A 56919-nucleotide genomic window follows, 5' to 3' on the forward strand; every position below is an offset into this window, starting at 1 on the left:
GCCCCCGGGCCCGGACCCAGGCCCGAGGGCGGGGTCGAGCATGGGGACGGGGCTGAGCCCGGACCCGAGTCCGAGCCTGCGTCTGGCCCCGGCCCTGGTCCTGCCTCCGGCCCTGGTCCTGCCCTTGACTTCGGCGCTGGCCCCGGCCTTAGGTCTGGGGCTGGCCTGAGGTATGGGGCTGGCTCAGGGACTGGGCCGGAGGTCGGGGATCAGGGTGGGGGTGAGTTTCAGGCGGCTGTGGAGCGGAACTTGTGTGGGCTGGTCGGGGCGTTGTCCCGGCAGATCGAGCAGCACGTCAGGGAGCGAGCGGTCAGGCTGAATCTGACCGCGCCCCAGGCCACCGCGCTGCGCGAGCTGAGCGGCCCGCTCACCATGCGCGAGCTGGCCGGCCGGATGGGGTGTGAGCCGTCGAACGCGACCTTCGTCATCGACCGGCTGGAAGAGCAGGGACTCGTCGAACGACGCCCCCACCCGAGCGATCGCCGTGCCAAGCAACTCTCCCTGACCTCTGAGGGCACCGCCCTGCGTAACCAGTTGCTCGAGATCCTCATGGAGGACTCGCCCATGGCCGGTTTCACGCCGCAGGAGCAGGAGATGCTTCAGGACCTCCTGCAGAAGGCCCTGCGCTGAGCTGAGGCACGTCGTTCATCCGGCAGGAGTGTACGAGCGGCGGCTCGGTCGCCGTCGCTGATTCACCACCTGGCGGAACGAACGGCGCACGCGTGGTCGTTGGTCAGCATTGGGTTTCGGAGGGCGGGAGCGTCCGGGTGGTGAGGTAGCGGTTGATGTGTGCGCGGGCGCATGCGTTCGTGCCGTAGAGGGTGTGGCCGGGGCCGTCGTGGTGGATGGTGGTGCTGCCGGGGACCTGGGAGAGGATGCGTTCCGTCGCGTCTGACTCGCCCCACGTGCCCGCGCCGAGCAGCGGCGGCAGGCCCTTCGGGAGGGCGGCGGGCGGGTTGGTGACCGGTACGGGCCAGCCGATGCAGTTGAGGGTGCTCGTGGCGAAGGTGTTGGCCGCGCCCGCGTTGGGAGCGATCTTGCGGAGCCGGGTCACCGTCGCGGTCAGGTCTTTGAGGCTGGTGAAGCGGGGCCAGTCGGTGCATTCGGTGACCGGGGTGGCCTGGTCGGGGTAGCGGAGGCCGCTGCCGGCGGGCACGAAGCCGGAGGCGTCGCCCTTGCTCGCCTTGCGGATCGCGGTGGCCAGCGTGGGCCAGGCCGAGGCGCCCTGACGGGCGAGGCCCAGGGCGAACGACTGGAGGTCGCCCGCCTTGTACGCGACGCCGGGCGTCTTGGTGGGGATGGGGGCGGCGGCTGACCGGGCGATCAGCTTGCGCCAGAGGGCGGGGACGTCCGTGCAGGCGTTGCCGGTGCACCAGGTGAAGAAGCGTCGCAGGTGTTGCTCGTTCGTGGCGGCCGTCGCCTCCAGCTCGCGTGCCCAGTCGGCGGCGCTGTGGTTGTAGGTGCCGTCGAGGACCATCGTGCGGACGTTGCCCGGGAAGAGACGGGCATACGCCTGGCCGTAGAAGCCCGCGTAGGAGGCGCCGTAGTAGTTGAGCTTGTCGTCGCCGAGCGCCTGTCTGATCGCTTCCATGTCTCTGGCGTGGTCGGCCGAGCTCATGTTGGCGAACAGCTCGGGGTCGTTGCGGCGGCAGCCCTCGGCGTAGCCGCGGTTGGTGTCGGCCAGGCGGCCGAAGTCGGCGTTGTCTCGTGGCAGGTCGGCGATGGGGAGGCGGGTCCATGTGCACGGCAGGCCCGTGCTGAGGCCCTGGAACTGGTCGCCGCCGTAGCCGCGGGTGTCCCACGTGATGAGGTCCATCTGCTTGCGCAGGTCGGGCCACCAGGTGGGGAGGGACTGGGTCATGGCGATGCCGGGGGCGCCCGGACCGCCGTAGGACACCAGGACCGAGCCCTTCGGTGTGCCGGTGGCTTTCAGACGGCCGATCTTGAGGGTGAGCTTGCGGCCTTCGGGTTTCTGCCAGTCGGCCGGGACCTGGAGATCGGCGCACTCCATGCCGATCTTGTCGTTGGGGCAGGGCTGCCACTTCAGCGTGTCGGCGGTGCGGGCGCTTGGCGTGGTGACGGCTGCCGCCGCGGGCCCTGGCAGGAGTGCCGCGATGAGCAGGGACAGCGTGAGGGTGAGGGGCTTCGGCATGGCCATCACGATGCCGGAGCGAGGTGGTGGTGCGCGTCGGACCGGGGTTTGGTCTTTGGGGGCGGCCAGTCGGACCAGGGTTTGACAGACGGGCTGATGAGCGCCGGGTGGGAGCCGCCGTTTCCGCCCGACGGTGGCCAGGTGGGAGTGCCGGGCGGGAGGAGGCTCCCGCCCGACGGTGGTTCAGATGGGTCCCGCCGCTCCCGCTCCACGGCGGTCAGCCGGAAGCGGGCCGTTCCGTCCGACGGCGGTGAGAGCGCCGGGCTTCAGGTGCCCAGCGACCTCTTCAGGAAGTCCACCTGAAGCAGCATCAGGTTCTCGGCCACGACCTCCTGCGGCGTCATGTGCGTCACCCCCGACAGGGGCAGCACGCTGTGCTGCCGACCGGCCGCGAGCAGGGCCGACGACAGGCGGAGGGTGTGCGCGGCCACGACGTTGTCGTCCGCCAGACCGTGGATCAGCAGCAACGGCCGCTCCAGCTTGGCCGCGTCCGCCGACAACGACGACTGCTCGTAGACCTCCGGCTGCCGCCCGGGGTCGCCCAGGTAGCGCTCGGTGTAGCAGGTGTCGTACAGCCGCCAGTCGGTGACCGGGGCGCCCGCCACGGCCGCGTGGAACACGTCGGGACGCCGCAGCACCGCGAGCGCCGCCAGGAAGCCGCCGAACGACCAGCCGCGGATGGCGACCCGGGTGAGGTCGAGGTCGTCGGGGTACTGCTCGGCGACGCCGTGCAGCGCGTCGATCTGGTCCTCCAGCACCGGGGTCGCCAGGTCGTTGAGCACGGCGCGCTCGAAGTCGGTGCCCCGCCCCGGGGTGCCGCGGCCGTCGGCCACGATGACGGCGAAGCCCTGCTCGGCGAACCACTGGCTCTCCAGGAACGCGCCGCGCCGGTTGAGCACCCGCTGCGCGTGCGGCCCGCCGTACGGGTCCATCAGCACCGGCAGCCTGCTCGACCCCTGCTCGTGCCAGGACGGCAGCACCACGGCGGTGGCCAGCTCGCGACGGCCGGAACGGCCGAGCGAGACGCGCAGGTCGAGCCCGGGACGCTCGGCGAACGACGGGATCGGCACGGCCATGCCGTCGCGGCGGACGACCGTGGTCGACACGCCCTCGGCGTCGAGGCTCTGCTCGGTCAGCACGCCCACCCCGCCGGACATCCGCCCCGAGAACACCCCGGAACGGGTGGAGACGGGCAGCAGCGAGTGGCCGTCCCACGTCCACAGGTGGACCTCGGTCGGATCGCCGCTCGCGCTGAACAGCACGCTGTCGTGATCGACGTCGAGCACGGCCCGCACCTGCAGGGTCGGGGGCGTGACGGCGCGGTCGCCGACGAACAGCCGGTGGCCGCCCTCGGAGTTGGCCACCCACACCAGTGAGCCGTCGTCGAGGTGCGCGGGCACGCCGCCGACGATGTCGACCCACGCCGGGTCGGTGTCCTCGCGCACCAGGGTGGCCGCGCCCGTGGCGGGGTCGATCGCGGACAGCCGCATCGTCCGCTGGTCGCGGGTCATGGTCACGATCGACAGCGCGTGGGAGTCCCAGGCGGCCGTGGCGAGGTACTCCTCGTCGTACGGCACCGCCACCCGCGACCCGTCGAGCCCCAGCACGAACAGCTCGGTGAGCGCGTTGGGCGTGCCCGCCGCCGGGTAGCGCCGGGCCGCCGGGGTGCGGTCGGGGTTGGCCGGGTCGGCGATGTGCCAGACGCCCACGGGGGCCTCGTCGGCGCGTTCGACCAGCAGGGCGTCGCTGGACGGCGCCCACCAGTAGCCGCGCATCCGGTCCATCTCCTCGGCGGCGATGAACTCGGCCAGCCCGTACGTCACCGTCTCCGACTCAGGCTCGGCCAGCGCGCGGTCCGCGCCCGAGGCGAGGTCCTGGACGCGCAGGGCGCCGCCGCTGACGTAGGCGACATGGCGTCCGTCGGGCGAGAGGCGGGGGTCGATGACCGCGCCCGGGGTGTCGAGCCTGCGGGTCTCCCCGCCGGCCAGTTCCACCACGTGCAGCCCGCCGGACAGCGCGAAGCAGGCTCTGGTCAGCTCGGCGTCGGTGGCGTAGGCGACCACGCCGCCCGCCGCCTCGCGGCTGCGCTCGCGCCTGGCCCGCTCCTCCGGCGGGAGGTCCTCCTCGTCGCCCTGGAACGCGCGCGGATCGACGACCAGGCGTTCGACGTGGGTGTCGGTGTCGAGCTCCCACAGGCAGGTCACCGGATCGGTGCCCGACTTCGTGCGCAGGAACACCACCCGGCCGCCGTCGGGGGAGATCGTGAAGCCCCGGGGCACGCCCAGGGTGAACCGGCGGGTTCTGGCGGACAGGCGCGGGAAGCTCTCGCTCATGGCCTCAATCCTGCCATTGCTACGCTCGTGGGCATGACTGATCGACGGCTCCTGCTCGTGCACGCCCACCCGGACGACGAGTCGATCGGCACCGGCGCGACCATGGCCAGGTACGTCGCGGAAGGCGCCCACGTCACGCTGGTCACCTGCACGCTCGGCGAGGAGGGGGAGATCATCCCCGCGGACCTCGCGCATCTGGCCGCCGACCAGGACGACGCGCTCGGACCGTACCGGATCGGCGAGCTCGCCGCCGCCTGCCAGGCGCTCGGCGTCGAGGACCACCGTTTCCTGGGCGAGCCGGGCCGCTGGCGCGACTCGGGCATGATGGGCGTGGCCTCCAACGACCATCCGCGCGCGTTCTGGGGCGCCGACCTCGACGAGGCGGCGGGGGAGCTGGTCAAGGTCATCAGGGAGGTACGCCCGCAGGTCCTCGTCACCTACGACGCCAACGGCTTCTACGGGCACCCCGACCACATCCAGGCCCACCGGGTTTCGCGCAGAGCGTTCGAGCTGGCCGCGAAACCGGGCTTCGGCGAGGGCGAGCCCTGGCAGATCGCGAAGTTCTACCACACGGCCGTCGCCAGGTCCGTCATGGGACGCGGGGCCGAGGCGCTGCGTGAGGCCGACGTCGACTTCCTGACCGAGAACGTCGAGGACATGCCGTTCGGCAGCCCGGACGAGGACGTCACCACCGAGATCGACGCCCGCCCGTGGATCGGCAGCAAGCTGGAGGCCCTGCGCGCCCACGCCACGCAGATCAGCGTCCGGTCGCCCTGGTTCGCGCTGTCGAACAACATCGGCCAGGAGGTGCTGGGCGTCGAGCACTACACGCTGGCCATCGGCGTGCCCGGCCCCGTGGTGCCGGGTCCGCCCGTCGAGGCGGGGGGTCTGGGCGAGCCGCAGAACCGCGAGAACGATCTTTTTGCGGGCATCGACTAACCTCGTTCGACATGGAACATCGCAGCCAGGCCGAGTCGGCGCTGGGCGGGGCGGCCTACGGGATGCTGTTCGTGCTCGGGGTCGTCATGGCCGTCGTGGGCGGCTTCACGCATCCCGATCCGGCGTGGCAGTTCGGCGCCGTGCCGGTGTCGGCGATCGTCTGGGTGCTGGCGTTGTTCGGGGTGTGCCTGGGGGCGGGCAAGCTGATGCGGGCGCGGCTCGGCGCCATGGCGACGGCGCTCGGCTGGCTGCTGGTGACCATGCCGTTCACGCTGGAGCTGAAGGCCGGGGACCTCGTGATCGCGTCGGGTCTTCCCGGTTATGTCTACCTGTACGGGGGTTTGCTGGCTCTAGTGGTGGCCTATCTGCTTTCGCCCACGTCTAGAGGTGGATCTTGGCTTCTGCGTGGGTACCCTCCGAATAGCCAGACATAGCGGCATAAAGTAGCGAGGTGCATTCCATCGAGCGGCACGTGGATCCGGGAACGTACCGCAAGGTCGTCGGCCGCTTCGCCACCGGGGTCGCGATCGTCACGACCAGGCTGGACGGCGTCGATCATGCGATGACGATCAACTCCTTCACCTCCGTCTCCCTCGACCCGCTGCTCGTGCTGTTCTGCGCGGAGAAGGTGGCGCGCTTCCACGACGCCGTGCTGGAGGCCGGGGTGTGGGGGGTGTCGGTGCTGCCGGCCTCCATGGAGGACGCCTCGCGCTTCTTCGCCCACCGCGGACGCCCGCTGAACGGGCAACTCGCCAGGTGGCCGCACCGTCACGGGGAGTCGGGGGTGGCGCTGTTCGACGGGGCCGCCGCGACCGTGGAGTGCGCGACCACGGCGGTGCACGACGGCGGGGACCACTCGATCCTGGTGGGCGCGGTGACGGCGCTGGGCACGCCGTCGGACGACAAGCCGCTGCTCTACCACGAGGGCCGCTACAAGTCCCTCTGACCCCACCCGTCGAGGCACGAGTCGGGCCAGGCACGTGGCCTGGCCCGATCGGGTGCCGTTCCTACTGGGCCGGAGCGGTGGCCGACTCCGACGGCGTCGCCGTCGCGCTGTCGGTCGGAACGCCGGTCTCCGTGGGAACGCCGGTGCCGGTCGGCGCCGGGTTCTCCGTGGGAGCGTCCGTGGGCTCCTCGGTCGGCGGCTCGGTCGGCGAGTCGGTCGGCGGCGGGCAGGTCGGGATCTCGGTGGGGGACACGGTGTCGGTCGGAGCGGTGGTCGGCTGGTCGGTCGGAACGTCCGCCGGGGTGTCGGTCAAGGTGCCGGACGGCGCGGGCGTCGGCGTCTCACTCGGCGCCGGCGTCTCCGTGACGGTGGGGGTCGCGGTCGGGACGGCGGTGTCCGTCGGAGTGACGGAACTCGTGGGCTCCTCGGAGGGCGGGAGCGTGCCCGTGGGCTCCTCGGACGGCGGTACGGCGTCCGTCGGCTCGACGTACGGCTGACAGGTGAACGTCTCCGTGACCGTCGGGCCGGGTTCTGTGACGGTGACCGTGGGACCCGGTTCGGTCACCGTGACCGTCTCGCGGACGGTGACGGTCGGCAGCGGCGCCATGCTGACGTCGGGCTGCCCCTTCTTCTTGTACGTGCCCCGGCCCAGCCGGATCGAGGCGTCCTTCTCGCCTCCGAGAACCGTCAACTCCGTGGTCGGGTCCTTACACGATCGCCTCTTGCACACCCGTTGCTCGACGCTGAAGAAACCCGCGCCCGCATAGGTGACAGAGACGTTCAGATAGGAAACGCCCCTCTTCTTGACCACCTTCGTCTCGGCGGTGTACTCCCCGGTCGTGGGGCTCTCCGTCGGGGTGGGGGTGGCCGTCGGGATGGTGGTCTCGGTGGGGTTGGCGGTCTCACTCGGGGCCGGCGGCGACGTTGACGGGTCGCCGGCTAAAGCCAGTTGCGCGTGGGGAGGAGAGTCGGTGAGTCGGAGGGGATCGGTCGCTGACGTCTGGGTGATCGCGACTCCGCCGGCTCCTGCCAGTGCGACGGTGCCGAGCAGCGCGCCCAGGATGGAGAATCTCATAATCCTGCTCTTGTGGGAGATTTCAGGACGGGGATCATTATTCCGACTTGTCAAGATTGGTCAAGACTGAGACGCATGGACAGGCGCTTTCGGTTCCGGCGCGCGGTGAACTACCTCAACCTCTCCACACCGCTCGGCCTGCTGGTCGCGGTCGTGGGCGGCGCGTCCAGACAGGCCGGTCCCGACGGGCTCGTCCTGGCCTTCGGATACCGCTACCGCTTCCCCGTCGCGGGGGCCTTCACGATCGGGAACGTGGTTCTGACCAGCAGAGACGCGCTGAGTGGGCGGCTCGTCCAGCACGAGGGGCGGCACGCCACGCAGTGGGCGTGGTGTCTCGGGCTGCCGATGTTGCCGCTCTATCTGGCCGCCATGCTCGTCTCGGTGATCCTCTGCGGCCATCAGGCTTCGTACAACGTTTTCGAACGCCTGGCCGGGCTGGACGACGGCGGATACCCCTCCCGGCGGGTGTGGTGGCGGCGTACCGGGGGCTCCTGATTGACACTCTTTGTCAACGCCGTGTGCGCAGAGCGACCGTCCGCCGGGCTCTCCGGGGCAGGCGGCGCCCGCCCCGGAAGGCTCAGGGATTCAGCCGGAGCGTGTGCCTGGCGGCCTTCTTGACCGCCTCCGGCGACGAGTACATGGGCAGCAGGTCCCCCCGCGCCCACGCCTGCGTCTGATCCCAGTAGTTCTCGTGGAAGGCGTGCCCCGAGGCCCCGGTGAGGTTGACCCACCGGGACAGGTCCAGGTCCGACAGGTCGACGACCATCCGCATCGACGGCACCGCCGTGATCGCGTACCCGTTCTGGACGTTCCAGCCCGTGGCGTCGACCGCGTCCTTGCTCCCGCCGACCGGCAGCGGCCCCCGGTTGAACAGCGCTTCGACGGCGGCGATCCCCGACGTCCCCAGCGAGCCGTTGACCAGTTCGAGCTGGTGCAGGTCGCCCCAGCGCCACGCCTTGACGTCCGCGCCGAGCCGGTCGGCCAGCTCCTGGTGCGCCGACGCCATGGCCTGGCGGAGGATGTCGTCGCGGGTCTCGGTGATCTCGCGGGTGGTCACGTCGTCCCAGAACGGGTCCTCCGGGGCCTCCAGCAGCCGCCTGACGACCTCGTACCAGCGGTCCCCTCCCGTGGGGCGGGCCGACTCGGGCAGGTCGTCGTCGAAGGTCAGCGTGAGCAGGTGGCGCCAGACGGCGTTGAAGTAGGCGGCGGCGGCCGAGTCGGGGGTCTGCGCGCGGTCCCACGTCCTGAGCAGGTCCCTGGCCTGGACGGAGGGGCCCGCGAGGTCAACCTGCAGCAGGGCCGGGACGAGGGTCTCGGCGAAGCCGTTGTGGGTGTCCTGCTGGATGCGGGACATGGCCGCCGAGTCGATCGGGCCTTTTTCGAGGGCCTCCTTGATGAGGGTGCGGATGCGTTCCGAGCGGTAGCCGTACGACCAGTCCATGGTGAGGAGGGGCTGGTAGCGGCTGGGGTCGATGACGGCGTTGTTGGCGGTGACGATGAAGCCGTCCGCCGGGTCCTCGACGGAGGGGAGCTGGTCGTAGGGGATGGGGGCGGTGTTCCAGTCGTACTCGCCGGTCCAGCCGGGGACGGGCCAGGTGCCGTCGCCGTTGGTGCGCACGGGGATGCGGCCAGGGGCCTGGTAACCGATCTTGCCGGAGGTGTCGGCGTAGACGAGGTTCTGGGCGGGGACGTCGAAGAGCGCGGCGGCGGCCTTGAACTCGCTCCAGTCGCCCGCCTTGTTCAGCGCGAAGACGGCGTCGGCGGTCCGGCCGGGCGTGAGCGCCGTCCACTGCAGCGCCACCGCGTTGGCCTCGCCGCTGGGCCGGGCGCCGGGGATGACCTCGTTGATGAGCGGGCCGTGCCGGGTGCTCCTGACGGTGATCGTGACCGTCTTGCCTCCGGCCACCTTGATCTTCTCCTGCCGGGTCTCCAGCGGCAGCCTGGAGTTCTTGTACAGGTACGTGTCGCCGTCCACCTGTTCGAGGAAGAGGTCGGCCACGTCCGGGCCGAGGTTGGTGAAGCCCCAGGCGATCCGGTCGGTGTGCCCGATGATCACGCCGGGCATGCCGGAGAACGTGTACCCGGTCACGTCGTACGGGCACGCCTCGCTGACCTTGCGGCAGTGCAGCCCCGCCTGGTACCAGACGGACGGCATCTGTGCCGACAGGTGCGGGTCGTTGGCCAGCAGCGGCTTGCCGCTCTTGGTGTGCTCGCCGGAGACCACCCACGAGTTCGACCCGATGCCGGACCGGTCGGCGGCGCCCATGGTGCTCGGCACGGCATCCAGCGTGTCGGCCGCCGCCTGGAGCGCCCGCCCGGCGCGCAGCCGCGGCTCGGCGCGCTGGTCGAAGCGCCCCTGGCGGACGGTGCCCTCGTTGACGATCGGCAGGTGCCGGTCGTACGGGTAGCCGGGGTAGAGCTGCTCGACCCGCTCCCTGGGCAGCTTGGTGGCGGCCAGCGCGCGGTCGATCTCGTCCTCGACGTTGGAGCGCAGGTCCCACGCCATGGCCTTCAGCCAGGCCACGGAGTCGACCGCGGTCCACTTCTCCGGCGTCCCGCCGCCGCCCTGGAGCTTCAGGACGGAGTACTCCAGGCTGCGGTCGGAGGCGTTCGGGTTGGCGCTGATCCAGGCGTTGACGCCCTTGGCGTAGGCGTTCAGGTAGTTCTGGGTGTCCTGGGCGAGCTCCGGCACCTCCTGCTCGGCCACCCTGCGCCAGCCCATGGTCCGCAGGGCCTTGTCGTTGTCGAGGGTGGAGGCGCCGAACAGTTCGGAGAGGCGTCCGGCGGTCATGTGGCGGCGGAAGTCCATCTCGAAGAAGCGGTCCTGGGCGTGGACGAAGCCCTGGGCCATGAAGAGGTCCGCCGCGCTGTCGGCATAGATGTGCGGGATTCCTGACTTATCCCGATAAATCTCCACGGTCCCGGCCAGGCCGGGGAGCCGCAGCGATCCGTCCACCTGCGGGAACGACTTCCGCACCGTGTAGACGACGACCCCAGTCAGGACCAGAGCCAGTGCGAGAAGAACGGTCAATACCCGAGCGGCCCACCGCAACGGCCACGGCATCCACGCAAAGGGTCTCACCGCCACCTCCTTCATGCCGAACTGGCATCAAGTCTGGCAGTTCGTGATCACTGCTCCGGACGCCCAGCCGCGTCAGACCCAGGTTTGGCCCTCGGGAGTGTCGGAAACCCGCACCCCCAGCTCGGCCAGTTCCTCCCGCAACCGGTCGGCCCGCGCCCAGTCGCCGGCCTCGTACGCGCGGGCCCGTGCCGCCAGCAGCTCGGCGGCCCCGGGCGGCGGCAGCCGGGGCTTGCCGATGTCGGTGGACAGGTCGAGCCCCAGCACCTGGTCGAGGTGCAGGAACGTCTCGAACTTCGCCCCCGGCGCCACCGACTCGTCGCCTTCCAGCTCCCGCAGGACGCGCAGCGCCGCCGGAGTGTCGAGGTCGTCGTCGAAGGCCGCCTCCACGCGGTCCACGTGCGCCTGGGACAGCGGGACGCTCACCGACTCCGCCCACTCCGCCACGCGCGAACGCCACCCCCGCACCGCGCGGTCGGCGGCCCGCAGCGTGTCCCAGGTGAGGTCGAGCCGCGCGCGGTAGTGCCGCTCCAGGAACGCCATCCGCACGGCCAGCGGATCGAGCCCGGCCGCCACCACGTCGGACAGCAGCACCACGTTCCCCGCCGCCCCGGCCATCGCGCGCCCGTCGAAGAGCACGTGCTCGCTGTGCGCCCACTGCCGCACCACCTCGTGCCCGGCCGCGCAGTCGGACTGCGCCCGCACGTTCTCGTGGTGCGGGAAACGCAGGTCGATCCCGCCGACGTGGACGTCGGAGCGCGGGCCGAGGAAACGCAGCGACATGGCCGAGCACCCCACGTGCCGGCCGGGGACGCCGCGCCCCCAGGGCGACTCCCAGCCCTCCTCACCAGGCTCCCACAGGGCCCAGTCGGCGTGGCAGCGCCTGCCGGGACCGGCGGGTTCGAGCGGGTCGAGCCGGTAGCCGGAGATCTCCCCGTAGGAGGGGAAGGTCCGTACGTCGAAGAACACCGGGCCGTCCGGGGTCGCGTAGGCGTGCCCCCGCTCGATCAGCCCGGCGACCAGCTCGATCATCGCCTCGACGTTCTCACCGGCGCTCGGCCGGTGCTCCGGCGGCCGGAGGTTGAGCGCGGACGTGTCGGCCACGAACGCGTCGTCGTGGCCCCGCTCCGCCGCGGGACGGCCGGCGTCGGCGATGTCCCGGCAGGCCACGACGCGTACCCTCTGGCGCTCCAGGACCCGTCTGATCAGGTCGGACAGCAGGTGCGCGCGCAGGTCGCCCACGTGCGCGCGGCGACCGGCCGCGGGCCCGCACGTGTACATCCGCACCGCGCGCCCGGCGGCGAGCTGCCCGGCCCGCCCGGTGCGCGTGTCGTGGATCCGCAACATCTCCCGAGCTTAGCCCGGCCGTCAGCCGCCCAGGAAACCGAGGATGTCCCGGTCGCCGCGCTCGCGCAGCCTGCCCAGGATCTCCTCGCGGGTGGCCGTGTCGGGCAGCCCGATCCTGGCCCCGATCAGCCGCAGCCCCTCGATCTCGGAGCTGACGGGGGCGGTGTAGCCGAACAGGTAGAGCGCCCGGTTGACGGGCGGCATCCCGACGGGTGCGGCGGGCAGGTGGCGCGTCAGCAACTCGCCGCCGTCGGACACCGTCAGGAAGACGTGGTCGCCCTCGTTCGCCTTGTACTCCGACAGCACGTTGCGGATCGAGCCCATCGTCGGCTGGTTGTGCCAGCTGATCACCACGTCGCCGGACGGCGCCGAGGCCGTGAGCTGCCCGCCCGGGGCCATCCCCAGGTAGGCCGCGAACCCCGTGGGCAGCGGCGATCCCGACCCGCGCAGGTGCTCGGCGTTCACGTCCACCCGGTGCCACCAGCGGCCGTCGCGGGAGCGGAAGCTGCGCCGCGTCTCCGAGACGTCCCTGCGCGGCTGGTACGGCTCCGCCTCCCCGCCCGGCGCGGTGCCCGCCACCCTGATCCAGCCCCGCTGCGTGCGCTCGAACCCGGGCCCGCCCGAGTAGGCGCGCACCGAGCTCTCGCTCACCTCGTAGCGGGAGGTCAGGTTCGCCACGATCGTGCTCACCGAGGCCTCGCCGCCGGCCCGCTCGATCTCCCTGGCGATCATCTCCCTGATCCCCAGGTACTCGTCGCCGCCCCACCCGGTCAGCCCGTACTTGTTGCGGTCGACCCGGCGGAAGCGCTCGTCGGCGGTGAGCTGGTTGCGGATGCCGACCAGGCTGTAGTCCTCGCCGATGCGCTCCTGGATCTCCTCGGGCGTCAGCGGCGCGCCCGCCACCGCGAGCACCGCCTCGGCCTTCTCGTTGATGCTGCGCGGCCACGGCACCACGTGCTGGCCCAGCACGCGCAGTTGCGGCACGGCCAGGATCCACCGCTCGGCCACGTCCTCGCGCACGCCGAGCTGGGTCACCATGGACACGGCCGCGCCGAGCGGGTGCGGCCCGTCGGCGAAGAGCTGGCGGGTCTTCTCGCGCAGTTCGTCGGCCCCGCCCGCCACGAGCCAGTCGTCGGCCTGCTCGTAGCCGGTCAGCAGCGTGCGCACGAACCGCCACGCCGGGATGCCCAGCGCGCGCAGTTCGGCGCCGTGCCACGGCACGGTGGTCTGGAGGTCGTCGGCGGGCACGGCGGAGCCCAGCCGGCCCCGCAGCCAGGAGACGTGGGTCACCAGTGCGGACGCCTCGGGCCTGCCCAGCCAGCCCTCCACGCTCTCGCGCAGGTCGCGCTCGATCTGCCTGATCCGCTCCCGGGTCACCGAGAAGCGCTGCGCCAGCTCGTCGAGCGTGACCCGCTGGGTGGCGTACAGGCGGTCGCGGGCGATGGCCCGCTGCCGGTCGTCCATCGCCCCGAACAGCTCGTCGATCAGCTCGGGGAGCGGCCGGTCGGGCTTGGCGGGCGAGGGCGACGGGGACGGCGACTGCACGGCCTCGGGGACGGGTTCGAGCAGCCGCTCGAACACGGCGCCGAACAGCTTCTGCACCATGTCCTTGCCCAGGGACTCGGGCGTGCGCTCGGCCTCGACGGGGTCGGAGAAGCGCAGCAGCGGCAGGATGTCGCCGAGCATGAGATGCCCCCAGCAGGCCACGGCGAGCTCGGCCAGGCGGTCGGCCACGGCCTGTGTGCCGGCCATGGCGCACGCGCGGTCGAGGGGAATCGCCTGCCACCAGGCCTCGGGCAGCTTCGGCTCCTCCACGATCGGCGCGATCTGACCAGGGGAGGTCCAGCGCAGGGGTGGCGTGAGGTCGCTCAGGCTGAGGTTCATTGAGGTCCAACCGGCAAAGGGAAGATATCCGCAGTTCAGACTATGTGATCAGAGCGGTAGAAACGGGCTCCCTCTTCCGGAATGGGAGATATAGAGCATCGAACGGGCACGAGTGCAGGCGACGAACAGTATGCTCCGTTCGCGTTGCAGGGCACGAGCCCGCGCGTACGGATCTCGGGGCGGCTGCTCGGGCGGCGGCCCGGGGACCACCCCCTCCTCCACCCCGATCAGCGCCACCCGCTCGAACTCGAGCCCCTTCAACTGCTGGAACGTCGAGATCCGCACGTCGAGACCGGAGAGCGCGCGCCTGGCCGCGCGGACCAGCCGCTGCTCCCGGGCCCCGACCGCGATCTCCCGCGGCGGCACCCCGTCGGCCAGCCAGGCGTCGATCGTGCCGCGCAGCCCGGTCAGCTCCGCCTCCGGCGTGTCGTACGCCCGGACGACCGGCCGCTCGCCGTGGCGGTCCGCGCTGAAGTCCGACAGGTCGGTCGCGTCCTTGACCAGGCCGGGGGAGGGGCCGCCGCGCAACCGCACGACGAAGGAGAGCAACTCCTGCGACAGCCGGTGCGAACGGTGGAGCGTGTGCTGGACGGCCGGGATGCCCAGCGCGCCGAGCGTCACCCGCGTGTCCGTGACGCGCTGGTGCGGGTCCCCGACGATGAACAGGTCGTCGCGCGCCCGGGGCACGGCCGCCCGCAGCAGCCGCCACTGCGCCGGGCTGATGTCCTGTGCCTCGTCCACAATCATGTGACGGTACGGCTTGCCCGCCGGATCCACGTCGTCGAGGAGATCTCCGGTCGTGATCGACAACAACCTGAGCGCGTCCTCCGTGAGCTGGGCCAGCGAGCGCGCCCCCGGGCCCACCAGCGCCGGACGGCGGCCCTCCGCGCCGGCCACGATGCGGACCGCCAGGCGCTCGGGGTTGTCCACCTCGACCCGCTTGCGCAGCACCTCGTCCTCGATGAGCAGGTCCAGCTTCGCCGACAGCTCCTCGGCCAGGCTCTGGGAGAACGTCACCAGCAGCACCGGCCCGGCGCCCCGCGCGGCCAGATGGGCGGCCCGGTGCAGGGCGACCACGGTCTTGCCGGTGCCCGCACCCCCCACGACCAGCACCGGATGCTCGTACCTGGCCGCCCTGGCCAGCCGGTGCTGCGGCGGGTGCAGGAACGTGCACCAGCCCGGCGCGCTCAGCACCCGGTCCAGCATGACCTTGTCGGAGACGAACGCGGCGCGGTCCGGGCTGCGCAGCAGCGCCGCGTACAGGTCGTCGGTGTCGATCGGGCCGGGCTCGCGCTCGCCGGCACGGCAGGAGTCCAGCTCCCGCCACGCCTCCGACAGCGTGCCGCCCCTGGCCAGCACGGCCAGCGGCGCGTACTGGGTGGGCGGCAGCAGCGGCTCCAGCGCCGCCACGTCGGCCTCGGTCGCGATCAGGCGGAACAGCGGCAGCGCGGGCCCGTCGAGGCCCAGCCCCAGCAGGTCGCCGTCGCAGATCGGGGCGAACAGCCGCTCGGGCGCGGACGACCTGCTCGCCGACCGGCGTAACGCGGGCTCCACCCGCTCCAGGGCCTCGGCGTCCCACTCCTCGACGACGCCGAGCACCGGGTTGACGCCGTAGCGGTGGCGGCGGGCGTACGACCACGCCTCGGGGTCGGGCAGGACCGTACGCAGCCAGTACACGTCCCGCTGCCGCACCAACACCCCGCGATGGCCCTCGGCCAGGCGCAGGGTCGCGACCCGCGGATCCCTGGCGCCCCTGACCCGCTCGGGGTGCGGGGCGCCCGAGACGTTCAGCAGGAACCGGCGCAGCGCGACCACGGCGTCCCTGCGCACCGGCTGGGCCAGTGCGCTGAGCTCCCTGGGAAACTCAGGGCCGATCGCGAGCCGCGGCACCGGCTCAGTCCAGTAGCTCGAGCAGGTCGCGGTCGCCGCGTTCCCTGAGTTTGCCGAGCAGCTCAGGCAGCGGTGTGGGGCCGGACATGCCGATCCTGGTGGCGATCACCCTGGCCGCCTGGTCCCGGGTGCCGCCGGGGGCGGTGTACCCGACCAGGCGCAGCGCCTTGGTGATCTTCTCGGCCCCCTGGGCGGCGACCGGCAGGTGCCTGGCCCGCAGCACGCCCTCGTCCGAGAGCGTCAGGAACAGGTGGCCGCCCTCCCGGGCGCCCACGTCCATGAGGAGCCGTTCGATGCTCTGCAGACTCGGCGTGCCGTGCCAGACCATGGTCAGCTCGCCCGCGGCGCTCCTGACCGTCCGGCTCTCGCCCGGCGACAGGCCCAGGTACGACGCGAACCCGGTCGGCAGCGCCGCCTCGCCACCGGCGAGCTGCTCGGCCGTGACGTCGATGCGCAGCCACCAGCGGCCGTCCGGCTGCCGGAAGCAGCACCGCGTCTGGGAGACGTCCTTCAGCGGCTGGTACGGCTGGTCCTGCTCGCCGTTGGCCTCCTGCGGGGCCGGCGGGGCCGTCGGGGTGAACGCCTGGAACTGCGGCGGCGTCTGGGCCGGGCCGAAGGCCGACCCCACCAGCTCCGCGGGCGGCTGCGACTGGTTCTTGTTCGGCTTGCGCTGCGGCAGCGGCGGCGGGGACTCCTGGGGCGGCGGGGCCAGCGTGGCCAGCACGAACTGCCACGCCGGGACCTCCAGCGCGCGGATCTCCCTGTTGTGCCAGTCGGCCGCGCCGATCAGCTCCTCCTTGGGAGCGGCCGGGCCCAGCGTCTTGACCAGGTCCTCCAGGTGCGCCCGGTACGGGGCCGCCTCGTCGCTGGCCAGCCAGCGGTCCAGGCGGGCGCGCAGCTCGCCCTCGGTCGCGGAGATCTCGGCCGCGGGGACGGCGAACAACTTGGCGAGCTGGTCAACAGCCGAGGGCTGGTCGGTGAACACCCGGTTCTGCGCCACGGCCCAGGTCTTGTCGTCCAGGCCGGCGAACGCGGCCTCGATGAGCTCGGGCAGCTCCTTCGCGGCGGCGGGCTCCTGGCCGGCCCCGGGCTCGTCGTCCTCGAGTTCGTCCTCGGTCCGGGGTCCGTCGGTGTCACCGGCCCCGTGCGCGATCTCGGGCTCGTACGACTCGGGCTCGTGCGACTCGGCCTGGAGCGGCTGGGCCTGGAGCGGCTGGGCCTGGAGCGGCTGGGCCTCCTGGACGGCGGGCTCGTCGGCGGGGGCCGGCACGGGCTCGGGGGAGTCCGGCACGGACCCGGCCTCCGGCGTGACGGCGTCCTCGGCCCGCTCGGCCGCCTCGGGCTCGTCGGCGCCGGTCACCGGGCCGTCGTTGTCGACAGCGGCGGCGTCCTGCTGCTCGGCTGCGGCCTCCTCTGGGGCTTCCTCGCGGAAGCGCGCGTCCGCCTGCGGTTCGCCGGTCTCCTGAGGAGCGGGGACGTCCTCGATCTCCTCGTCGAGGACGTGCACGATCCGTACGACCGGCTCGTCCTCCACATGAGGCGCGGGCTCCTCGGCGGCCTCAGCGGCGTGCTGCGCGGCGACCGGCTCCGGAGCCTCCTCCGCGCCCGCCTCCTCGCCCTCCGGCCCGGCAGCGGCGGGCTCAGGCTCGTCTGCGGCGCGCGAGCGCTCGACCGGCTCCTGCGCGACAGGCGCGACAGGTGTGGCAGGCGCGACGGGCTCGACCGGCTCGGCGACCACGACAGGTTCGACGGCCGCGGCGGGCTCGGCGACCACGACGGGCTCGGCGGATGCGGCGGATGCGGCGGATGCGGCGGGCCGGGGCGCGGCGGGCGCATCGGCGCCGCGCGGATGCGCGAGCCGCACCAGGACGGCGGAGAACAGCGTGCTCAGCACCGGCCGCGCCTGGATGAAGGGCTGGTCCACCAGCTCCCTGCCGGTCAGCGAGAGCAGCCCGGCCCACGACCCGGCCCGGTCGAGCGCGATGGCGACGGCGGGCTCGTCGGCCTCCTCCGGGTCCAGGACGTGCAGCGCCGGCAGCACGTCGCCCACCGCCGCCGCGGGCCAGTGCTCCAGGGCGATCTCCGTCAGCAGCTCACCCAGCGAGTCGGGGCCGATCGCCGCCAGCACGCGCGGTATGGGCAAACTGCGCCACCACGCATCCGGCAGGTCCGGCTGCCCGGTGAGTAGCGTGATCGTCGACGCGTCGCTCCACCTCAACGGTGGTACGAGGTCGCTCAGGCAGAAGTTCATCCCGTTCCGTTCACCCCTCACGCCGCCGCAGCGGTGCAGCCATAATCTCGCCGCCCACGGAACAGACCATAGTCCGGCAAATCAGCCCTACGCATCATGCTCGACGCATCAACGCCGAACAGCGGCAAAGCGTAGACGCACGTAGTCGGCCATCCAGCCAGTCTCCCTGCGAAGCGCGGGCGCGGCCAGTTCGTTCACGCGCCGGAGCAGGGGCTCCACGATCTCGGGGGGAAGCCCTTCGAGCACCGATGCGGCGAACATGCGCACCCAGTCGGCGGCCCCGCCGGGGCACTCGTCCAGGGAGGTCGGCCGGTCGAAGTATTCGAGCAACCTGACGACGAACCCCTCCTGCTCGAGGCGGCGGGCGTACTCCGCAGGCGTGGGAAAGTACCACGGGAGGTCGGGTTCGCGCAGGCCGTACTCCCGCCAGGCGGTCAGCATCGCGGCGGTCAGCTCGGCGCAGTTGCCGGCCCCGCCCATCTCCGCGACGAAGCGTCCGCCAGGCTTGAGAGCCTCGCGGACGCTGGCGATCACGGCGCCGGGGTCGCGGGTCATCCAGTGCAGGGCCGCGTTGGACAGGACCGCGTCGTACGGGTCCACGACCGTGAAGTCGTGCCCGTCTCCGACGATGAAGTCGATGCCCGGATACTGGGCGAGCGCCTTGTTGATCATGGCGGCCGAGCCGTCGATCCCGAGGACCTCGGCGCCCCTGGAGGCGAGCTGCGCCGTCAGCACCCCGGTCCCGCACCCGAGGTCGAGCACGCGCTCGCCGGGGCGCGGGTCCAGCAGGTCGACCAGTGGCGCACCCTGCGTGGAGACGTAGCCGAAGCTGCTGTCGTAGGCGCGACTGTTCCACCGCTCCAGGCTCGGTGTGTCGTATCGCAAGACGATCAGCTCACATTCGATCAGACATCGGGCCCCCGTGGCCGTGCTGTCTGTTCACTTTAGAGCCTGATCGTCCCTACGACATATCAAGTCACTTCGCACTCATCCCACGCTCTTCGCCCACTCCTTCTTCAGGTACGCCTTCGCCGCGTCTGCCTGCGGAATCGTCATGAGCACCGGCGGGCCGGGCGCCTTGGGCAGTTTCGCGGCCTGCTCGGTGTCGAGCGTGCCCCTCATGAGCATCGCCTCGCCGCGCGCCGGCCGGGCGAAGCCCTTCTGGAGCAGGTTCTGGCCCTCGTCGGAGAACAGGAACTCCTGCCACAGCCGGGCCGCCGCGGGATGCGGGGCGGCCTTGGCGATCGCCTGGACGTGGTACTCGCCGAGCGCCGCGTCGCGCGGGATCGTCACCTGCCAGGCGTCGGGGTGGTTCGCGCCGCGGGCCGCGTTGAGGTGGTCCCAGGCGATGATCACGTTGGCCTTGGCCGGTTCGGTGAGCCGGCCGGCCTGCTTGAGCTTGGTGAACAGCGCCACGCCCCGCTCAGCTTCGGGCACCCCGGCCTGCATCGAGGCCGCCATGACGCCGTCGAAGGCCGCCGCCGAGCGCAGCGGGTCGCCGTCGAGCGCGACCTGGTAGCCGGGCTGGAGCAGGTCGGCGAAGGAAGCCGGCGGCTTGACCGCGCGCGGGTCGTACCCGATGGAGGTGTAGCCGCCGTAGGCGGCGTACCAGGCGCCGGCCGGGTCCTTGACGTGGTCGGGCAGATCCTGCCAGCCCTGCACCTTGTACGGGGCGAAGCGGTCGGCCCCCGAGACGGCCATGTCCAGGTTCAGGTCGAACACGTCGGGTTTGAGCTTGGCGGCGATGTCGAGCTGCCGCCCGCTGCTCGCCCCTGGCTCCAACTGGTTGACCTTGATGTCGTACTTGTCGGCGAAGGTGTCGATGATCTCGCCGTAGTTGACCCAGTCGCGGGGCAGGCCGATCACGTTCAGCTCACCCTCGCGTTTGGCAGCCTCGGCCAGGCGCTCCATGGAGCCGAAGCCGGTCTTCATCGACCCGGCCTGGACGTTGACCGGCGGCTGGTTCTTGGTCTCCGCGGTGGTGGTGGAGTCCGTGGACGACGCGCCGCATCCGGCGCTGGCGAGGATGGCTGCTGCGGCGGCGCAGGTACGTACAGTCACACAACAAATACTTACTGCTACATTCGCCCAGGTCGAGGAGGCGCGGCCGGAACGACTTTGGCGGCGACGAGGCTCTCTTCGGGGATGGCCACCACAGTGCCGTCCCTTTTGCGAACTTCGAGTACTCCGTCCGCCCACGACACGAGAATGCCGACCGCGTCTCGAAACCCGCCGGGAACCCGGCTGCGCGTGGTGATCCGGGCCCCTATGTCCAGGCTTGTGATGGAGATGACAAGGCGTGCGGCCACGAGTTTGCCCCCCTCCGTTTCGGCCAGCAGGCAAGCACGGCAATACTAGGGCGTAGCAAACCGCGGTCAGAGTCGTGCCATGGTGCTGGAGAAGAAGGAGCTCGAGGTGACCTACGTCATCGCGCAGCCTTGCGTGGACGTCCTGGACAAGGCGTGCATCGAGGAATGCCCCGTCGATTGCATCTACGAGGGCGAGCGCATGCTTTATATCCACCCCGACGAGTGCGTGGACTGCGGCGCGTGCGAGCCGGTGTGCCCCGTCGAGGCGATTTTCTACGAGGACGACCTTCCCGAGCAGTGGAAGGATTTCTACAAGGCGAACGTGGACTTCTTCGAAGACCTCGGCTCGCCCGGCGGGGCCTCCAAGGTCGGCAAGATCGACAAGGACCACCCGGTGGTGTCCGCCCTGCCGCCGCAGGGCGAGGACCACTGACGAGTCCCGTCAGCACCGTGCGCGGGGGCATCCGGCGGCTGCGGATGCGCCCGTTCGCACGGCGTGCGCCCGCGCCGCAGTACGGCAACCCGAACACCCTGGAGAATCGTGAACAAGCTGCCTGACTTCCCCTGGGATCGGCTGGAGCCGTACAAGGAGCGCGCTCAGGCGCACCCCGACGGGATCGTCGACCTGTCGATCGGCACACCCGTCGACCCCGTGCCGCAGCTCGTCCAGGACGCGCTCGCGCAGGCGTCCGACAGCCCCGGCTACCCGTTCACGCACGGCACCAGGGCGCTGCGCGAGGCCGCCGCCGGCTGGCTGGCCCGCAGGCACGGCGTGACCGTCGAGCAGCAGGACGTGCTCCCGCTGCTCGGCTCCAAGGAGTTCGTCGCCTGGCTGCCCACCTACCTGGGCGCCAGGCGCGTGGTCTTCCCCGAACTGGCCTACCCCACCTACGACGTGGGCGCCCGGCTGGCCGGGGCGAGCGGCACGGCCTCCGACAGCACGCTCGCGCTCGGTCCCGAGCCCGTCGACCTCGTCTGGGTCAACTCGCCGGGCAACCCCACGGGCCGCGTGCTGCCCGCCGAGCACCTGCGCAAGGTCGTCGACTGGGCCCGCGAGCGCGGCGCGGTCGTGGCCTCCGACGAGTGCTACATCGAACTCGGCTGGGAGGAACAGCCGGTCTCGATCCTGCACCCCGACGTCTGCGGCGGCTCTCACGAGGGGCTGCTCGCCGTCCACTCGCTCTCCAAGCGCTCCAACCTGGCCGGCTACCGCGCCGGGTTCGTGACGGGCGATCCCGTCCTGGTCAAGCGGCTGCTGGAGACACGCAAGCACGCGGGCATGCTCATGCCCCAGCCCGTCCAGGCGGCGATGACGGTCGCGTTCGGCGACGACGAGCACGCCGACCGGCAGCGCGAGCGCTACGCCGCCCGCCGCGCCCTGCTGCGCCCCGCCCTGGAGAAGGCCGGGTGGAGCATCGACCACTCGACGGCGGGCCTGTACTTCTGGGCGTCGAACGGGCAGAGCGCCTGGGATCAGGTCGGCAAGCTTTCCGAAATCGGGATTTTGGTCGCCCCCGGTGAGTTCTACGGATCCGCAGGTGAGCGGCACATCCGCATCGCCGTCACCGCCACCGACGAACGGATCGGTGCGGCGGTGCGCCGCCTCCAGTAGGATCGCCCGTCGAAGCCCGGCGAATGGGCTCGCACGCATACATAAATAAGGGCTAACGCCGAGGCAGACCGCGAGTGGAGCGAGCTGATCGATGAGCGTGACCTCCATGGTCGTACTCGGACTGAGCATCGCCACCGTCCTGCTGCTGCTCGGGGCCTTCTGGGCCACGATGCGGCCGGACAGGAGGGGCCGCCGCGCCGGCGCGCGGCCCGCCGAGGTCGCTCCCGCCGAGGCCCCGCTGGCGGCGCCGGTGAGCGCCCCGGGGCAGGCCGGCACCGACTACACCGACCCGCGCACGATCCGGGTGGGCGACCGGATCGAGGTGCTCGGGGCTCCCTCACGGGTGCTGGGCGTCATGCACGTCTCGTGGCAGGGCCAGCAGTGGGTCGAGTTCCTGCTGCGCGACGGCACGCGGCGGTCGCAGTGGTTGTCGATCGAGGTGGTGGCGGGCAGCCCGCCGCATCTTGAGGTGCAGCTCTGGAACGATGTGCCGACGCAGGGCATGGTGCCGGCCAAGAGCATGCTCATCATGGAGGGCGTCGAGTTCTTCCCGATCGAGCGGGGCACCGCCGCCTTCCGCAGCGAGGGCGAGACCGGCCACCCCGACCGGGGGCTGCTCGACTTCGCCGACTACCGGGCCTCCGACGGGCGGCTGCTGTCCTTCGAACGCGTCCAGGGCGGCTCCTGGACGGCCGGCTACGCCCAGCCGCTCCCGCCGGGCTCCATCTCCATCGTCCGCCGCGCCTCCTGACACCACGGGCGGCCCCGCGCCGTCAGGCGAGCTCGACCTTCCCCGCGCCGGCCGAGCCGCCCGGCCGCCACCCCTCCGCCTCGATGTCGTTGGACCAGGTGGCCCCGCTGTAGCCCACCCGGCTGAGCGCGTACTTCTCGGCGTGCGCCACCCACCAGGAGGCCACCAGCCACCCCCGGCGCTTCGTGGTGATCGCCAGGCTGCCCAGCGCCCTGGTGAGCTGCTTGCGCGCCTCGACGGTCCTGGGCTGCGGCACGGGGCTCTTCTTGACGGGATACCAGCAGCGCACGGCCTGGGGCACCCGCCCCGTGAAGGCGGCGGCCAGGATCTTGGCGTCCGGCTCGTGCGGCGCGTACGCGTAACCCCCGGCCGAGCGCTGCACGGCCTGGGCCGCCTCGGCCAGCGGGATCTTCCGGTAGTCCTTCACCTTGACCAGCGCGGCGAAGAACTTGTTGGTGGCGTACACGGGGTCCATGAGTTGCTTCTCGGTGCCCCATCCCTGGGACTCCCGCTGCTGGAACACGCCGACGGAGTCGCGGTCACCGTAGTCGAGGTTCTGGATCTTCGACTCCTGCAGCGCCGTGGCATACGCGATCACCACGGCCCGCTCGGGCAGCCTGCGCCGCGCCGCGACGGCCGCGATGGTGGCGGAGATCTGGGCCTGCTCGGGAAGCAGGCTCAGGACGCCGTCGGGAGTCGTGACGACGCAGAAGGGCTCCTCCTGAACCAGTGGGGAGGGCACCCTCCGCATCAGGTGATAGAGGCCGGCGGAGACGCCCACGGCGAGCACGACGACGATGATCGCGATGGTGATGACTCCACGTGAGAAGCGCAGGCGCACCCTGAAGAACCTACCCGGCCGGATAAGCTGCGAGGCCATGAGTCACGTGAGCACCTCGTCACCGTTGCCCCCCGTGGTGGACGAGTTGTGGGAGCGCCGCGCCGAACTGTCGCCGGCCGACGCCGAGGCGCGCCACCTGGTGGTGGGCGCGGTGGACCTGCTCGACCGAGGCGAGGCCAGGGTCGCCGGCGTCGTGGACGACGAGGTCGTCGTGGACGAGCGGGCCAAGCGGGCCATCCTGCTCAGCTTCAAGGTGCTGGGCCTGGCCCGCTCGCAGGTGGGCGACTTCCAGCACCGCGACAGGCACCCGCTGAAGAGCTCCTTCGACGGCGTGCGGGTGGTGCCGGGCGCGATCGCGCGCTGGGGCTCGTACCTGGGGCCGGGCGTGGTGCTGATGCCGTCGTTCACGAACATCGGCGCGTACGTCGACTCCGGCACGATGGTCGACACCTGGGCCACCGTCGGATCGTGCGCCCAGATCGGCAAGAACGTACACCTGTCGGGCGGGGTGGGCATCGGCGGCGTGCTGGAGCCGCCCACCGCCGTGCCGGTCGTCGTCGAGGACGACGTGCTGATCGGCAGCCGGTCGATGATCGTCGACGGGGCCAGGGTCGGCCAGGGGGCGGTCGTCGGGGCCGGGACGATCCTGTCCGCGTCCATCCCGGTGATCGACACCGAGACCGGCGAGGAACTGGCCCGCGGCCGGATCCCCCCGTGGTGCGTGGCCGTGACGGGCACGCGGATGAAGGAGTTCCCCGGCGGCACGTTCGGCCTGCCGTGCGTGCTGGTGATCAAGCGGCTGGAGCCGGGGCGGCGGCACGACAAGGCGGCGATCAACGCGACGCTGCGCGAACACGGAGTGAACACCTGATGCTGGACCTGACCCAGGACGTACGCGACCTGACCGCCGCGATCGTGGACATCGAGTCGGTGAGCGGCGCCGAGAAGGCGCTGGCCGACGACGTCGAGCGGGCGCTGTTGGCGCTGCCGCACCTGACGGTGGCCAGGTCGGGGGAGACGGTCGTGGCCCGCACCGGCCTGGGCCGCCCCGAGCGCGTGCTGATCGCCGGGCACCTCGACACCGTCCCCGTCGCCGCCAACCTGCCCAGCCGGGTGGACGGCGACCTGCTCTACGGCTGCGGCACCTCCGACATGAAGGCCGGCGTGGCGGTCGCCCTCCGGCTGGCCGCCACCGTGCCCGCCCCCACCAGGGACGTCACGTACGTCTTCTACGACTGCGAGGAGATCGAGGCCGAGCGCAACGGCCTGACCCGGGTCGCCAGAGACCACGCGGGCTGGCTGGCGGCCGACTTCGCGGTGCTGATGGAGCCCACCGACGGCGTGATCGAGGGCGGCTGCCAGGGCACGCTGCGCGCCGAGGTCACCGTGACCGGCAAGCGGGCGCACAGCGCGCGGTCGTGGTTCGGGGTCAACGCCGTGCACGGGATCGAGCCGGTGCTGGCCAGGCTGAACGCGTACGAGCCGCGGCGGCCGGTGGTGGACGGCCTGGAGTACCACGAGGGGCTCAACGCGGTCGGCGTGCGGGGCGGGGTCGCCGGCAACGTCATCCCCGACCTGTGCGTGGTGACCGTCAACTACCGCTTCGCGCCCGACCAGTCGCTCGAGGAGGCGGAGGAGCACGTCCGCGAGGTGTTCGACGGGTTCGCGGTGAGCGTCGTGGACGCCGCGCCGGCGGCCAGGCCGGGGCTGACGCATCCGGTGGCGGCGGCCTTCACCGCGGCCGTCGGCGGCGCTCCCCGCGCCAAGCTGGGCTGGACCGACGTCGCCCGCTTCTCCGCGCTCGGCGTGCCGGCCGTCAACTACGGGCCCGGCGATCCGAACCTCGCGCACCAGCAGGGCGAGTACGTGGCGCTGCCGAAGATCGTCGAGAGTGAGCGCGCGATGCGCGACTGGCTCACAATATGAAAGTGGCCTTCCTCGCCGGCCATTTGGCGGGGAAGACCACTTTCAGTCCCGAGCAGCACCCTCATGCGATTAGACGCGGGGGAGTCGAAATTCGGTTCCACGCTTTCTTCAAGATTTTTTCGACTCCTGTTCCACCGCTGCTACCTGCGCTTTCGCCGGAGGAGGGCAGTCTCGGGAGCCGATCGGGCAGTGACACGGGCGGGGAACCCGCCGCCGCGGGAGGGACTAGCGTGAGCCGCATGGAACAGAATCGCCGGGAACGCCGCCAGGGTCAGGCCGTGGTCCGGGGCAAGCTCGTCCCCAGCTCCACCCACGACCAGCGGCTGCTGGAACGTCAGGGCTCCTCCGACTGGGTGCACATGGATCCGTGGCGGGTGCTGCGCATCCAGGCGGAGTTCGTCGAGGGCTTCGGGCAGCTCGCCGAGCTGCCGCCGGCGGTCACCGTCTTCGGCTCGGCCCGCACCAAGCCCGACTCCCCCGACTACGCGATGGGCCGGGCGCTCGGCCGCTCGCTGGCCGAGGCGGGCTACGCCGTGATCACGGGCGGCGGGCCCGGCGTCATGGAGTCGGCCAACCGGGGCGCGCGCGACGTCGACGGCGCGGTGTCGGTCGGGCTCGGCATCGAGCTGCCGTTCGAGCAGAGCATGAACGACTACGTCGACCTGGGCATCGAGTTCCGCTACTTCTTCGTGCGCAAGACGATGTTCGTGAAGTACTCCTGCGGCTTCATCGCCCTGCCGGGCGGCTTCGGCACGCTCGACGAGTTGTTCGAGGCGCTCACCCTGGTGCAGACCCACAAGGTCACCTCGTTCCCCGTGGTGCTGATGGGCACGGAGTTCTGGGGCGGGCTGCTCGACTGGGTCAAGGGCTCGCTGCTGGGCAGCGGGAAGATCGCGCCGCAGGACCTCGACCTGATCAGCATGACCGACGACGTCGACGAGGCCGTGCGCATCATCGCCGACGCCGACCGGGCCCGCTCCAAGCAGCGCCAGGAGGAGGACGCGGCCGCCGCCGTCCAGACGGCCGAGCCCCAATAGGCTGTGCCGACGTGAACATCTGCGTCTACTGCGCCTCCAGCCTCTCCATCGACCGGAAATACCTCGAACTCGCCGCGACCGTGGGCGCCGAGCTCGCCAGACGTGGCCACACCCTGGTGAGCGGCGGTGGCTCCGTCTCCTGCATGGGGGCCGTCACCTCGGCGGCCCGCGCCGCCGGGGGCCGTACCGTCGGGGTGATCCCGCAGGTGCTGGTGGACATGGAGGTCGCGGACGAGGAGTCCGACGAGCTGATCGTCACGGCCGACATGCGCGAGCGCAAGGGCGTCATGGACGCCCGCTCCGACGCGTTCCTGGTGCTGCCCGGCGGCATCGGCACGCTGGAGGAGCTGTTCGAGATCTGGACGGCCCGGGTGCTCGGCATCCATGACCGCCCGCTGGTCCTGCTCGACCCCTGGGGCCTGTACCGCCCGCTCAGGGAGCTGATCGAGGGCATGTACGACGAGGGCTTCACCCGTCCCGACGTCTTCGACGCCATCTCCTGGACCACGACCGTGGAGCAGGCGTTCGCGCACCTCGAAGCGCGCGCGCAGCCGGTCCGGCCCAGCGTCGCCGAGCTCGGCGAGGCCGCGGGCTGATCCGCGCGGGCGGCGCGCTTCGGCGGTAAGCGCGAAATGCGCGACTTGTGGTGGACCGCTAAATGCGGTCCACCATGTGAGTACGATGCCAATGTGCTGGTCATTCTCGCCATCGCCGCCATCGCCATCTTGGCCTGCGTGGTCCTGGTCTCCCTGGGCAGGGGCGGTGAGCTGGCCGAGTTCCCGCCCGACGTGCCGCCGCTCGAGCTGCCCGAGGCCGGCCGGCTCGATGCCGCTGACATCGTCGCGCTCCAGTTGCCGGTCAACCTGGTCGGCTACCACACGCAGAGCGTCGACGAGACGCTGCGCCGCGCGGCCGGGGCCATCAGCGTGCGCGACACCCGGATCGCGGTGCTGGAGCAGCGGGTCTCCGAACTGCTGTCGAGCCGGCTGCACGCGCGCCAGGAGAGCTACGCCGCGCCCGGGTTCGGGCCGCGCACCGAGCACACGCCCGAGGCCCCCGCCGAGCCGCGCGTGCTGCCGGAGTCGGGCGACCCGGTCTCGGCGAGCGGCGCCTCGGTGTCCTGGGACGGCGGCGGCACGGAGCTGACCCACCTGCCGGAGGAGCCGGAGTGGCGGGTGCTCCGTCCGGCCGGCGCGGCGCTCAACGGCAAGGCCGACACCGACGACCAGGCCGCGAGCGAGACCGCCGAGGAAGCCCCCAAGCCCGACACGGAGCCCGAGACCGAGCCCGAGACCAAGGCCGGCACCGAGCCCGACACCGAGTCCGACACCGAGCCCGACACCGAGCCCGACACCGAGGCCGCGACCGACGACGAGGGACGGCCCGTGCGGGCCTCGACCGCCAAAGACGGTGACGACCGCCCGTGACCGAGCAGATCCGCTGCGCCTGGGCGGGCCTGGCCGACCCGATGTACCTGACCTACCACGACGAGGAGTGGGGCCGCCCGGTCAAGGGCGACGACGCCGTCTTCGAACGTGTGTCGCTGGAGGCGTTCCAGTCGGGCCTGTCATGGCTGACGATCCTGCGCAAGCGGGAGAACTTCCGCGCCGCCTTCGACCGCTTCTCGATCCCGAAGGTGGCCGCGTACACCGAGGAAGACGTCGAGCGCCTGCTCGGCGACGCGGGCATCATCCGCAACCGGGCCAAGATCGAGGCGGCGATCGGCAACGCCAGGGCTGCGCTCGACCTGCCGGGCGGCCTGTCGGAACTGGTGTGGCGCTACGCCGACCCCGGCGCGCCCGTACCGCGGACGACGGCCGACGTGCCCGCGATCACGCCGGGTTCGAAGGCGCTGGCCAAGGAGCTGAAGAAGCACGGCTTCAGGTTCGTCGGCCCCACCACGGCCTACGCGCTGATGCAGGCGATTGGCCTGGTCAACGACCATATCGAGGGCTGCGTGGCCCGTACGCGCTGAGCTCCACGCTGTGCGAGCGCCCCAGCGACCCGCCGACCCGCACCGCGATGACCGGCCGCTTGCCGGTGCGCACGGTGACCGTGTCGTCGGCGCGCACGACGCCGCCGGCCGCGCGGTCGAGCGTGATCGTGACGACGTCCACCGTCCGGCTCGGGTCGGCCACGGCGAGCACGATCCGTTCGCTGGCCCGGCGCAGCATCACCACGCACGGCGCGTCCACGTCCAGGATGCCGACGCTGCCCGCCGCCCAGAAGGTGGCCCCGAGCAGCGCGCGCGTCTGTACGGCCTGCAGCGTCGGCGTGTTGCTCAGCACCCGCGCGGGCCGGTTGCCGCGGAAGGCGCGGGTGCGCTCACGGGTGGCGTTCGGCAGCAGCACGTAGGAGTAGTCGGCCTCCAGCGGGTTCACGCCGTGGTCGAACCAGAACGTCACGTAGCGGCGCGTGACGGGCTCGAAGGCGCCCGCGGTGTCGTCGCCCTCGTTGATGTCGCGCCAGCGGCCCGTACGCGTCTCCACGAGCGTCCGGGCGCCCTCGAACACGTAGCCGCCCGTGCCCGGCAGGTGCATCCAGCCGTCGCCGACGTACGGCTCGGCGTCGGTGGCGCGGTTGTCGATCACGGTCTCGATCGTGCGGCCGTCGAAGCTGGTGATGCCGCTGCCCAGCGCCACCACGGCCGAGTCGAGGCAGAACCACGACTTGCGCGCCCGCAGGCTCACCCCGTCGCCGATCAGCTCCATGGCGCTGACGCCGTACAGGTCGTCGAGCACCACGCCGCCCGCCCACGGGCTGGGCGGCCGGTGCACGCTGAAGTCGAGGTTCTCGCGTTCGAGGGTGTCGACCGTGGTGCCCGGCAGCCGGTACGGGTTCACCGTGGGCCAGAAGTCGTCCCCGTAGTGTCCCAGGTCGCCGGTGTAGACGTAGGTCATGCCGTCGCCGGTGTACCAGCCGTGCAGGTTCTCGCGGTTGATCGCCTCGTAGGCGGCGGTCCGCCGCGAGGACATGCTGATCGCCACCGCCCAGCCGGGCCGCCGGTGCACCACGCGGTCCATCTCGGGGAACACGTGGTGCCCGGCGGGCGAGGGCGCGGCCTCGACGGTCTTGTCGTCCAGCACCGCGACGGCCCTGCGGGTCTGCGGCACGTTCGCGTGCCGGAGGTAGGGACGGGCGGCGCCGCGCTCGATCCACCCCTTGGCCAGCTCCTCGAACCGGCTCCGGTACGGCTCGGGCGCGCTGCGGGCCAGCAGCAGCACGGCCCCGATCGCCTCGTGCCCCGCCACGCTGTCGGAGAAGGTCTGCCTGGTGGCGGCCCGGCCCCTGACGGTGTCCATGAGCAGCCCGTCGTGGACGAAGGGCGCGAAGGAGCGCTCCACGGCGTCCAGCACCACCCGCTGCCCAGGATCGGTGATCTCCCACGGTGACCCGTGCAGCAGCGCCACGGTCTCGGCGACCGCGATGAGCAGCGACAGCCCGTACGAGCCCGTGTAGGCGACCACGGCGTGCTGGATGAACGAGCCGTCGCGGTGGAAGCCGTCGCCGGACTCGGCGTAGCCGAACACGCTGTGCCGCCCGCCGTCGCGCACGTCGGAGAGCCCGTCGCGGGCCAGCGCCAGCTTGTCCGCACGGCGGCCGGCCACGCCGCGGAAGGCGACGATGGAGGCTTTGTCGGCCCGGTTGGCGCCGCTCTCGCTGGCCTCGGGACGGCCCGCGCGGCGGTCGGCGTCGGGGCAGAAGCGGTCGATCGCCCCCAGGTACGCCTCCAGCCGGCCCGCGTCGAGCCGCTCGCCGAGCAGCACGCATACCCGGCTCAGCTCGGCGGGTGTGCCGATCTCCCAGAACCACCAGTTGCCGGTCTCGGGCAGGCGCTCGTTGTAGTGCCGCTCGTACAGCAGGTCGAGCGCCTCGGCCAGGCGGGTGGCCACGGCGTCGTCGCCGTGCTGCGCGGTGCCGGGCGTGGCCCAGGCGGTCGCGATCTGGCGCAGCCGGCCGTAACTCCCTGTCACGTTCCCCGGGCGGCCCTCGAGCGGGAGGTCCGGCCAGATCAGGCCGGGCACCATCTGGGCCAGCCAGGTGGCGGCCCGCTCGCCCAGGGCGGCCAGCGGCCGTTCGTAGGCCGGGTCGGACACGTCGAAGTCGCCACCGGTGAGCAGGGCCAGGGCGGTGGTGCGGAGTGCCACGAAGTCGCCCGGGGCAGGGTCACCCGGGGCAGGGTCACCCGGGGCGGGGTCACTCGGGGCCGGCTGACGCGGGGCGTCGGAAAGGCGCATGGCGCTAGCTTTACCCATCCGAGGGTGGTGGATCAGTTACTCTCCGTCGAAGGTCGGCGCTTCTTTCGCGAGAAAGGCCCTGGTGGCGTGGAGATGGTCCTGGGTTGCGACGCATCTGTCCTGGATGTCGGCCTCCATGGCCAGCGCGTCGGGCAGCGCGTGCGCCGAGGCGTAGGCCAGCGCCCGCTTGGTGGCGGCGTAGGCCAGGGTGGGGCCGCTCGCCAGCCGCGCGGCCAGCTCGCCGGCGTTCTTCAGCAGCTCGTCCGCGGGGACGACCCGGGTGACCAGGCCCAGCTCCAGCGCGCGGGCCGCGCCGAGCGGCTCGCCGAGCAGCATCAGCTCGGCGGCGCGGCCCCGGCCGATGAGGCGCGGCAGCGTCCACGACGCGCCCGAGTCGGGCGCGAGGCCGATCCCGGCGAACGCCAGCGCGAACGTGGCCCGCTCGGAGGCCACCCGCAGGTCGCAGGCGAAGGCCAGCGACGCGCCCGCGCCCGCGGCCACGCCGTTGACCGCGGCCACCACCGGCTTGGGCATGGTGGCGATCAGCTCCACGATCGGGTTGTAGTGCGCGCGTACGGTGTCGGCCAGGCCGCGGCCCGCCTCCAGGTTGGCGGCGTGCTCGCGCAGGTCCTGGCCCGCGCAGAAGGCCCGGCCCGCGCCGGTGAGCAGCACGGCCCGGACCGCGCGGTCGGCTGCCGCGCGGCGCAGCGCCTCCAGCAGCGCCTGCTTGAGCTCGGCGGTGAGCGAGTTCATCGCGTCCGGACGGTCGAGTGTGACGGTGGCGACGGCGTCTGCCAGGTCGTAACGGATCACGGTCAAAGCTCCCTGTCGACGAACGCGGCGGCTGCGGGCAGCAGCCTGGCGGCCTCCTGCTCGAAGTAGGCCCTGGCCCGCTCGCCCGGCCACTGCGCGGGCAGCAGTTCGGGCGGCAGCCCAGGGTCGCGGAACAGGAAGTTGCGCCAGCCGTGCACGAGCCGGCTGCGCGTGGCGAACACCTGGTCGGCCGGGGCCCCGCCGGGCAGCGTGCTGATCAGCGTGACAGCCTCGGCGTGCCAGTGCTCGTACGCCTCGCCGATGGCGGTCAGATCCCAGGCCCTGGCGACCAGCTCGCGCGGGTCGCCCTCCAGCGCCGCGTCGAACCGGTCGGCCCGCACGCCCTCGCCGTCGAGCAGGTTGTCCAGCTCGATCGACGAGCGCGGGCCGATCCAGGTGGTCTCCGACAACGACGCGTAGCCCAGGAACGTCAGGTCGGCCCGCAGCCGCTCCCGCTGCGGGCGCTCCTTCACCGGCTCGAAGACGATCAGATGCCAGCGGCCGTGCCAGGTGAGCGTTCCGGCTCGGTAAATTCTCAGTGCCGCCTCATCAAGCCGCCTGACACACTTCGGCGTCAGCCCGTAGCCGGCTCCCTGAGGCAGCCTGAGCGGGCGCAGCCAGCCTTGCCGGACCATCCGCGAAACCGCCGTACGGACCGCGGGAGCGGCGATTTCCAGGGGTTTCATCAGCCTGACGAGCGCGGCGACGGACGCTTGGCCACCACGCGAGCGCAGATGGTCTCCGTAGAGATCGAACAGAGCGGCGCGAGCGTGCACGAAGTCCAGTTTGGACGTCATCGCACGCCTCGACAACGCATTCTGGGAGGAGATCGTTACCCATGAGGGCTCTCGATGCGGGAGAATAGGACATCACAGAAGACGTGAATGCGCCGACCACCCCCTCGGGAGGTCGGAAATCGCGGGCCGCGGGAGCCCAAGGCAGGAAGGGATGCACGCATGGCGGCGATGAAGCCGCGGACCGGCGATGGTCCGCTCGAGGTCACCAAGGAAGGACGCGGCATTGTCATGCGGGTCCCCCTGGAGGGTGGCGGCCGGCTCGTCGTGGAGATCTCCGCCGACGAGGCAAAGGCGCTCGGCGAAGCGTTGAAGAACGTCGTCGGCTGAGCACTCCCGAGAGACCTAACTGATCCACGACCCTGGCGTACAACGGCGCCAGGGTCGCTGACGTTCGAGGAGAAGATCCGTGCCCATTGAGACCACTGCGACGGTGGTCGCCGAGGTTCCCGACGACGCCGAACTGCTGGCCGTTCCGTACGCCTCCGACCTGAGCCCGGGGGTCGAGCTGCACGTGCCGGCTCCCGACCTGCTGGCCCACTACGAGGCCAAGGGCGCGGCGGGGGAGATCGTCGAGGTCCCGGTGTCACGGGCCGGGGGAGTCGGGCGGGTCCTGCTGTACGGCGTGGGCGACGGCTCGCCCAAGGCCCTGCGTACCGCCGCCGCGGCGCTGACCAGGAAGGCCAAGGGCCGCGACACGCTGACCGTGGTCACGCCCGAGGGCGAGGTGGCGGCGTTCGCCGAGGCGGCGCTGCTGGCCGCGTACACGTTCCGGATCGGCGGGGCCGGGCGCAGGCCCGTGCGGGCGCTGGTGTTCGCCGGGGCGGACGAAGCGGCGGTGCGGCGCGCGCAGACCGTGGCGCAGGCGGTGGCCTTCGCCCGCGACCTGGCCAACACGCCCTCCTCGGTGAAGAACCCCGCCTGGCTGGCGGAGCGGGCAGTGGAGACCGGCCTGCCGGTCGAGGTGTGGGACGTCGAGCGGCTGCGGGCCGACGGGTTCGGCGGCATCCTCGCCGTGGGCCAGGGCTCGGTCAGCCCGCCCCGGCTCATCCAGCTCTCCTACACGCCTGAGGCGCCCGCCGAGCGGCACGTCGTACTGGTGGGCAAGGGCATCACGTTCGACTCGGGCGGGCTGTCGCTCAAGCCGACCGAGAGCATGAAGTTCCAGAAGACCGACATGGCCGGCGGCGCGGTGGTCATCGCCGTGCTGCGCGCGCTGGCCGAGCTGAAGGCGCCCGTCCGCGTGACCGGGCTGGTGGCGGCGGCCGAGAACATGCCGTCGGGCACCTCCCAGCGGCCCAGCGACGTGATCACCCACTACGGCGGGCGCACGGTCGAGGTGCTGAACACCGACGCCGAGGGGCGGCTGGTGCTGGCCGACGCGCTCGCCTACGCCGACGCCCGGCTCGACCCCGACGCGGTGGTGGACGTCGCCACGCTCACCGGGGCGATCACGGTGGCGCTCGGGCGCAACGTCGGTGCCGTCTACGCCTCCGACGACCTGCTGGCCAAGCAGCTCGTGGAGGCCGGGCAGACGGCCGACGACAGGTTGTGGCGGATGCCGCTGATCGAGGACTACACGCCCGCGCTGGAGTCGTCGATCGCCGACCTGGCCAACGTCGAGGAGGGCTCCAGGTTCGGGGCCGGGTCGATCACCGCGGCGCTGTTCCTGCGCGAGTTCGCGGGCGAACGGCCGTGGGCGCACCTCGACGTCGCCGGGGTCGGCCGCAGCACGGTGGACGACGGCACGCTCAGCAAGGGCGCGACGGGCTTCGGCGTGCGCGTGCTCCTGGAGTGGCTCACCAGGGGCTGACCCGCCCGCCTAGTCGGCGACCTTGATGGCGGCGAGCAGCCCGTCGCCCAGCGGCATCAGCACCGAGCGCAGCCGCTCGTCCGACTGCACCAGCTTGCCCACCTCGCGCAGCGCCACCGTGTCGGAGTCGCGCTGCGCCGGGTCGGCCACCCGGTTGTGCCACAGCATGTTGTCGAAGGCCACGACGCCGCCCACGCGCAGCAGGCGGACCGCCTCGGCGAGGTAGTCGGCGTACTCCTGCTTCGCGCCGTCGGCGAACACCATGTCGTAGCCGCCGTCCGAGAGCCGCGGGAGCACGTCGAGCGCGCGGCCGGAGATCAGCCGCACCCGGCCGCCGGCGAAGCCGGCCTCCGCGAACGCCTGTCTGGCCAGCCGCTGGTGCTCGGGTTCGACGTCCACGCTCGTCAGCGTGCCGTCGGCGCGCATGCCGCGCAGCAGCCACAGCCCCGAGACGCCGCAGCCCGTGCCGACCTCGACGACGGACTTGGCGTTGACGGCGGTCGCGAGGAAACACAGCGCGGCCCCGCCGCCGGGAAGGATGGGCGTGGCACCCATCTCCAGCCCGCGCTGCCGCGCCACGTGCAGGATCTCATCCTCGTGATGGAACTGCTCCGCATAGGCCAGAGTGGCCTCCACCGGAGTGGTCATCGGCCTCCTCCCCCACTTTCGTGCGATTGGTCCACGAGATTGGCACCGATCGCAGCCTAGGGGAGACATGCCATCACGGGAACTCAGGCGGCACCCAAGGCGTTGCAGGTTTAAACGGGCTTTGCCGGTCCGGAAGGCAGGCAGTGCGCACGGAGGGACGAAACCAGGCACTATGGCGGTAGCGGTGGTCCCAGAGAGAGGAGTTCTGGTGGACGAAAGCGACCACCAGACCGATACTCCCGTGTCGTCTGATTGGACTCCTCCTACGTGGGAGGAGGTCGTGCGGACACACTCCGCGCGCGTGTATCGGCTGGCGTACCGATTGACCGGCAATGTCCATGATGCCGAAGACCTCACGCAGGAGGTCTTCGTTCGGGTTTTCAGGTCGCTGTCGAGCTACACCCCGGGCACCTTCGAGGGGTGGCTGCACCGGATCACGACCAACCTGTTCCTCGACATGGCGCGGCGCAAGCAGCGCATCAGGTTCGAGGGCCTCGCGGACGACGCGGCCGAGCGGCTGCGCGGCCGTGAGCCGTCGCCGGCGCAGGCGTTCGACGACGCCCACCTGGAGCCCGACATCCAGGCCGCCCTCGACGCGCTCGCACCCGAGTTCCGGGCCGCGATCGTGCTGTGTGACATCGAGGGCCTGTCTTACGAGGAGATCGCGGCCACGCTCGGCGTCAAGCTGGGGACGGTCCGAAGCCGTATTCACCGTGGCCGGGCGCAGTTGCGGGAGGCGCTCGATCACCGGGCCCCCCGTAATTCGCAACTCCCCCCGACCGTTATCCGTGGGGAGGAAGTCTGATATGTCACACCTTGGAGAGCGGGTTTCCGCGCTGGTCGACGGCGAGCTCAATCACACCGAACGCGAGCGCGCGCTGGCCCATCTGACTTTCTGCGCCGACTGCAGGCGGGAGGTCGAGTCGGTGCGGGCGCTGAAGTCGCGCCTGCGTGCCCTCGACACGCCGGCGATGCCGGCAGACCTGACGATGTCCCTGCTCCGGATGTCGGAGCCGGGCGGGCCGCTGCCGCCGAGGGAGCGCCCTTTCCCCACGCGCACGTTCGGGGGAGTGCCCATCCCTGGGCCACACACCATCGCCCCCCTGGACAACCGCCCGCGCAGGGACGCCACCGGTGGGGCCTCGGGCCCTGGTCGCGGTGGTAGGCGGCGCTCGGCGTACGTGGCGGTCGGGATGGTCTCGGCGGCCGTGGCGATCGGCACCTTCTTCGCGTCAACGGGCGTGGGGCAGAACAATCCGGCCCCGCCCGTCGAGCTGTTCCAGCAGCAGGCCCGCAACACGCCGACGAACGGTCCGTCGACCGCCACGCCTTGACCGGGTGTCATGCCCGGGGCTAACGGTTGGCGTAGCCGGCGGCTCGCGGGGCATACGATCTGGGTTCGGGAATTGTTACAGGCAAGTCCTGACAAAACCTTTATAGCCCTCGTATGCCGCAAGGGTGACGATTGCGGTGGCCGAGCCAAGGAGTGGTGAGACTTAGATGACCGACGAGCGCCCCACCGAAGGACGCACGCCGTCGGACTCCCCCGAGCCACAGGGGCGGCCGGACTTCCTACCCGCTGACGACAGCGAGGGCAGGCGGCCCGAGCCGCCCGCCTCGTTCGGCACCACCTGGGGCGACCCGTCAGGCCGTTCCGGCGCGCACGGCTCGCAGCCGTACGAGCCGCAGCCGTACGGTTCCTCCTCCTACGGATCTTCCGGCCCCTCGTCCACCACGCCGGGCACCGGCCAGGACCTTCCCGCCCAGACCGGCCCCCAGTACGGCGCCCCGACCTTCGGCCCCCCGTCGTTCGGCTCCCCGGACACCGGCACCGGCCCTTCCTACAGCTCAGGCAGCGGCCCGTCGTTCGGTGCGCCCGAGGGCGGTACCGGCCCTTCCTACGGCTCGGGCAGCGGCCCGTCGTTCGGTGCGCCGGACGGTGGCACCGGTCCTTCCTACGTCTCCGCCGGTCCGGGCAGCGGTCCGTCGTTCGGTGGTGCCGGTTCTTCGTATGGTTCCGCCGGATCAGGCAGCGGCCCGTCGTTCGGGCCGCCCGACGGGGGTGCGCGTTCCGGTGAGCAGCCCGCGTTCGGCCCGCCCGACGCGGGCACACGCGTCTACGACAGCCCCTCCTTCGGCCCGCCCGAGCCGGGCGCACGGCCGCAGGAGAACGGCACGCGCGCCTACGACAGCCCGTTCTTCGGCTCGCCGGACGGCGGCGCACGTTCCTACGAAGGGCCGCCGTTCGGCGGCGGGCCCTCCTACGGCGGCCCCGGCGCGGACCCGCCGCCCCCGCCGCCCGGCCAGGCGCTCGGGATGGGACCGGGCTGGGCCCCGCCGCCCCCGGGCAGCCAGGGTGGCACCGGTGTCGCCAGGCGGGGGCCCGGCCTCGGCGTCCTGGTGGCGCTGGGCGTGGTCATCGCCCTGCTGGCCTCGGTGCTCGGGAGCGTGGGCACGTACCTGCTGACGCAGCCGGACACCAGCACCGACCCCTCCTACAGCCTCGGCCCGCTCCCGACCGGCGCGACCAACCGCGCGCCCGACTCGGTGGCGGGCGTGGCCGCGCGGGTGCTGCCGAGCGTCGTCTCGCTGGAGGTCGGCAACGGCACCAACACCGAGGGCGCGTCGGGCTCCGGCTTCCTGATCAAGAACGGGTACGTGGTCACGAACAACCACGTGGTCGCGATGGCCGCCAACGGCGGCGAGATCCGGATCATGTTCAACAGCCGCAAGACCACCACGGCCCGCATCATCGGCCGCGACCCGGGCTCGGACCTGGCGGTGGTCAAGCCGGAGGAGACGTTCAACACGCCGGAGATCACCCTCGGCAACTCCGACCAGGTGGTGGTCGGCGACCCCGTCATCGCCATCGGCTCCCCGCTGGGCCTGACCGGCACGGTGACGACCGGCATCGTCAGCTCGCTCAACCGTCCGGTGATCGCGGGCGACGACACGGGCACGAGCTCCGAGGAGCCCGCCTACATCAGCGCCATCCAGACCGACGCCGCCATCAACCCCGGCAACTCCGGCGGCCCGCTGGTGAACGGCCGGGGCGAGGTCGTGGGCGTGAACTCGGCCATCGCCACGCTGGGACGCTCGATGAGCAGCCAGAGCGGCAGCATCGGCCTGGGCTTCGCGATCCCGGTCAACCAGACGCGACGGGTGGCCGAGGAGCTGATCACGACCGGCAAGGCCAAGCGGCCCAAGATCGGCATCGTGCTCGACAAGGACTACCAGGGGCAGGGCGTACGCATCGCCTCGGAGCCCGCCGGAGGCCAGCAGCCGGTCACCAAGGGCGGCCCGGCCGACCTGGCGGGGCTGCGGGCGGGTGACGTGATCATGGAGATCGACGGGCTGACGCTGCAGGACGGGAACGAGTTGATCGCCCTGATCCGCAGCAAGGCGCCCGGCGCCGAGATCAAGATCAAGTACCAGCGTGCCGGGCAGGAGCGCACCGCCACGCTCACGGTGGTCGCCGAGAACGAGCCCACCCCCACGCCCTCCTGATCCTCCGTTCGCGCCGCAGCCCGCCGGCTGCGGCGCGGCCGCGTCCAGGGGATCCGGGGCGGAGGGTGGCGGGACGGCGCGGCCGGTGATATGTCCTGGGGGGACGACCGACCTACCCCATGGAGCCCTTAGTCTGTGGATAGGCCGGGGTTGTCCTCGGAGAAGTTTGACTTGCGGTAGGAGCTCAGGTGTTCGGACTCGGGTGGATGGAGGTCGGAGCGCTGATCGTGATCGCGCTTCTCGTCTTCGGTCCCGACAAACTGCCGCAGGCCGCCGCGAACGCCGGCAAGACCCTGCGAAACCTGCGCCGGATGGCGAACAACGCGCGCGACGACCTGCGCGCCGGCCTGGGCCCGGAGTTCCAGAACTTCGACCCGGCCGACCTCAACCCGCGTAACTTCGTCCGCAAGCATCTCCTCGACGATCTTGAGGACGACTGGAACACCAACAAGTCGCGCGAGCTGGAGCCCGCCACCACGGCCCCGTACACGCCTGAGCCGGTCGATGAGCTCAATTACGGGGAACTGCCCCCGTACGACTCCGAAGCGACCTGACAAAGCCGTACATCGCCGTACAGAGGGCATGAAAAAGGCCCCTTGCGTGATGTAAGGGGCCTTTGTGGTGGTCAGCGTCGCGGGTTGAGCCCCAACTGCATGCCCTTGAGGCTGGAGGAGCGCTTGCTCAGCGTGCCCGCGATCTTCCGCAGCTCGGTGGCGGCGGGGGAGTCGGGGTCGGTGAGCACGAGCGGCTTGCCTTCGTCGCCGCCCTCGCGCAGCCGCAGGTCGATCGGCACCTGGCCGAGCAGCGGCACCCGCGCCCCGAGCGTCTGGGTGAGCGCGTCGGCGACGGTCTGGCCGCCGCCCTCGCCGAAGACGGCGATGCGCTCGTCGCAGTGCGGGCAGGGCAGCCACGCCATGTTCTCGATGACGCCGGCGAGCTGCTGGTGGGTCTGGGCCGCGATGGAACCGGCCCGCTCGGCCACCTCGGCGGCGGCCATCTGCGGCGTGGTCACGACGAGGAGCTCGGCCGTCGGCAGCCGCTGCGCCACCGAGATCGCGATGTCACCCGTGCCCGGCGGCAGGTCGAGCAGGAGCACGTCGAGGTCGCCCCAGTAGACGTCGGCCAGGAACTGGTGCAGGGCGCGGTCGAGCATCGGGCCACGCCAGACCACGGCCGTGTTGCCCGGCGGCTTGAACATCCCGACCGAGATGACCTTGATGTCGTGGGCCACCGGCGGCATGATCATGTCCTCGACCTTGGTGGGGCGCTCATCGGCGCCCAGCATGCGAGGAACGCTGTGGCCGTAGATGTCGGCGTCGACGATGCCGACCTTCAGGCCGCCGGCGGCCATGGCGGCGGCGAGGTTGACCGTGACGGAGGACTTGCCGACCCCGCCCTTGCCGCTAGCCACCGCGAACACACGGGTCAGCGAGCCCGGCTGGTTGAACGGGATCTCCTTCTCCGGCCCGCGATCGCCCCGCAGCTTGGTCTGCAACGTCTTGCGCTGCTCGGTGCTCATGACGTCGAGTTCGATCTGGACGCCGGTCACGCCGTCGACCTTGGCGACGGCGTTGGTCACGTCGCGGGTGATGGTGTCCTTCATCGGACATCCGGCCACGGTCAGGTACACGCCTACCCGCACCGCCCCGTCGGGAGCGATCTCGATGCTCTTGACCATGTCGAGGTCCGTGATCGGGCGACGGATCTCGGGGTCGATGACGGTGGCGAGGGCCGCCGTCACCAGTTCCTGGGTTGGTGCCATCGAAGTCTCGGCACGAGGGAGTGCCGTCCCTCCTTTGTGGGTCTATGTGTGACAGGCGCTGGACGCCGGTGAGGACGCCCCTCCATGGTATGAACCAGAGCCCGCGCTCGGTTAATCCGCACTGTTAGATGTCTGTGCAACAACGTCTAAGGTTACTCCGTGACTCTTCTGCGTGACGAGAGCATGACCGCCGAGGAACTAGCGGTCTGGCGCATGTTGCAGCGCGCCCAGGTACGCATCACCCGCCTGCTGGAAGAGGATCTGCTCGTCGCGCACGATCTGGCGCTGGCCTCGTACGAGGTGCTCGTCCAGCTCGCGCAGGCCCCGCACCGGCGGTTGCGGATGAACGACCTGGCCGATCGGGTGCTGCTGTCGCGCAGCGGCCTGACCCGGCTCATCGACCGGTTGCAGCGCGACGGCCTGGTGGCACGGGAGGCGTGCGCCGACGACGCCCGCGGCCTGTACGCGGTGCTGAGCGACCTCGGCGCGGCGCGGCTGGCCGAGGCGACGCCGACCTACCTGCGCGGCATCAGGAGCCGCTTCCTCGACCTGCTGAGCGCCGGTGAGCTCGCCCAGGTGCGGGCCCTGCTCGCCAGGCTGGGGGACGACCTCAGTGCCGCGGCTCCCCCTGACCGTTGCCGTTGAGGTCGCCGGAACCCCTGAGGCCGCCGGGGCCGGGCAGTTCCTGCGGGCCCCTGAGCTCCTCCAGCAGCCTGCCGAGCTCGGCGCGCAGGTAGTCGCGGGTGGCCACCTCGTTCAGCGCCATCCGCAGGCCCGCGATCTCGCGGGTCAGGTACTCGATCTCCGCCTGGTTCTGGTCGGCGGACTCGCGGTCCTGCTCGTACTGGATGCGGTCGCGGTCGCCCTGCCGGTTCTGGGCCAGCAGGATCAGCGGGGCGGCGTAGCTGGCCTGCAGCGACAGCATCAGCGTGAGGAAGATGAACGGGTACGGGTCGAACCGCAGGTGCCCCGGCGCGACCACGTTCCAGACGACCCAGACCGCGACGAACACGGTCATGTAGACGATGAAGCGCGCGGTGCCGAGGAAACGGGCGATGCGCTCGGACAGGCGGCCGAACGCCTCGGGGTCGTAGTGCGGCCGCATCACCGTGCGGCGCAGGTCCCTGGGCTGGTCGAGGCGGTCGGTCGTCACGATTCGTCGGCCCTCTCGCGCCAGCCCTCGGGCAGCATGTGATCCAGTACGTCGTCCACCGTGACGGCGCCGACGAGGCGGCCCAGCTCGTCCACGACGGGCGCGGCGACGAGGTTGTAGTTGGCCATGTAGTAGGTGACCTGGCGGAGCGTGAGCTCCGGCCTGATCGGGTCGATCGAGGGGTCCAGCACCGCGCCGAGCAGCGTGGACGGCGGCTCGCGCAGCAGCCGCTGGAAGTGCGAGACCCCCAGGTACGCTCCCGTCGGCGTCTCGGTCGGCGGCCTGGTCACGTAGACCTGGGCGGCGACGGCGGGGGTCAGGTCCTGCTGCCTGATGTGCGCGAGCGCCTCGGCCACGGTGGCGCTGGGCGGCAGGATCACCGGCTCGCTGGTCATGACGCCGCCCGCGCTGGTCTCGGGGTAGGTCAGCAGCCGCCGCACCGGCTCGGCCTCCCCGGGCTCCATGAGCGCCAGCAGCTCGGCCGCCTGTTCGGCGGGCAGGTCGTGCAGCAGGTCGGCGGCGTCGTCGGGCCCCATCTCCTCCAGGACGTCGGCCGCCCGCTCCGGCTCCAGCGTGCCGAGGATGCCGATCTGGTCGTCCGGCGGCAGTTCCTCCAGGACGTCGGCCAGCCGGTCGTCGTTGAGCGCGCGGGCGATCTCGATGCGCCGCTTGGTGGGCAGGTCGTGCAGCGCGCTGGCCATGTCGGCGGCCCGCATCGACGCGAACGCGGAGATCAGCCCGGCCGCCCCCTGGTCCTGCTGGAGGATGTCGAACCCGGAGACGTCCGCCCAGTTCACCGTACGCGGCTCGCGCCGCCTGCCCTTGTAGACGGCGACCTTGGTGATCTCCCAGGTGGACGGCTTGATCTCCTCCATGGCCACGTCGTAGACGGTCATGGGCTCCTCGCCGAGGCGCACGGTGAGGTCGAGCATCTGGCCGACGACGAGCGTCTCGGTGGCGCGCTGCTCGAACCTGCGCATGTTGAGCCGTCCGGTGAAGACCACGGATCCGGCCTCGATGCGCCGCACCCGGGTGATCGGCAGGAACACCCGGCGGCGCGGCTGCACCTCCACCACGAATCCGTGCACGTTGGGACGGCGGCCGAGGACCAGCCCGACCACCACGTCCCGGACCCGGCCGATCTGGTCGCCTGCCGGGTCGAAGACCGGAGTCCCGGGGAGCCGGGCCACGAAGATCTTCACGTGGTCAGGCTAACAGCGCTTATCCGTTGCGTCCGGAACGCCCGGCGTGTCAGTATCCAACCGGCTTGACGGTGGTTACTTAACAGGTGGTGTGCGATGAGGTATGCCGGGCTCGCGCTCGCGTTCGTGTCCTCGTGCTGCTTCGCGTTCTCGGGGCCGATGGCGAAGTACCTCATCGAGGCCGGTCTGGCGCCGGTCGAGGCGGTGTGGACGCGGATGGCGGGCGCGGGGGTGCTGCTGCTGGCCGTGCTGGTCGTGTTCCGACCCCGGGCGCTGCGGATCCCCAGGGCCAGGCTGCCGTTCTTCGCGCTGTACGCGGTCATGGCGGTGGCCGGGGTGCAGGCGCTGTACTTCGTGGCGATCACGCGGCTGCCGGTGGGCGTGGCGCTGCTGCTGGAGTTCATGGCCCCGGTGATGGTGGTGGCGTGGGTGCGGTTCATCCGCAAGGTACGCCTCGCGCGGGCCGCGTACGTGGGCGCGGTCACCGCGGTCGTGGGCCTCGGGATCGTCGTCGAGGCGTGGCAGGGGCTCCGGCTGGACGCGCTCGGCCTGCTGCTGGGCCTCCTGGCCGGCGCGTGTTGCGCCGGATACTTCCTGATGAACGACAGCTTCGGCGACGACGTGGACCCGCTCGGCCTGATCGCCTGGGGGATGGCGGGGGCGGCCCTGGTGCTGATCCCGTTCGCCCGGCCGTGGAACATCCCGTGGGACGCCTTCACGCTCACCACCGCGCCGGAGGGCGGGCTGCGGCTGCCCGTGCTGGGGGCGTACCTGTGGATGGTGCTGATCGCCACCGTGGTCGCGTACATCCTGGGGGTCAACGCCGTACGGCGGTTGTCGGCCGCGGTGGGGGCCACCGTGGCGTCGCTGGAGGTCATCGGCGGCGCCATCGTGGCCTGGGCGCTGGTCGGCGAGACGCTCGGCGTGTTCCAGATCGTCGGCGGCCTGCTCGTGCTGTCGGGCGCGCTGCTCGCGCAGACCGCCACGTCCGGCGCCCCGCCCGCGGTCGTCGAGGAGCCGGGGCCCGAGCCGGTCGTCGCGCCCGGGTGAAGCTCAGCGCCCGGGTGAGGCTCAGCGCCCGGGTGAGGCTCAGCGCACGGGTTGAAGCTCAGTGCCCGGGTGAGGCTCAGCGCACGGGGGTCAGGCGCCAGACCGTGGACTCGCGGGCCCAGCGCTCGACCAGGTGCTCGCTGTCGCGGGCGTTGAGCCGCTCCTTGGCCAGCACCGCCACGGCCTCGCCGGCCAGGGCCTGGTCCACGACCGACACCTCCGCGTCGAACTCCACCAGCCGGGCCCCGTTGTCCTTGCTGCGCAGCGTCACGCGCACCCGGTCGAGGGCGTCGAGCCCGGGCAACGGCTGCTCCTCGCCCCCGCTCACCAGGTAGACGGCGCCGTCGTGCCAGGCGTGCCAGGCCAGGCGGGGACGGTCGAGGGTGAGCCAGAGGACGCCGGACTTCCTGGCGCCCTCCTCGATGGCCACGCTGTCGTCGCTCACAGCTCAGACTGTAACCGGCGACCGGCCGGCGCCACGACCCCGTGACCGGACGAACCCGCCGGCCGACCAGTAGCGTGTGCGCATGCGCTCACGACGTTCCGTGCTCGCCGTGCCAGGCAGCAACCCCCGGTTCCTGGAAAAGGCCCAGACCCTGCCCGTGGACGAGGTCTTCCTCGACCTCGAGGACTCCGTCGCGCCCCTGGCCAAGGAGGCGGCGCGGGCCAACGTCGTCGCCGCCCTGCGCGAGGGCGACTGGTCCGGCAAGACCCGCGTGGTCAGGGTGAACGACCTGACCACGCGGTGGACGTACCGCGACGTGATCGAGATCGTCGAGGGGGCGGGGGCGTTCCTCGACTGCCTCATGCTGCCCAAGGTCCAGGACCCGACCGAGGTCGTCTGGCTCGACACGCTGCTCACCCAGATCGAGAAGACCATGGGCTACGAGGTCGGCCGCATCGGCATCGAGGCGCAGATCGAGAACGCCCGCGGCCTGGTGAACGCCGACGCCATCGCCGGGTCGTCCGAGCGGCTGGAGACGCTGGTGTTCGGCCCCGCCGACTTCATGGCCTCCATCAACATGCGCACGCTCGTCGTCGGCGAGCAGCCCCCCGGCTACGTCGAGGGCGACGCCTACCACTACATCCTCATGCGGCTGCTGATGGCGGCCAGGATGCACGACCTCCAGGTGATCGACGGCCCCTACCTGCAGATCAAGGACGTCGAAGGCTTCCGCAGGGTCGCGCAGCGGTCGGCGGCGCTCGGGTTCGACGGCAAGTGGGTGCTGCATCCCGCCCAGGTGGACGCGGCCAACGAGGTGTTCTCGCCGTCGCAGGAGGACTATGACCACGCCGAGCTGATCCTGGAGGCGTACGAGTACTACACCACCGTCGAGAAGCGCGGCGCGGTCATGCTGGGCGACGAGATGATCGACGAGGCATCCAGGAAGATGGCGCTCGTCGTGGCCGCCAAGGGGCGGGCGGCCGGGTTGAGCAGGACCAAGAGGTTCACACCTTGACGCCGATGGCGGTGAAGAACCAGAACGACGAGGTCAGCCAGAGCCCCACCAGCGCCGTGAAGGCCAGTCCGCCGAACACGGGCAGCGTCCAGCCAGGCACGTCCTGCTTCGGCAGGGCCAGCATCTTCGCGGTGAACACGCCGTAGAAGAAGCAGCCGAGCAGGGAGTGCGCGAGCACGCGGGGCACGTCGTACTGCAGGCCGAGGGCGTACAGGCAGTGGAAGGCGACCGGGATCGTGAGCAGGAAGGCCAGCCGGCCCGACCAGCGGTGCACGCCGGGCGGGATGTCGATCCCGAGCCTGCCCCACATGGACATGGCCGAGACCACCTGGACGATCGCCAGCACGAACGAGCCCGTGGTCAGCCACGCCTTCATCGGCAGTGCGGCGGAGAAGCCGGCCACGCCGACCGCGAACCCGGTCGGCGTGTGCGCGCGCCCGTACACGCCGAGCACGAGTGCCACGAGGCCGCCGACGACCAGTGGCGTCAGTAAGGGGAGCAGGCCGCTGGAGCGCCGGCGCCGCTGGCGGTGGAGGGTGTTCATCGCATCTCCTCGATGAAGGCGTCGACGTCCTCGGGGTAGACCGTGGTGTCGTCCACGGTCACGGGGGCGGTGGGCTCCTGGCTGTCGAGCCGGGGGAGGTCCGCCACCTGCTCGGTTCCGGCGAAGGCGGCGCCGACCTGGTCGTAGCCGCCGTCCGCGTTCTTGATCACGATCCAGCCGGCGCGCAGCTTCGCGCCTCTGACCAGGGCGGTGGCCCGGTACAGGCCCGACGGCTTGACCACCGTGGGGGCCACGAAGCGCCACTTCCCGCCGCCGACGGAGACCGAGCCCTCGGCCCGGCCGTCGGCGATGTCGGCCGTGACCTTCGAACCGGCGTGCGCGACGCCCTTGAGCCGGAGCACGCCGTCGGACTCCGTGCCCTTGAACCACGCCTCGCTGCGGCCGTCGCAGAAGTAGCCGATGGCCTTGCCGTCCCTGACGGAGATGGCGATGAGGGCTCCGGTGCCCTTCACCCGGCCGCCGTAGTCGGCCTTGCCGATCTTCTTGGGCTCCGTCTGTGAGGGGGAGGGTAACGGGGTGGCGCCGCCGTCGTCCTCGGGGGCGGCGGTCGTCTCCTCCTCGGCGGGAGGTGCGTCCGCGGCGGTGTTCGCGGCCGGCTGCCCGGCCGGCGGTGTCGCGATGGTGCTGGCGACACCCAGCCCCATGGCGAGCACTGCGCCCGCCATGAGGGTGATGACAGGTCCCAGCCTTGACATGGACTTCTCCCAGGGGGTCGAAATGTCTACGACTTTGAGCATCCGCCTAAATCGGTGGTTCGTCTGTGAACTTGTGCGCATCCGGTGGACAGAATGGAGATATGCAGGAGAATCAGGGGCCCCAACTTCCGTCCGGCACGCAGGCGACCGGGTATCCGCAACCGCTGTCCTGGTTCGTGCCGGTTCCGAGCGGGGCCCGGTACGACCATCTCGCCGCGATTCCCGGTGTGCGCCCGTGGCGGGCGATCGTCGGGACGCTGGCGGTCGCCGTCGGGTTCGTGGGGATCGGCGTCGTGGTCGTGCTCGTGTTCGTGACGGGGACGTTGTTCGGCCTGCCTCCCGCGCTGGATCCGCGTACCGGGCTGCCCGCGGGCAACGCCTACGGGCTGACCATGACGCTGCTGTCCATCGCGCCCGTGATCCTGGTCGTGTTCGGCGTGACGGCGCTGGTCCAGCGGCGCCGTCCGGGGACGGTCTCGTCCGTGCTGGGGCGGTTGCGCTGGTCCTGGATGGCCCAGTGCGCGGCGCTGGCCGTGCTGGCGCTGGTGCTCGGGCAGGTCACGCAGTGGCTCGTGCTGTCGGGTTCCGGCCAGACGTTCGGGTGGGCCGGGTGGGAGGTCTTCCTGCCGTTGCTGATCGTGATCGTGCTGCTGGTGCCGTTCCAGGCCGCAGCCGAGGAGTACGTCTTCCGCGGCTGGTTCATGCAGGCCATGGGGGCGCACGTGCGCAATCCCGTCTGGGCCATTCTCATTGGTTCCGCGCTTTTCGCGTCGTTGCACGGATATTCGTGGGCGGGGCTGGTGGACGTCTTCTCGTTCGGGGCGGTCATGGCCTGGCTGGCGGTGCGTACCGGGGGGCTGGAGGCGCCGATCGCGTTGCACGTGGTCAACAATGTGGTGGCGTTCGGGGTGAGCGCGGCGGCCGGAAAACTGCAGGAGTCCCTCGATCAGGGGGCGGTGCCGGTACCGTGGCAGGCGTTGGCGGGGACTGTGGTGCAGCTCGGTGTGTATGCGTTTGGTGTGATGTATCTAGCCAAAAAGCGGCCAATTAGGACTATTTCGCAATAAATCAGGCGAATGGTGGGGGGAATCTCGCTAGAGAGGTCTCGTAATTCCGGCTGAGTCATGCTGGTCTGGATGCTGCCAGGACAGCGTGGATCCCCTAGCCGGCCTGGAACGGTCCGCCTCACGCGGCCGGGATCTCCCAGTTCGACCCGCCCGACTTAGCCCGACCTAGGAGGTGCGGCGCGTGGCCTCCGGCCCCAGCGAACCGCCACGGCGACCGCCCGAAGACGACGAACCGCGTCCCGAGGGCACGTCCGAACCCCCTTCCCCGCCGGAAGAACCCAGGATCAGCCATTCGCCGCCCGGCCCGACCGACGACCGGGCCAGGGGCTTACCGCTGACCTCCCCCTGGGGGATGCCGCCGTTCGCCGCCCCCGTCCCCGACGACCAGCCGCCCGAGCCGTCCGAGCCGCCCAAGGGGCGCATGCCGTACAGCTCGCCGACCGCGGAGCCTGAGGTCGAACCGCGCCGGCGGCCCCGCCGCATCGTCAACCGGCCCGACAAGCTGGTGGCCGGCGGCCCGCTCGGCTCCGGGGCCGCCGTGCCCCAGGCGTCCGAGAGCCGGGTCTCCGAGCCGGGCGCGGACCAGGAGCCGGAGACCGCGGCGGACGTCCCGGACGTGCCCCGCCCCCGGCCCGAGGGCGACGCGGTGGCCGGCGAGGAACTCGTGGTACCCGCCGACCCGCCCCGTCACGACCCGCCCGATCACGACACGCCGGACCACGACACGCCGGATGAGCGGAGCCCCGGTCGCGAGCTGGAGGTGCGGCGCGTCGGGCGGCCTCCCGCGGGCCGTCCCACCCGGCCCGACCTGCTCGTCGCGACCGGCCCCGCGCAGGGCGCCGGCGGACGCCACCACCGGGGCCCCGCCCCCGCCGCCGTGCGCAGATCCAGCCCCATGCGACGGGGCAGCAGGGCGGCCCCGGTCGTCCTGACCGTGGCCGCGGCCGTGCTGGTGGCGACCGGCGTGCTCGTCTGGCAGTGGAACGACGACACCACCGGCGGCCTGCGCCTCGCGGCGGGCACCGGACGGTCGGGCGACGAGTTGTTCACCGTCCCCGCCGCCGGCGTCGGCACCGACCAGAAGCTCAACGACGTGACCTCGGTGGGCCGCGCCGTGGTGGCGGTCGGCAGCGACATCACCAGCCCCACCCCGCGCCCGCTCTTCCTGTTCTCCCCGAACGGCGGCAAGAAGTGGCAGCTCGGCCAGGTGAACGGCGCCTCCCCGGCCGTCGTCAGACGCGTGGTCGGCGGCGCCGGCAAGTGGCTGGCCAGCGGCGGCGACGACACGGCCGGCGAGCGCGGCCTGTGGACCAGCGACGACGGCTATAGCTGGACGGCCCTGGAGGCGTCGAAGCTGGCCGCCTTCCGCGCCGGCGACCGCATCGAGGACATCGCCAGGACCGGCTCGGGTTTCGTCGCGGTCGGCACCACGACGGGAGCCGACGGCGGCGTCGGCCCGGCGGCCTGGCGTTCGGACGACGGCCGCACCTGGGAGCGGGCCGAGACCAGGGAACTGGGCGTACGTGAGCTGCGGGCCGTGGTCGCCAAGGGCGACACGGTCGTGGCCATCGGAGTACCCGCGGACGGTGAGGGGTCGCGGGTGCTGCGTTCGGCGAACGGCGGGCGCGACTGGCAGGCGACCGGCTTCCAGCTCCCCGAGGCCGACGACCCGCGCGCGGGGACGGTGGCGGTGCTGCCCAAGCGGTTCGTGCTGGTGCCGACCAGGAAGCGGACGCCGGAGGGCGACGTCCGCGTCTACTGCTCCCCGACCGGGGAGAAGTGGTCGCAGTGCGGCTCCATCGACGGCCTGGCGGCCGAGAGCGTCGGCGTGGCGTCCCTGGTCTCCTATCCTTCGGGCGCCGCCGCGATCAGCCCGGGGGCGATGGGCAGGTACTCGGTGCTGACCACCACGGACGGGCGCTCCTGGAGCAAACGGGCCAACCTCGGCGACCTGACCGGCGCGACCCTGCGCGGCTTCACGATCGCCGACGGCGGCACCCTGTTCGCCGGCGGCGACCAGGCGGCCTCCGACGTCGACAACGAGCCGGTCCTCGTGTCCGCGCCCCCGGGCGGCTCCGCCTCCCGCGTACGGCTCGGCGAGGTCGAGGGCCTGACCAGGATCGCCCGCGAGACGAACGCGCTGACCAGCCACGACGGCCGGTACGTCGCCGTCGGTTCGGCCTCGGGCGACGCCGGCCTGTGGACGATCAAGAACTGGCAGAGCTGGAAGTCCATGAGCCTCGGCGGCGCGGGCAGGCAGACACTGGAGGACGTCGCGTACGGCGGCCGCGGCTGGCTGGCGGTCGGCGGCACCGAGACGAACGTCGGCGTCACCGAGCCTCTCCTCGTCACCTCCTCCGACGGCGAGAGCTGGAAGCGGGTCGGCGCGACCGGCGACCTGGCCCGCCCGCCGGACCACCCCTACCTGCGCGCCGACGTGGTGACCGCGGGCAAGAAGGGCTACGTGCTGGCCGGGGAGTCGAAGGACCAGGCGGGCACGTCCGGCGCGGCCCTGTGGTTCACGCCCGACCTGCGCAGGTACACCCGGGCCGACAAGCTGCCGCAGGGCGGCTCCGGCGTGCGCGTCCACGACGCGGTCGCCGTCGGCGACGGGTACGTGGCCGTGGGCGGCTCCGGCGGCGCGGACCGGGAGCGCGCCGTGGTCTGGCACTCGGACGACGGCGTGAACTGGACCGCGCGCAAGAGCGTGGCCCCGCCGGACGTCACCTCGGCCGGGCTCCGCCGGATCACCACGTACCAGGGCAAGCTCGTGGCCATCGGCACGGCGCTGACGAACGGGGGGCGGCGCGCGTTCGCCGCCGTCTCGGACGACGACGGCAGGACGTGGCGCACGGACTGGCTGCCCGCGGACCAGGCGGCGGCGGTGTACGACCTGGCGGCGGCGGCCGAGGGTCTCGTGGCGGTCGGCTGGCATGGCGCGCCCGGCGAGGGCGACAGCTCGGCCTGGACCTCGCAGGACGGGCTGTCGTGGACCCGCATGGCGCTCACCAAGGACCGCCTGGCGGGCCAGGGGGCGCAGTGGTTGTCGGCGGTGGCCGTGGACGGGCCGGAGGTCGTGGCGCTCGGCCGGTCCACGACGTACGACGCCGATCATCTGATTCTGTGGACGTCCAGCCTCACGTCGAACCGGTAGATCCGGCCCGCGGTCACGGCGGGAGCACGTCCCACGCGGTCAGCGTCTCCAGCAGGCCCTCCGACAGGGGTAGCCGCGCCAGGTCGGCGCGGGCGCACCAGCGCACGTCGGCGGCGTCGTCCCCGGCTACGGGCGTGCCGGCGGTGACGGTGGCGAGGTAGTCGCGGATCACGTAGGTGACCCCGCCGGGCCCCGGGCGCTCGACCGTGCCGGCCAGCCGGCCCACCTCGACGCGCAGTCCGGTCTCCTCCAGCACCTCGCGCCGCACTCCCGCCTCGTCGGCCTCACCGGGCTCCAGCCGGCCGCCGGGGACGGACCACGACCCCATGCCGGGCGGGTGACCGCGCCGGACGAGCAGGAGCCGGCGGGAGGCGTCGAAGATGATCGCGCCCACACAATTTACGCGCACATGGCCAAGATTACGACGGGATAACGGACAGCGGCCTTGACGTGGCCGTGCCGGAGAACGCACCGTGGGTAGTTGTGAGAGCGGCTCCAACCTGCCCACGGTGCTTTGGCCCGCTTCACGGGCCGAGCGCCTGGTCGAGTGCGTTTCGATGTGACACGCACGGTGATGTCCTGCCGTATCAGCCTCCGTGGCCACCGACCAGCACCGCGCTTGAGGCGATACGCAAGAGTTCCGTCGTGCCCGTGTGGCTGCCGTGGCCGTTGCCCGCCGGCTGGCTGGTGACCGGCTTCGGCGAGGTCGGCGACCAGCGTACGGGCGCGCGGGCCAGCCTGGTGGCGCTGACCGGGCCGTCGCTGACGGAGGGGCCGGCGGATCTGCTCGTCATCGCCGAGGAGCCGGGCATCGGGCTCGGAGCCGCGTTCGCGGGGCTCGACGGCCCCGACCCGGGGGAGGGTTTCGACTCCGGGCCGCCGAACGCCAAGATCGCCGTACTGGGCCATCCCACCGCCCTGTGGTGCGTGGACGGCCAGGCCGACCGGGCCGTGTACGCGGGCGAGGCGATGGGCAACTGGCTGTGGGCGATCGCCTGGCCGGCCGACGCGGGCTGCCTGATCGCGCTCGCCGAACTGTCGCTGCTCGACGCCCGTGACCTTGAGCTGGATGTCCCGTTCGGGGCGTTCTCTCCCAGACTCGAGGATTAGCGATTCGCGCTGGCAGGGGAACGGGCTAGAGTTCGGAGGCGTGACAGCGCGTATCGAGCGAGTGGTGACCGAGGGTGTCGTCGAGATCGACGGCACCGAGCACAAGGTCGAGAACAACACCTGGATCGTGGGCGACGACGAAGAGGTGATCGTCATCGACGCTTCGCGTGACGCCGACAAGATCCTTGAGCAGGTGGGCGAGCGGGAGGTGCTGGCCGTCATCTGCACGGCGGGCCTGCCCGACCACGTGGGGGCCGCCATCGAGGTGGCCAGCCGCGACGAGGCCGTGGTCGCCCTGCACCCCAAGGACAAGCCCCTGTGGCGGGAGACCTGGCGCGAGACCTGGCCCGACATCGACATGGAGGACGACGGCATCTTCGGAGTGGCCGACGTCCAGATCGACGTCATGGAGACGCCCGGCGTCACGCCCGGCGGCGTGTCGCTCTACTGCGAGGCGCTCGGGGCCGTGTTCACCGGCAAGGCCCTGCAGGCCGACGGCCCCGGCAAGCTCGGCGGCGAGTACCCGGCGCTGGCCGATCAGCTCACCTCGATCGGCGGGCGGCTGTTCACGCTGCCCGGCGACACGCGGGTGCTGGCCGTGCACGGCGACGAGGTCACGATCGGCGACCTGGAGCCGCACTTCGACGACTGGGTCTCCGGCTCGCTGACCCGGGTCGACACCGAGGCCGGGAGCGACGGCCCGCTGACCGACGGCACCAAGATCTCCGGGATCAAGCTGGGCGACGACTAGGTGTCCACGCAGGGGCAGCTTCCGCTGGACGGGATGCCGCGGCGGCTCTATTCGTGCACGCCGTCGCGGCTGAACACCTGGCTCGACTGCCGCCGCCGCTACCGGTTCACCTACCTGGACCGGCCGCAGCCGTCCAAGGGGCCCGCGTGGGCGCACAACAGCGTGGGCGCGAGCGTGCACAACGCGCTGGCGGGCTGGTGGCGGGAGCCGTACGAGCGCAGGACCCCGCTGACGGCGGCCATCCTGGTCACCAACGGGTGGATCACCGAGGGGTTCAGGGACGCCGAGCAGTCGGGGCGCTGGCTGGCCCGCGCCCGTGACCTCGTGTCCGGATATGTCGCGACCCTCGATCCGTCCGACGACCCGGTGGGCGTCGAGCGCACGGTGGCCACGCGGACCAAGGTCATCGCGGTGTCCGGCCGCATCGACCGGCTCGACCGGCGCGGCGACGAACTGGTCGTGGTCGACTACAAGACCGGCCGCCGCCCGCTCACGCAGGACGACGCGCGCTCCTCGCTGGCCCTGGCCGTGTACGCCGTCGCCGCCGCCACCATGATGCGCACCCCGTGCCGCACGGTCGAGCTGCACCACCTGCCCACCGGCGAGATCGTCGAGTGGCGGCACACCCCCGAGTCCCTGGGCCGGCACCTGAGCCGCGCCGAGGAGATGGCCGTCGAGGCGTCGGAGGCCGACGACCGCTACCGGGCCGCCGTGGCCGAGCGGCCGGGGCCGCGCCGCGCCTCAGGCGACCGGCAGTCCGTCGGCCCCGCGGCCGTGCCCGCCGAGATCGACGAGCTGTTCGCGCCCAGTCCTGGCCCGATCTGCTCCTGGTGCGACTTCCGCCGGCACTGTCTCGAGGGGCAGGCGGCCGGCCCCGACCGCCAACCTTGGGACGCCCTGGCCGAATAACCCGCTCCGCGGAGGGTTATGCACGTCTTGTGAGAGATGTGGGACGGTTACCCGCGGCCGTGGCGCTGGGCTCGCTGTTCAACCCGCTGAACTCGTCCATGATCTCCGTCGCGCTGGCCCGCATCGAGGCCGAGTTCGGCGTCGGGGTCGCCGCGGTGACCTGGCTGGCGGCCGGGTTCTACCTGGTCGGCATCATGGTGCCGCCGGTGATGGGCGCGCTGGCGGACCGGTTCGGGGCGCGGCTGGTGTTCTGCGCCGGGCTGGTCACGATGGGGGTCACCGGGGTCCTGGCCGCGCTGGCTCCGTCGTTTCCGGTGCTGGTGGCGGTGCGGCTGCTGCAGGCGTTCGGGAGCTGCGCGACGATGCCCGCGGGCATGGCCATCGTCCAGGCCGTCATGCCGGGTGAAGACGGCAGGCCGCCGCCGCGCGTCATCGCGATGATCTCGATGGTGCTCACCGCCAGCGCCGCCGCCGGGCCCGTGCTCGGCGGGTTCCTGGTCGCGCTGGGCGGCTGGCGGGCGATCTTCCTGGTCAACGTGCCGCTCGCGGCCCTCGCGTTCGCGGTGGCGCTGCGCCGGCTGCCCCGCGTACGGGCGGAGGGCGCGCGGGCGGCGGCCCTGCCCAGGCCGAGCGCCGGGCTGCTGGCCACCTGCGGGCAGTTCGCGCTCGGGAACGTGGTCTTCTACGTGGCCTTCTTCGCGGTGCCGCTGTGGGCGCAGAGCGCGGCCGGTCTGCCCGCGCAGCTCGCGGGCCTGCTCGTGCTGCCGCTGGCCGGCCTCGGCATGGTGGTGACGCCGCTCGCCGTGACGCTGACCAGGCGCGCCGGGATGCGTAAGGTGCTGGTCCTGGGCTCGGCGCTGCTGCTCGCCGGCTCGTGCGTGATGCTGGCCGCGCGGACCGTCTGGCCGGTGCTGGTGGCCGGCGCGCTGCTGGGGGTGGCGGCGGCCCTCACCCAGTTCGCGCTGAACTCGCTGGTGTTCGTGCACGCCGGGCGGCGCGAGACCGGGGCCGCGGTGGGGGTGTTCCAGGCGTCCAGGTACGTCGGGGCCGGCACGGCGGCGGTGCTGCTCGGCGTGCTGTTCGACCGGACGGGCCTGGACGGCGGTGGCTGGTTGATGGCCGGCGTGTCGGTGGTCGTGCTGGCGGGGGCCGTGCTGCTGCCGGTCAGGCGGCCTGCGGCCAGCGGCGGGGATCGGTCAGACCCTTGAGGCCCTTGCTCACGTCGTAGCCCGCCGCGCCCAGCCGCTCCCTGGACGCCCGCAGCATCTGCCTGGTGGCGGGCATGAAGGCGCGATCGTGCACGGTCTCGGGCAGCGCGTTCAGGCCCAGCCGGAACGCCTTCAGCGCCGCCGTGACCGTCGCCTGGGGCACCTCGGGCAGCGCGCCGTACATCTGCCTGGCCCAGCCGGGCAGCGTGTAGTAACACAGCGCGCCGAACGGGAAGTAGGCGGGCTTGCCCGGCGCCAGCATGCGCAGCTCGTGCGGCAGCCGCGGCCACATCAGGAACCGGACGGTTGAGGCCGCCTCGGGCGTGACCCGCAGGGCGGGGCGCATCCGCTCGAAGTAGGCGGCCATCTCCGCGCACGAGCCGGGCACGTCGTCGAGGTGCAGGCCGACGTACGTGGCGCTCCTGCGCTGCTCGCGCAGGTAACGGTCGGCCTGGCGGTCGCTGAGCCCGAGCCCGCCGCGCCTGGCCACCTCGAGGTACGACGACACCTCCGCGCAGTGCACCCACAGCAGCAGTTCGGGGTCGTCGACCCGGTGCGTGCGGCCGGTCTCGGGGTCGTGGATGCGCAGGGCCTTGTGGATGCCGCGGACCCGCCTGCCGATCTCGTCGGCCTCCTGCGGGCTGCCGAACGTGACCCGTCCCACGAAGTCGGCGGTGCGGCGCAGCCGGCCGAACGGGTCCTCCTGGAAGCCGGAGTTCTGCCAGACGCCCAGCATGGCCAGCGGGTGCAGGGCCTGGAGCATGAGGCCGCGTACGCCGCCGACCCACATCGAGCGGTCGAGGTGCACCTGCCAGGTCGCGCTCTGCGGGGGCTGGACCGAGATTTCCGCCATGGTAAGTACATGATTACACCGCATTGGACCGACTGTCCAAAAAGTGCTTCTCGGCGGAGTTCCAGAACCGGACGAGGGCCGCGGCCGTCGTCTCCGGGGCCTCGACGGCGGGGGAGTGCACCGAGCCCGGCACGACCACGCACTCGGCCCCGAGCGCGGCCGCCATCTCCGACTGCGCGTCGGGCGGCCAGCCGTCGTCGTGCTCGCCGAACAGCACCAGCGTGGGCACCTCGACCTGGCGCAGCTCGTCGGTGCGGTCGTGGGCGGACAGCACCTGCCCGGCCATGTGGGTCAGGCCCGTGGGCGAGTTGGACAGCAGGCGCTTGTGCAGGAACTCCATGATGTCGTCGGGCACGTCGCGCGCCAGCGCCTCGGGCTCGAACCTGGCCTGCCACAGCGCCTCCAGGCCCAGCGCGGGCACCTGCTCGACGATCTTCCTGGCGTTGACGGCGCGCCTGCCCTCGATCGCGCCGGGGCCCGAGCTCATCAGCGTGACCGAGGCGAACCGGGTGCGCCCGTCGATGGCCGCCTCCCTGGCCACCAGGCCGCCGAACGAGTGGCCCACCAGGTGGACCGGGTCGTCGCCGCCGATGGCCTGGGCCAGCGCGTCGATGTCGGCCCCGAGGGCCGCGCAGGTGTAGGCGGACGGGTCGTCGGGGCCCGGGGTCTCGTACTGGCCGCGCAGGTCGATCGCCACGACCCGGCGGCCGGACTGGGCCAAGGTCATCAGGACCGCGATGAAGTCTTCCTTGCTGCCCGTCAGGCCGGGGACCAGAAGCGCGGGCCAGCGCTCGATCACACCGCTGACCGGAACCGCGTCCAGGGCCGCGAACGCGCCCTGTGACGTCTCGATCTTCTGAGGTGTGACGCCAGGAGGCAGGTCGAGGAATCGCGGCGTACTCACGTGGGGCAACAATACCCAGAGGTCAGGGCCTCGACACCGGCATGCCCGGCACGCTGGTGCGAGTTCTGGGGAGTTGCGAGGTATGCGGGATCCGGTGATCAGGCCCGCGACCTCGTACGACGGCGCGCGGACAGCCGGCGGGTTCCGGACGTTGGAGCACCCGATTCCGGTCCTCCGGGACCTCGGCCCGCCCGGGACCGTCCCCAGAGACCTCGTGGACGGCCCTGAGCGGGCGCCTGGGGCTCTGTGACGCCTGTCGGGCACTTTCTTTGGCGGGGCGGGGCCATGCCGCCGTGTGAGAGCACGCACGGCTTTCCACGGCTGTGGAAATGAGGAGGCGCGCACCCCGATGGGATGCGCGCCTCCTCGTGTCGTCGCCTCAGTTCGTGCGGCGGCGGTTGCCGCCCCCACGAGCCTGGCGACGCTGCTGCTTGCGCTCGGTCGCGGCCGACGGCGCGATGTCGTCGTCGTCCGTGGCCAGGTCAGGTGACTGGAAGATCACCGTGAACGGGTTGGCCGGGACGATCCGCTCCGGCTCCTGGCGCACCGGCGCGGCCGGCGTCGTCAGGAAGCTCGGCGCGGGCTCCGGCTGGACGGCGGGCGCCGGACGGCGCTCCACCACCGGCTCGGCGGCCCTGCCGCCGCTCTCGGACTCGGGAGCGGCGGCCCGGCGGACGGCCCGCGTCTCGGCGGCCTCCTCGGCGACGCTCCCACGGGTGCGGGTGGGCGTCGCCTCGGTCACCTCCTCGACGGGCACGTCGTCGGCGGCCTTGCGGCTACGGGTGCGCCTGGCCGGCGCCTCGGGGGCGTCGGCGAGTGCCTGCTCGATGGCCGTGGAGGCCGCGCCCCTGCGCCCGCGGGCGGGCTTGGGCTCGGCGGCGGCCTGGATCT

54 protein-coding genes (1 of these 54 only partly in view) are annotated in these 56919 nt (G+C 71.9%); 29 read left to right on the plus strand and 25 right to left on the minus strand.

Annotated elements, in window-relative coordinates; all coding sequences use genetic code 11:
• Positions 1–249 precede the first annotated feature (249 nt).
• Positions 250–630 (plus strand): MarR family winged helix-turn-helix transcriptional regulator, encoded by a 381-nt coding sequence (locus FAF44_RS03445; protein ID WP_237101509.1) that lies wholly within the window; start codon positions 250–252, stop codon positions 628–630.
• A gap of 103 nt (positions 631–733) precedes the next feature.
• Here the strand turns inward: FAF44_RS03445 and FAF44_RS03450 are convergent, their stop codons facing one another.
• On the minus strand, positions 734–2152 hold the full coding sequence (locus FAF44_RS03450; protein WP_237101510.1) for an alpha/beta fold hydrolase: 1419 nt from the start codon (positions 2150–2152) through the stop codon (positions 734–736).
• A 266-nt stretch (positions 2153–2418) separates the two neighbouring features.
• Entirely contained in the window at positions 2419–4485 is a 2067-nt protein-coding gene (locus FAF44_RS03455; protein WP_237101511.1) for a S9 family peptidase, read from the minus strand.
• A 33-nt stretch (positions 4486–4518) separates the two neighbouring features.
• Here FAF44_RS03455 and mshB point away from each other — a divergent pair, with 33 nt between their 5' ends.
• The 3 genes from mshB to FAF44_RS03470 are packed head-to-tail and all read left to right on the plus strand — an operon-like array spanning position 4519 to position 6370.
• A complete protein-coding gene (gene mshB, locus FAF44_RS03460; protein ID WP_237101512.1) occupies positions 4519–5424 on the plus strand; it encodes an N-acetyl-1-D-myo-inositol-2-amino-2-deoxy-alpha-D-glucopyranoside deacetylase in 906 nt (301 codons plus the stop codon).
• 11 nt (positions 5425–5435) lie between these two features.
• The gene (locus FAF44_RS03465) at positions 5436–5858 is read left to right on the plus strand and encodes a DUF6113 family protein (RefSeq protein WP_237101513.1); all 423 of its coding nucleotides are present in this window, start codon (positions 5436–5438) and stop codon (positions 5856–5858) included.
• Between the two features lie 17 nt (positions 5859–5875).
• Complete coding sequence (locus FAF44_RS03470) at positions 5876–6370, plus strand: flavin reductase family protein (protein WP_237101514.1); 495 nt, start codon at positions 5876–5878, stop codon at positions 6368–6370.
• Positions 6371–6431: 61 nt separating this feature from the next.
• Here the strand turns inward: FAF44_RS03470 and FAF44_RS54400 are convergent, their stop codons facing one another.
• Positions 6432–7445, minus strand: a complete 1014-nt coding sequence (locus FAF44_RS54400) for a hypothetical protein (protein ID WP_272894003.1) — start codon at positions 7443–7445, stop codon at positions 6432–6434.
• A gap of 75 nt (positions 7446–7520) precedes the next feature.
• On the opposite strand from FAF44_RS54400, the gene FAF44_RS03480 reads away from it, so the two are divergent.
• Positions 7521–7940 carry a hypothetical protein gene (locus tag FAF44_RS03480; RefSeq protein ID WP_237101515.1) on the plus strand — a complete coding sequence of 140 codons (420 nt, stop codon included), beginning with the start codon at positions 7521–7523 and terminating at the stop codon, positions 7938–7940.
• A gap of 82 nt (positions 7941–8022) precedes the next feature.
• Here the strand turns inward: FAF44_RS03480 and FAF44_RS03485 are convergent, their stop codons facing one another.
• The 7 genes from FAF44_RS03485 to FAF44_RS03515 form a co-directional block, all read right to left on the minus strand.
• Complete coding sequence (locus tag FAF44_RS03485) at positions 8023–10509, minus strand: penicillin acylase family protein (protein ID WP_237101594.1); 2487 nt, start codon at positions 10507–10509, stop codon at positions 8023–8025.
• Positions 10510–10599: 90 nt separating this feature from the next.
• On the minus strand, positions 10600–11871 hold the full coding sequence (locus FAF44_RS03490) for a cysteine--tRNA ligase (RefSeq protein ID WP_237101516.1): 1272 nt from the start codon (positions 11869–11871) through the stop codon (positions 10600–10602).
• A gap of 21 nt (positions 11872–11892) precedes the next feature.
• On the minus strand, positions 11893–13755 hold the full coding sequence (locus FAF44_RS03495) for a sigma factor-like helix-turn-helix DNA-binding protein (RefSeq protein ID WP_237101517.1): 1863 nt from the start codon (positions 13753–13755) through the stop codon (positions 11893–11895).
• A gap of 48 nt (positions 13756–13803) precedes the next feature.
• A complete protein-coding gene (locus FAF44_RS03500) occupies positions 13804–15645 on the minus strand; it encodes a UvrD-helicase domain-containing protein (protein WP_237101518.1) in 1842 nt (613 codons plus the stop codon).
• Between the two features lie 4 nt (positions 15646–15649).
• A complete protein-coding gene (locus tag FAF44_RS03505) occupies positions 15650–17788 on the minus strand; it encodes a hypothetical protein (RefSeq protein WP_237101519.1) in 2139 nt (712 codons plus the stop codon).
• 216 nt (positions 17789–18004) lie between these two features.
• Entirely contained in the window at positions 18005–18781 is a 777-nt protein-coding gene (locus FAF44_RS03510) for a class I SAM-dependent methyltransferase (protein ID WP_237101520.1), read from the minus strand.
• 102 nt (positions 18782–18883) lie between these two features.
• Complete coding sequence (locus tag FAF44_RS03515; RefSeq protein WP_237101521.1) at positions 18884–19957, minus strand: ABC transporter substrate-binding protein; 1074 nt, start codon at positions 19955–19957, stop codon at positions 18884–18886.
• A 354-nt stretch (positions 19958–20311) separates the two neighbouring features.
• On the opposite strand from FAF44_RS03515, the gene fdxA reads away from it, so the two are divergent.
• The 3 genes from fdxA to FAF44_RS03530 all read left to right on the plus strand — a co-directional run bounded on the left by fdxA (position 20312) and on the right by FAF44_RS03530 (position 22568).
• Positions 20312–20638 (plus strand): ferredoxin, encoded by a 327-nt coding sequence (gene fdxA / locus FAF44_RS03520; RefSeq protein WP_237101595.1) that lies wholly within the window; start codon positions 20312–20314, stop codon positions 20636–20638.
• Positions 20639–20746: 108 nt separating this feature from the next.
• Positions 20747–21817 (plus strand): succinyldiaminopimelate transaminase, encoded by a 1071-nt coding sequence (gene dapC, locus FAF44_RS03525; protein WP_237101522.1) that lies wholly within the window; start codon positions 20747–20749, stop codon positions 21815–21817.
• 91 nt (positions 21818–21908) lie between these two features.
• Positions 21909–22568 carry a DUF4178 domain-containing protein gene (locus FAF44_RS03530; protein WP_237101523.1) on the plus strand — a complete coding sequence of 220 codons (660 nt, stop codon included), beginning with the start codon at positions 21909–21911 and terminating at the stop codon, positions 22566–22568.
• A gap of 22 nt (positions 22569–22590) precedes the next feature.
• Here the strand turns inward: FAF44_RS03530 and FAF44_RS03535 are convergent, their stop codons facing one another.
• Positions 22591–23448 carry a hypothetical protein gene (locus tag FAF44_RS03535; protein ID WP_237101524.1) on the minus strand — a complete coding sequence of 286 codons (858 nt, stop codon included), beginning with the start codon at positions 23446–23448 and terminating at the stop codon, positions 22591–22593.
• Here FAF44_RS03535 and FAF44_RS03540 point away from each other — a divergent pair.
• From FAF44_RS03540 to FAF44_RS03565, 6 genes are all read left to right on the plus strand, one after another.
• The gene (locus FAF44_RS03540; RefSeq protein ID WP_237101525.1) at positions 23447–24280 is read left to right on the plus strand and encodes a 2,3,4,5-tetrahydropyridine-2,6-dicarboxylate N-succinyltransferase; all 834 of its coding nucleotides are present in this window, start codon (positions 23447–23449) and stop codon (positions 24278–24280) included. The two genes, FAF44_RS03535 and FAF44_RS03540, sit on opposite strands and share 2 nt — an antisense overlap.
• Positions 24280–25335, plus strand: a complete 1056-nt coding sequence (dapE, locus tag FAF44_RS03545; protein ID WP_237101526.1) for a succinyl-diaminopimelate desuccinylase — start codon at positions 24280–24282, stop codon at positions 25333–25335. The genes FAF44_RS03540 and dapE overlap by 1 nt, the downstream gene beginning before the upstream one ends.
• Before the next feature lie 239 nt (positions 25336–25574).
• A complete protein-coding gene (locus tag FAF44_RS03550; RefSeq protein ID WP_237101527.1) occupies positions 25575–26372 on the plus strand; it encodes a TIGR00730 family Rossman fold protein in 798 nt (265 codons plus the stop codon).
• Between the two features lie 11 nt (positions 26373–26383).
• Positions 26384–26968 carry a TIGR00730 family Rossman fold protein gene (locus tag FAF44_RS03555; RefSeq protein ID WP_237101528.1) on the plus strand — a complete coding sequence of 195 codons (585 nt, stop codon included), beginning with the start codon at positions 26384–26386 and terminating at the stop codon, positions 26966–26968.
• 93 nt (positions 26969–27061) lie between these two features.
• Positions 27062–27799 carry a hypothetical protein gene (locus FAF44_RS03560; RefSeq protein ID WP_237101529.1) on the plus strand — a complete coding sequence of 246 codons (738 nt, stop codon included), beginning with the start codon at positions 27062–27064 and terminating at the stop codon, positions 27797–27799.
• A 41-nt stretch (positions 27800–27840) separates the two neighbouring features.
• Positions 27841–28347, plus strand: coding sequence for a DNA-3-methyladenine glycosylase I (locus FAF44_RS03565; protein WP_237101596.1), 507 nt, complete (start codon positions 27841–27843; stop codon positions 28345–28347).
• On the opposite strand, the gene FAF44_RS03570 is transcribed toward FAF44_RS03565, so the two are convergent.
• The 3 genes from FAF44_RS03570 to FAF44_RS03580 form a co-directional block, all read right to left on the minus strand.
• The gene (locus FAF44_RS03570) at positions 28307–30520 is read right to left on the minus strand and encodes a polysaccharide lyase 8 family protein (protein ID WP_237101530.1); all 2214 of its coding nucleotides are present in this window, start codon (positions 30518–30520) and stop codon (positions 28307–28309) included. The genes FAF44_RS03565 and FAF44_RS03570 overlap by 41 nt on opposite strands.
• A 126-nt stretch (positions 30521–30646) precedes the next feature.
• Positions 30647–31423 (minus strand): enoyl-CoA hydratase-related protein, encoded by a 777-nt coding sequence (locus FAF44_RS03575; protein ID WP_308193274.1) that lies wholly within the window; start codon positions 31421–31423, stop codon positions 30647–30649.
• Between the two features lie 2 nt (positions 31424–31425).
• A complete protein-coding gene (locus tag FAF44_RS03580) occupies positions 31426–32220 on the minus strand; it encodes a PaaX family transcriptional regulator C-terminal domain-containing protein (protein ID WP_237101531.1) in 795 nt (264 codons plus the stop codon).
• 159 nt (positions 32221–32379) lie between these two features.
• Here FAF44_RS03580 and FAF44_RS03585 point away from each other — a divergent pair, with 159 nt between their 5' ends.
• Complete coding sequence (locus FAF44_RS03585) at positions 32380–32547, plus strand: DUF3117 domain-containing protein (RefSeq protein ID WP_020545024.1); 168 nt, start codon at positions 32380–32382, stop codon at positions 32545–32547.
• Between the two features lie 79 nt (positions 32548–32626).
• On the plus strand, positions 32627–34030 hold the full coding sequence (locus tag FAF44_RS03590; RefSeq protein WP_237101532.1) for a leucyl aminopeptidase: 1404 nt from the start codon (positions 32627–32629) through the stop codon (positions 34028–34030).
• Between the two features lie 9 nt (positions 34031–34039).
• On the opposite strand, the gene FAF44_RS03595 is transcribed toward FAF44_RS03590, so the two are convergent.
• Positions 34040–34678 (minus strand): O-methyltransferase, encoded by a 639-nt coding sequence (locus tag FAF44_RS03595; RefSeq protein WP_237101533.1) that lies wholly within the window; start codon positions 34676–34678, stop codon positions 34040–34042.
• Between the two features lie 172 nt (positions 34679–34850).
• Between FAF44_RS03595 and sigE the strand changes: the two genes are divergently transcribed.
• The 4 genes from sigE to FAF44_RS03615 all read left to right on the plus strand — a co-directional run bounded on the left by sigE (position 34851) and on the right by FAF44_RS03615 (position 38739).
• Positions 34851–35483 carry an RNA polymerase sigma factor SigE gene (gene sigE, locus FAF44_RS03600; RefSeq protein ID WP_148440425.1) on the plus strand — a complete coding sequence of 211 codons (633 nt, stop codon included), beginning with the start codon at positions 34851–34853 and terminating at the stop codon, positions 35481–35483.
• A gap of 1 nt (position 35484) precedes the next feature.
• Positions 35485–36012, plus strand: a complete 528-nt coding sequence (locus FAF44_RS03605) for an anti-sigma factor (RefSeq protein ID WP_237101534.1) — start codon at positions 35485–35487, stop codon at positions 36010–36012.
• A gap of 166 nt (positions 36013–36178) precedes the next feature.
• The gene (locus tag FAF44_RS03610; protein WP_237101535.1) at positions 36179–38185 is read left to right on the plus strand and encodes a S1C family serine protease; all 2007 of its coding nucleotides are present in this window, start codon (positions 36179–36181) and stop codon (positions 38183–38185) included.
• Positions 38186–38373: 188 nt separating this feature from the next.
• Positions 38374–38739 (plus strand): sec-independent translocase, encoded by a 366-nt coding sequence (locus tag FAF44_RS03615; protein ID WP_237101536.1) that lies wholly within the window; start codon positions 38374–38376, stop codon positions 38737–38739.
• A 71-nt stretch (positions 38740–38810) separates the two neighbouring features.
• Here FAF44_RS03615 and FAF44_RS03620 read toward each other — a convergent pair whose 3' ends face one another.
• Positions 38811–39947, minus strand: coding sequence for an Mrp/NBP35 family ATP-binding protein (locus FAF44_RS03620; RefSeq protein ID WP_237101537.1), 1137 nt, complete (start codon positions 39945–39947; stop codon positions 38811–38813).
• 159 nt (positions 39948–40106) lie between these two features.
• On the opposite strand from FAF44_RS03620, the gene FAF44_RS03625 reads away from it, so the two are divergent.
• Complete coding sequence (locus FAF44_RS03625) at positions 40107–40592, plus strand: MarR family winged helix-turn-helix transcriptional regulator (RefSeq protein ID WP_237101538.1); 486 nt, start codon at positions 40107–40109, stop codon at positions 40590–40592.
• Here FAF44_RS03625 and FAF44_RS03630 read toward each other — a convergent pair.
• Both FAF44_RS03630 and FAF44_RS03635 read right to left on the minus strand, forming a co-directional pair.
• The gene (locus FAF44_RS03630) at positions 40558–41100 is read right to left on the minus strand and encodes a DUF1003 domain-containing protein (protein WP_237101539.1); all 543 of its coding nucleotides are present in this window, start codon (positions 41098–41100) and stop codon (positions 40558–40560) included. The genes FAF44_RS03625 and FAF44_RS03630 overlap by 35 nt on opposite strands.
• Positions 41097–42302 carry a CBS domain-containing protein gene (locus FAF44_RS03635; RefSeq protein ID WP_237101540.1) on the minus strand — a complete coding sequence of 402 codons (1206 nt, stop codon included), beginning with the start codon at positions 42300–42302 and terminating at the stop codon, positions 41097–41099. The genes FAF44_RS03630 and FAF44_RS03635 overlap by 4 nt, the downstream gene beginning before the upstream one ends.
• Positions 42303–42398: 96 nt before the next feature.
• Between FAF44_RS03635 and FAF44_RS03640 the strand changes: the two genes are divergently transcribed.
• Positions 42399–43352 carry a DMT family transporter gene (locus tag FAF44_RS03640; RefSeq protein ID WP_237101541.1) on the plus strand — a complete coding sequence of 318 codons (954 nt, stop codon included), beginning with the start codon at positions 42399–42401 and terminating at the stop codon, positions 43350–43352.
• Positions 43353–43428: 76 nt separating this feature from the next.
• Here the strand turns inward: FAF44_RS03640 and FAF44_RS03645 are convergent, their stop codons facing one another.
• Positions 43429–43797 (minus strand): hypothetical protein, encoded by a 369-nt coding sequence (locus FAF44_RS03645; protein WP_237101542.1) that lies wholly within the window; start codon positions 43795–43797, stop codon positions 43429–43431.
• An 82-nt stretch (positions 43798–43879) separates the two neighbouring features.
• On the opposite strand from FAF44_RS03645, the gene FAF44_RS03650 reads away from it, so the two are divergent.
• Positions 43880–44812, plus strand: coding sequence for a CoA ester lyase (locus FAF44_RS03650; protein ID WP_237101543.1), 933 nt, complete (start codon positions 43880–43882; stop codon positions 44810–44812).
• On the opposite strand, the gene FAF44_RS03655 is transcribed toward FAF44_RS03650, so the two are convergent.
• Positions 44802–45356, minus strand: a complete 555-nt coding sequence (locus FAF44_RS03655; protein WP_237101544.1) for a DUF6529 family protein — start codon at positions 45354–45356, stop codon at positions 44802–44804. The genes FAF44_RS03650 and FAF44_RS03655 overlap by 11 nt on opposite strands.
• Positions 45353–46042 carry a hypothetical protein gene (locus FAF44_RS03660; RefSeq protein ID WP_237101545.1) on the minus strand — a complete coding sequence of 230 codons (690 nt, stop codon included), beginning with the start codon at positions 46040–46042 and terminating at the stop codon, positions 45353–45355. Before FAF44_RS03660 ends, FAF44_RS03655 begins: the two co-directional genes overlap by 4 nt.
• 131 nt (positions 46043–46173) lie before the next feature.
• On the opposite strand from FAF44_RS03660, the gene FAF44_RS03665 reads away from it, so the two are divergent.
• Together FAF44_RS03665 and FAF44_RS03670 are read left to right on the plus strand one after the other, a co-directional pair.
• Positions 46174–47139, plus strand: a complete 966-nt coding sequence (locus FAF44_RS03665; protein ID WP_237101546.1) for a CPBP family intramembrane glutamic endopeptidase — start codon at positions 46174–46176, stop codon at positions 47137–47139.
• 181 nt (positions 47140–47320) lie between these two features.
• Positions 47321–50293, plus strand: a complete 2973-nt coding sequence (locus tag FAF44_RS03670; protein ID WP_237101547.1) for a hypothetical protein — start codon at positions 47321–47323, stop codon at positions 50291–50293.
• 13 nt (positions 50294–50306) lie between these two features.
• Here the strand turns inward: FAF44_RS03670 and FAF44_RS03675 are convergent, their stop codons facing one another.
• The gene (locus FAF44_RS03675) at positions 50307–50702 is read right to left on the minus strand and encodes an NUDIX hydrolase (RefSeq protein ID WP_237101548.1); all 396 of its coding nucleotides are present in this window, start codon (positions 50700–50702) and stop codon (positions 50307–50309) included.
• A gap of 74 nt (positions 50703–50776) precedes the next feature.
• Between FAF44_RS03675 and FAF44_RS03680 the strand changes: the two genes are divergently transcribed.
• The 4 genes from FAF44_RS03680 to FAF44_RS03695 are packed head-to-tail and all read left to right on the plus strand — an operon-like array spanning position 50777 to position 54271.
• Positions 50777–51403 carry a DUF6758 family protein gene (locus FAF44_RS03680; protein ID WP_237101549.1) on the plus strand — a complete coding sequence of 209 codons (627 nt, stop codon included), beginning with the start codon at positions 50777–50779 and terminating at the stop codon, positions 51401–51403.
• A gap of 40 nt (positions 51404–51443) precedes the next feature.
• Positions 51444–52154: an MBL fold metallo-hydrolase gene (locus tag FAF44_RS03685; protein WP_237101550.1), complete on the plus strand. Its 711-nt coding sequence runs from the start codon at positions 51444–51446 to the stop codon at positions 52152–52154.
• Entirely contained in the window at positions 52155–53063 is a 909-nt protein-coding gene (locus tag FAF44_RS03690) for a PD-(D/E)XK nuclease family protein (RefSeq protein WP_308193275.1), read from the plus strand.
• 38 nt (positions 53064–53101) lie between these two features.
• Positions 53102–54271 (plus strand): MFS transporter, encoded by a 1170-nt coding sequence (locus tag FAF44_RS03695; RefSeq protein WP_237101551.1) that lies wholly within the window; start codon positions 53102–53104, stop codon positions 54269–54271.
• On the opposite strand, the gene FAF44_RS03700 is transcribed toward FAF44_RS03695, so the two are convergent.
• The 3 genes from FAF44_RS03700 to FAF44_RS03710 form a co-directional block, all read right to left on the minus strand.
• The gene (locus FAF44_RS03700; RefSeq protein ID WP_237101552.1) at positions 54228–55124 is read right to left on the minus strand and encodes an oxygenase MpaB family protein; all 897 of its coding nucleotides are present in this window, start codon (positions 55122–55124) and stop codon (positions 54228–54230) included. The genes FAF44_RS03695 and FAF44_RS03700 overlap by 44 nt on opposite strands.
• A 13-nt stretch (positions 55125–55137) precedes the next feature.
• Positions 55138–56028, minus strand: a complete 891-nt coding sequence (locus FAF44_RS03705) for an alpha/beta fold hydrolase (protein ID WP_237101553.1) — start codon at positions 56026–56028, stop codon at positions 55138–55140.
• Between the two features lie 379 nt (positions 56029–56407).
• A protein-coding gene (locus FAF44_RS03710; protein ID WP_237101554.1) for a DEAD/DEAH box helicase crosses the window boundary here: on the minus strand, positions 56408–56919 show its final stretch. It continues 1369 nt past the right edge of the window; 512 of the gene's 1881 nt are visible here — the last part of the coding sequence; its start codon lies off the right edge, out of view; its stop codon occupies positions 56408–56410.

The sequence above is a fragment of the Nonomuraea sp. MG754425 genome, from assembly GCF_021699195.1.
Classification (GTDB): domain Bacteria; phylum Actinomycetota; class Actinomycetes; order Streptosporangiales; family Streptosporangiaceae; genus Nonomuraea.

Excerpts from the sequence above, each read along its gene's own strand:
- FAF44_RS03450 (WP_237101510.1), bottom strand. The coding sequence starts at position 2,152 with ATGCCGAAGCCCCTCACCCTCACGCTGTCCCTGCTCATCGCGGCACTC.
- FAF44_RS03455 (WP_237101511.1), bottom strand. The coding sequence starts at position 4,485 with ATGAGCGAGAGCTTCCCGCGCCTGTCCGCCAGAACCCGCCGGTTCACC.
- mshB (WP_237101512.1), top strand. The coding sequence starts at position 4,519 with ATGACTGATCGACGGCTCCTGCTCGTGCACGCCCACCCGGACGACGAG.
- FAF44_RS03465 (WP_237101513.1), top strand. The coding sequence starts at position 5,436 with ATGGAACATCGCAGCCAGGCCGAGTCGGCGCTGGGCGGGGCGGCCTAC.
- FAF44_RS54400 (WP_272894003.1), bottom strand. The coding sequence starts at position 7,445 with ATGAGATTCTCCATCCTGGGCGCGCTGCTCGGCACCGTCGCACTGGCA.
- FAF44_RS03480 (WP_237101515.1), top strand. The coding sequence starts at position 7,521 with ATGGACAGGCGCTTTCGGTTCCGGCGCGCGGTGAACTACCTCAACCTC.
- FAF44_RS03485 (WP_237101594.1), bottom strand. The coding sequence starts at position 10,509 with ATGCCGTGGCCGTTGCGGTGGGCCGCTCGGGTATTGACCGTTCTTCTC.
- FAF44_RS03490 (WP_237101516.1), bottom strand. The coding sequence starts at position 11,871 with ATGTTGCGGATCCACGACACGCGCACCGGGCGGGCCGGGCAGCTCGCC.
- FAF44_RS03495 (WP_237101517.1), bottom strand. The coding sequence starts at position 13,755 with ATGAACCTCAGCCTGAGCGACCTCACGCCACCCCTGCGCTGGACCTCC.
- FAF44_RS03530 (WP_237101523.1), top strand. The coding sequence starts at position 21,909 with ATGAGCGTGACCTCCATGGTCGTACTCGGACTGAGCATCGCCACCGTC.
- FAF44_RS03540 (WP_237101525.1), top strand. The coding sequence starts at position 23,447 with ATGAGTCACGTGAGCACCTCGTCACCGTTGCCCCCCGTGGTGGACGAG.
- FAF44_RS03535 (WP_237101524.1), bottom strand. The coding sequence starts at position 23,448 with ATGGCCTCGCAGCTTATCCGGCCGGGTAGGTTCTTCAGGGTGCGCCTG.
- dapE (WP_237101526.1), top strand. The coding sequence starts at position 24,280 with ATGCTGGACCTGACCCAGGACGTACGCGACCTGACCGCCGCGATCGTG.
- FAF44_RS03550 (WP_237101527.1), top strand. The coding sequence starts at position 25,575 with ATGGAACAGAATCGCCGGGAACGCCGCCAGGGTCAGGCCGTGGTCCGG.
- FAF44_RS03565 (WP_237101596.1), top strand. The coding sequence starts at position 27,841 with ATGTACCTGACCTACCACGACGAGGAGTGGGGCCGCCCGGTCAAGGGC.
- FAF44_RS03580 (WP_237101531.1), bottom strand. The coding sequence starts at position 32,220 with ATGACGTCCAAACTGGACTTCGTGCACGCTCGCGCCGCTCTGTTCGAT.
- FAF44_RS03585 (WP_020545024.1), top strand. The coding sequence starts at position 32,380 with ATGGCGGCGATGAAGCCGCGGACCGGCGATGGTCCGCTCGAGGTCACC.
- FAF44_RS03595 (WP_237101533.1), bottom strand. The coding sequence starts at position 34,678 with ATGACCACTCCGGTGGAGGCCACTCTGGCCTATGCGGAGCAGTTCCAT.
- sigE (WP_148440425.1), top strand. The coding sequence starts at position 34,851 with ATGGCGGTAGCGGTGGTCCCAGAGAGAGGAGTTCTGGTGGACGAAAGC.
- FAF44_RS03605 (WP_237101534.1), top strand. The coding sequence starts at position 35,485 with ATGTCACACCTTGGAGAGCGGGTTTCCGCGCTGGTCGACGGCGAGCTC.
- FAF44_RS03610 (WP_237101535.1), top strand. The coding sequence starts at position 36,179 with ATGACCGACGAGCGCCCCACCGAAGGACGCACGCCGTCGGACTCCCCC.
- FAF44_RS03620 (WP_237101537.1), bottom strand. The coding sequence starts at position 39,947 with ATGGCACCAACCCAGGAACTGGTGACGGCGGCCCTCGCCACCGTCATC.
- FAF44_RS03640 (WP_237101541.1), top strand. The coding sequence starts at position 42,399 with ATGAGGTATGCCGGGCTCGCGCTCGCGTTCGTGTCCTCGTGCTGCTTC.
- FAF44_RS03650 (WP_237101543.1), top strand. The coding sequence starts at position 43,880 with ATGCGCTCACGACGTTCCGTGCTCGCCGTGCCAGGCAGCAACCCCCGG.
- FAF44_RS03655 (WP_237101544.1), bottom strand. The coding sequence starts at position 45,356 with ATGAACACCCTCCACCGCCAGCGGCGCCGGCGCTCCAGCGGCCTGCTC.
- FAF44_RS03660 (WP_237101545.1), bottom strand. The coding sequence starts at position 46,042 with ATGGCGGGCGCAGTGCTCGCCATGGGGCTGGGTGTCGCCAGCACCATC.
- FAF44_RS03665 (WP_237101546.1), top strand. The coding sequence starts at position 46,174 with ATGCAGGAGAATCAGGGGCCCCAACTTCCGTCCGGCACGCAGGCGACC.
- FAF44_RS03700 (WP_237101552.1), bottom strand. The coding sequence starts at position 55,124 with ATGGCGGAAATCTCGGTCCAGCCCCCGCAGAGCGCGACCTGGCAGGTG.